Origin of the sequence: Malikia granosa (genome assembly GCF_002980595.1) — a bacterium.
Classification (GTDB): domain Bacteria; phylum Pseudomonadota; class Gammaproteobacteria; order Burkholderiales; family Burkholderiaceae_C; genus Malikia; species Malikia granosa.
The window spans coordinates 164,083-217,756 of the sequence record NZ_PVLQ01000012.1; the positions used below are offsets into that span (position 1 = coordinate 164,083).

Genomic DNA, 53,674 nt, shown 5'->3' on the forward strand with positions numbered 1-53,674 from the left:
GACGACGTCGAATTTACGCTTGGGGAGGTTTGCGGTTGCAGTCATGGCGTATCAGAGCTTCCAGAGAACAGAGTAGGCCCAGCCGGCGCAGCCGACCAGCCAGACGAGGGTCAGGACATGCAGCGCCAGGCGGATACCCGCGGGCTTGACGTAGTCCATCCAGATGTCGCGCACGCCGATCCAGGCGTGCCAGTGCAGCGACAGGATCACGCCGAAGGTCAGGAATTTCATCCATTGCGCGGCAAAGATGCCGGCCCAGACTTCGTAGCCGATCGGGCCGCTGCTGAAGATCACTTGGGCCAGCAGCGCCACGGTGAAGAGGGCCATCAGCGTGGCGGTCACGCGCTGGACCAGCCAGTCGCGCAGACCGTAATGGGCGCCGGTGACGACGCGCTTGGAACCGTAATTGACGGACATGAATCAGTTCTCCTTCTAGTGGGGGAGCGCGGACAGGGCCGGTCCCGCCAGGTCAATGGGTGGGGTCAGTACAGGCCGAACAGCTTGGCGCCCAGCACCACGGTCAGGCCCAGGCTCAGCACCAGGGTCACCTGGGCCGAGGACTTGCCGAATTCCTTGGTCACCGAGTGGGTCATGTCCATGTAGAGGTGGCGCACGCCCGCGATGAAGTGGTGCAGATAGCCCCAGATCAGTGCCAGCACCACCAGCTTGACCAGCACGCCCGGCACGAAGCCGATGCCGCTGTCGAAGGCTGCCGTGAAGCGCTCGTAGGACAGCTCCGAGCTCAGCGACGCGTCGAACAGCCACACGACCAGCGGCAGCAGGAAAAACATCAGCAAGCCGCTGATACGGTGCAGGATCGACACCCAGCCCGCCGCCGGCAGGCGGTAGGTCGGCAGGTCCTGGAGGGCGTTGATGTTGCGGAACTCGGGCCGCTTTTTGCTCAGCTCTGTCATGGATGGACTTTCTGTTGGCTTGAGGACAGTTAGGTAAGCCGTAGGTAACCCTGCGGAATTCCTGTGTTGATGAAAACTTTCGGATTCTATTGCAATGCAATATGCATCTAGCTGCTATGGCGTGTTGAGACCATTGTCGAGTCAGGCTTGTTGGCCTCAACTCAGTTCGTTGTGGTAGTGGTGCTTGTCGGTGCGGTAGAGGCCGCGGCGGTATTCCATCGGCGTGTCGTTGTAGGTGTAGGCCACGCGCTCGACGCTCAGCAGCGGAAAGCTCGCCGCCACGCCCAGGGTCGCGGCCGATTCCGCATCGGCAGCCACCGCCTTGAGCCTTTCGTCGGCGCGCACCATGCGCACGCCGAACTGGCGCTCGAACAGGGCGTACATCGCGCCTTGGTGATTGGCCAGGGTCTCGAGGCTGAGTCCCTTGAACGGGCTGCCCGGCAGCCAGAGGTCTTCCAGGATGGTCGGCGTGCCCTGGAAGGACAGCACCCGCCTGACCTCGAACACCGGATCGCCCGAGCGCAGTCCCAGCCGGTGGGCGATCTCGGCCGGTGCGCGCAGGCGCCGGAAGTCGAGGATCTGGCGCTCGGCCGGTCCCTGGCCGTCGCGGTTGCCGCTGTCGGGCTCGAGCCGCAGGAAGCGGTACTGCACCTGCTGCTCGGAATGGGTGGCGACGAAAGTGCCCTTGCCCTGGCGCCGCACCAGCAGGTTGTCGGCGGAGAGTTCGTCGATGGCCTTGCGCACCGTGCCCTGGCTGACGCGAAAGCGTCCCGCCAGCTCGAGTTCGCTCGGGATCAGGTCGCCTGGTTTCCACTCGCCGGCCTGCAGGCTTTGCAGCAGCAGACCCTTGATTTGCTGGTAAAGCGGGCTGAAGGCCGGCGTCGCGCTGCCGGACACAGCCTGGCCCGCTTCGCTGCCGAAGCTCGGGGGGTTGACCTCTGGGGTCCTGGGGCTGGAGGCGGGCGGGGTCTGGGCCATGATCGGGTGCAATCATATCTTATATAAGACATAAGACAAATTGACTTGGCCCTTTTTTGCAGGGTAAACTCGATCAAGTTACTTTTCTCTCAACTGTTGCATTTCTGGAGTGTTCTCATGAGCAAGAAGCCCGTTCGCGTTGCCGTCACTGGCGCTGCTGGTCAAATCGGTTACGCCCTGCTGTTCCGCATCGCCTCGGGCGAAATGCTGGGCAAGGACCAGCCGGTCATCCTGCAGCTGCTCGAGATCCCCGACGAGCGCGCACAGAACGCCCTCAAAGGCGTGATCATGGAGCTGGAAGACTGCGCCTTCCCGCTGCTGGCCGGCATCGAAGCCCACAGCAACCCGGAAGAAGCGTTCAAGGACACCGACTACGCGCTGCTGGTCGGCGCCCGTCCGCGTGGCCCGGGCATGGAGCGTGCCGACCTGCTGGCCGCCAACGCCGCCATCTTCACCGTCCAGGGCAAGGCGCTGAACAAGGTCGCCAGCCGCAACGTCAAGGTGCTGGTGGTCGGTAACCCCGCCAACACCAACGCCTACATCGCGATGAAGTCGGCCCCGGACCTGCCGGCCAAGAACTTCACCGCCATGCTGCGCCTGGACCACAACCGTGCTGCCTCGCAGATCGCCGCCAAGACCGGCAAGGCCGTCGGCGACATCAAGAGCCTGACCGTCTGGGGCAACCACTCGCCGACCATGTACGCCGACTACCGCTTCGCCACCATCAACGGCGAGTCGGTCAAGGACATGATCAACGACCAGGTCTGGAACGCTGAAGTGTTCCTGCCGACCGTCGGCAAGCGCGGCGCCGCCATCATCGCCGCCCGCGGCCTGTCCTCGGCTGCCTCGGCTGCCAACGCCGCCATCGACCACATGCGCGACTGGGCCCTGGGCTCCAACGGCGAGTGGGTCACCATGGGCGTGCCGTCCAACGGCGAATACGGCATCCCGGCCGGCATCGTGTTCGGCTTCCCGGTCACCACCGAGAACGGCGAGTACAAGATCGTCGAAGGCCTGGAAATCGACGCCTTCTCGCAGGAATGCATCAACAAGACCCTGGCCGAGCTGCAAGGCGAAGCCGACGGCGTCAAGCACCTGCTGTAATCCTTGCGGGAGCTGCAGGTGAAGCATCCGCGTGAGGTGTTGCTGGGGGCACAAGCCGGCGCGGTCGCGCTGCCGGTCTGCGACCACTACAGCGGTGTCGAGGCGCGCATGCGCAAGAGCCTGCAGCTGCAGGCCGAGTTCTCGCAGCGCTTCGGCGCCTGCGTCTTCGACGTGACGCTGGACTGCGAGGACGGAGCAGCCGTCGGCGCCGAGGCCGAGCATGCCCAGCTCGTCACCGAGCTGGTGCAGGGCCTGGATTTTTCTGCTGCGATCCGCCCGCGCGTCGGCGTGCGCGTGCATGCGGTCGATCACCCGGCCTTCGAGGCCGACGTGGCGCAGATCGTCGGTGCGGTGGGTCATCGCCTGTCGCACCTGATGGTGCCCAAGGTCGAGTCGGTGGCCGATGTCGAGCGCGCCGTCCGGTCCATGGATGCCGCCGGTGGCCATGAGCTGCCGCTGCAGGTACTGATCGAGTCGCCGGCCGCGGTGCATCGCGCCTTCGAGATCGCTGCGCATTCGCGCGTGCAGTCGCTGAGCTTTGGCCTGATGGATTTCGTCTCCGCCCATGGCGGTGCCATCCCCTCGGATGGCATGGGCCTGGCCGGGCAGTTCAGCCACCCGCTGGTGCTGCGCGCCAAGCTCGAGATCGCCAGCGCCTGCCATGCCCATGGCAAGGTGCCCTCGCATTGCGTCGTGACCGAGTTCAAGGACCGGGCCGCGATGAAGCAGGCGGCGCAACGTGCCGCGCGCGAGCTCGGCTACACCCGCATGTGGAGCATCCACCCCGACCAGATCGAGCCCATCCTCGAGGCTTTCGCGCCGACCGCGCAGGAGGTCGAGAAATCGGCCCGCATCATCGCCGCGGCCCATGCCGCGGACTGGGCGCCGATCGCGCTCGACGGCCAGCTGCACGACCGTGCCAGCTACCGCTACTACTGGCAGACGCTGGAGCGCGCGCACCAGACCGGCTGCCCGCTTCCGCCCGAAGCGGTCGTCTTTTTCTGAACCGGGATCTTCCCCTAGGAGTCTCCATGGCGATCCACCGTAACCTGATGCTGGCCCGCCTGGTGGCGGCCGCCGGCGCCAGCCTCTTCCTGCTCGGCGCGCAGGCCGCCAGCGAGCCCCAGCGCAAGGCCAAGCCTGCGTCGGCCAAGCCGGCCGCTGTCGCCCCGGTCCCGCTGAACGACGAGGAGCTGCTGCTGTCGACCCAGGTGTCGATCGGCAACATCCCGTGCGAACTCGGCCAGAGCGTGAACCTGCGCGCCGATGCCGACGCGCCGGGCTATTTCCACCTGCAACTCAAGAACCAGCGCTTCCACATGCGCCCGGTCGCGAGTGCCACCGGCGCCCTGCGCCTGGAAGACCAGGCGCGCGGAGCGGTCTGGCTCCAGCTCGCCAACAAGTCGATGCTGATGGGTCCGGGCCAGCGCCTGGCCGATGAATGCATGAGCCCGCTGCAGGCAGCCTATGCCGAGCATCTCAAGCACAACCCGGCCCCGAACTTGCTTGACGTGGCGCAGAAGTCACGCTGACCCTCAATTACAAGAATCTTTAACTGGAGCTATAACGATGCTGCAAGCCTACCGTCAACATGCCGCCGAGCGCGCCGCGCTGGGCATCCCGCCGCTGCCGCTGGACGCCAAGCAGGTCGCCGACCTGATCGAGCTGATCAAGAACCCGCCCGCTGGCGAGGAAGAATTCCTGCTCGACCTGCTGACCCACCGCGTGCCCCCGGGCGTCGACGATGCCGCCAAGGTCAAGGCCAGCTTCCTGGCCGCCGTCGCGCATGGCGACATCGCCGTTGCGCTGATCTCCAAGGCCAAGGCTACCGAGCTGCTCGGCACCATGGTCGGCGGCTACAACGTGCATCCGCTGATCGAGCTGCTCGACGACGCCGAAGTGGCGGGCGTGGCCGCTGATGCGCTGAAGAAGACGCTGCTGATGTTCGACTTCTTCAACGACGTGGCCGAGAAGGCCAAGGCCGGCAACGCCAAGGCCAAGGAAGTGATGCAGAGCTGGGCCGATGCCGAGTGGTTCACCAGCCGTCCCGAAGTCGAGCAGAAGATCACCGTCACCGTCTTCAAGGTGCCGGGCGAGACCAACACCGACGACCTGTCGCCGGCTCCTGACGCCTGGAGCCGTCCGGACATCCCGCTGCACTACCTGGCGATGCTCAAGAACACCCGTCCCGACGCGGCCTTCAAGCCCGAGGAAGACGGCAAGCGCGGCCCGATGCAGTTCATCGAGGACCTGAAGAAGAAGGGTCATCTGGTGGCCTATGTCGGCGACGTGGTCGGTACCGGTTCCTCGCGCAAGTCGGCGACCAACAGCGTGATCTGGGCCACCGGCGCCGACATCCCGTTCGTGCCGAACAAGCGCTTCGGCGGCGTGACCCTGGGCGGCAAGATCGCTCCGATCTTCTTCAACACCCAGGAAGACTCCGGTTCGCTGCCGATCGAGGTCGATGTCTCCAAGCTCGAGATGGGCGACGTGATCGACGTGCTGCCCTACGACGGCAAGATCGTCAAGAACGGCGAGACCGTGGCCGAGTTCAAGCTCAAGAGCGACGTGCTGTTCGACGAAGTCCGCGCTGGCGGCCGCATCAACCTGATCATCGGTCGCAGCCTGACCGCCAAGGCGCGCGAGTTCCTGGGCCTGCCGGCTTCCACCCTGTTCCGCCTGCCCACCCCGCCGGTCGAGACCAAGGCCGGCTTCACGCTGGCGCAGAAGATGGTCGGCCGTGCCGTCGGCCTGCCGGAAGGCCAGGGCGTGCGCCCGGGCACCTACTGCGAACCGAAGATGACCACCGTCGGCTCGCAGGACACCACCGGCCCGATGACGCGCGACGAACTGAAGGACCTGGCCTGCCTGGGCTTCTCGGCCGACCTGGTGATGCAGTCCTTCTGCCACACCGCCGCCTATCCGAAGCCGGTCGACGTCAAGACCCACCGCGAGCTGCCGGCCTTCATCAGCAGCCGTGGCGGCGTGGCGCTGCGTCCGGGCGACGGCGTGATCCACAGCTGGCTCAACCGCCTGCTGCTGCCCGACACCGTCGGCACCGGCGGTGACTCGCACACCCGCTTCCCGATCGGCATCTCCTTCCCGGCTGGCTCCGGCCTGGTCGCCTTCGGCGCCGCCACCGGCGTGATGCCGCTGGACATGCCCGAATCGGTGCTGGTCCGCTTCAAGGGCGAGATGCAGCCTGGCGTGACCCTGCGCGACCTGGTGCACGCGATCCCGCTGTACGCGATCAAGGCCGGTCTGCTGACCGTGGCCAAGGCCGGCAAGAAGAACATCTTCTCGGGCCGCATCCTCGAGATCGAAGGTCTGCCGGACCTGAAGGTCGAGCAGGCTTTCGAGCTGTCCGACGCCTCGGCCGAGCGTTCCGCTGCCGGCTGCACCATCAAGCTCAACAAGGAGCCGGTGGCCGAATACCTGAAGTCGAACGTCGTTCTGATGAAGAACATGATCGCCGACGGCTATGCCGACGCCAAGACCCTGGCGCGCCGCATCGAGAAGGTCGAGGCCTGGCTGGCCAACCCGAACCTGCTCGAGGCCGACAAGGATGCCGAGTACGCCGCCGTCATCGAGATCGACCTGGCCGACATCACCGAGCCGATCGTCTGCTGCCCGAACGACCCGGACGACGCCAAGTTCCTGTCCGAAGTGGCCGGCACCCAGATCGACGAGTCCTTCATCGGTTCCTGCATGACCAACATCGGTCACTTCCGCGCCGCGGCCAAGCTGCTCGGCGGCCAGCGCGACATCCCGGTCAAGATGTGGGTCGCTCCGCCGACCAAGATGGACCAGACCGAGCTGATCAAGGAAGGCCATTACTCGGCGTTCGGCGCCTCCGGCGCCCGCACCGAGATGCCGGGCTGCTCGCTGTGCATGGGCAACCAGGCGCAGGTGCGCGAAGGCGCGACCGTGATCTCGACCTCGACCCGCAACTTCCCGAACCGTCTGGGCAAGAACACCAATGTGTTCCTGGGCTCGGCCGAACTGGCGGCGATTGCCTCCAAGCTGGGCAAGCTGCCGACCAAGGAAGAGTACCTGGCCGCGATGGGCGTGATCGACAACGACAAGGCCAGCGTCTACCGCTACATGAACTTCGACCAGATCGAGGAATACGCGGAAACTGCCAAGGGCGTGACCGTCTGAGCGGTCGGCCACTGAGCTGAAAGCGTCGAGCCCCCGGTGCCGTCAGGCCCGGGGGCTTTTTTGTTTCCCACCCGACCGATCGCGGGCTTTCTGCCCAGGAGAAGGAGAACGGGAAAGATGGTTTTGGATCGATATGCTTACTTGTATCCCATGACAATATTGGTACATTGGCCATAAGTTGTCAAAATTATCTTTTGGTAAGATGAATCCGGGATTGGTTACTCATGACAACAGGATTCATGCAAGGGAGGAAAAAAATGATCGAACATGTCTGGCTGGAACACGGCATCGTCCGTTGGCATATCGGCGCCGTCAGCGCGCAGCAGTATCAGTTGTCGAACGCCGAGTTGCGCGCGGACGGCCGCTTTGCCGGCGTGCATTACCTGATCGACGACTTCCTCGACTGCACCGCCTTGCCTGAGCTCGAACCCCTGGCTTCCGGGTCTCTCATCGGTGCGGACTGGACGCCGCCGAGGGCTGAATTCCGGCAGGCCATCGTGTCGAGTTCCGCCGCCTTGCGCGAACGTGCCTATCGCCTGGCTGTGACCAGCCTGCGCAGTCCGGCCACGATGAAGTTCTCCGAGATGGCCAAGGCCCGTGAATGGGTCAAGGGCGACATGCCCGAGCGCGACAGCGCCACGCTGCAATGGGCGGGTGCCGGCATCGCGGCGGCGCCAGCGGCCTACGCGCGGGCGCGCTGAGCCTCAGATCCCCGCCAGTTTCTGCACCAGTTCGACCGAGCTGCCGGCCTGGTACTTGCGCAGCAGGCGGGCGCGGTAGATCTCGACCGTGCGCGGGCTGATGCCCAGCGCCTTGCCGATCTCCTTGGCCGTCAGGCCTTCCAGCACCCGGGCGGCCACCTCGCGCTCGCGCGCGGTCAGGTCGGCCTTGAACGGCCGGCGCGCGCTCAGGTCCTCGAAGCTCCAGATGCCGGCCGCATGCGGGTCCTTGCGATCGAGCGCGCGGCCGCTGACATGGCACCAGAACAGCTGGTCCTTGAAGCGTCCGTCGACCCGCTTCATCAGGCGGTCGTCGGAATAATGTCCCTTGGCGTTCAGGATCGGCACCAGCCGTTCGCCGATGCGCTCGTACTCGTCGGCGCTCGGGTAGAGCAGGCGGAAGGACTGGCCGACCAGCTGCTCGCGGCTGGCGCCGAACATCTCGCAGACTGCCGCGTTGCAGTCGAGCATGATGCGGTGGCGCGACAGCACGAGTCCGATCGGTGCGAGTTCGAAGGCGAGCTGGTAGTCGGTGGCGGTAGCGGCAATAGGCACGGTGCGGGCACGCGGCTTGCGTGTTGGGGTTGAACTTTAGGCAATACTACGTATGCCAATACGTAGTATCGTAGGACTTTCCACAGCAATTGGACAGGAGCGAGCAAGCATGAACAAGGTGTATCCGAGCGCGGCCGCCGCCCTCGAGGGCGTGGTGGCCGACGGTCAGCTGATTGCCGTCGGTGGCTTCGGCCTGTGCGGCATTCCCGAGGCGCTGATCGATGCGCTGCGCGACAGCGGCGTCAAGGACCTGACGGCGATTTCGAACAACGCCGGCGTCGACGGTTTCGGCCTCGGCAAGCTGCTCGAGACGCGCCAGATCAAGAAGATGATCTCGTCCTATGTCGGCGAGAACAAGGAGTTCGAGCGCCAGTACCTGGCGGGTGAACTGGAGCTGGAATTCACGCCCCAGGGCACGCTGGCCGAGAAGCTGCGCGCCGGCGGCGCCGGCATTCCGGCCTTCTTCACCAAGACCGGCGTCGGTACCCTGGTGGCCGAGGGCAAGGAGCTGCGCGAGTTCGGCGGCGAAACCTATGTCATGGAGCATGCGCTGTTCCCCGACGTCGCGCTGATCAAGGCCGACGTGGCCGACATGTCGGGCAACCTGCGCTTCAACCTGACCGCGCGCAACTTCAACCCGGCCGCCGCGACCGCGGGCAAGATCTGCATCGTCGAGGTCGAGCGCGTCGTTCCCACCGGCGAGATCGCGCCCGATGACGTGCACCTGCCCGGCATCTACGTGCACCGCATCGTGCACAACCCGACCCCGGAAAAGCGCATCGAGAAGCGCACCGTCCGCGACCGTAAAGTCTGAACAATGATTTTGGGGACAGACCTTCAGTTCTGTCCCTAGCCGAATGACTTTGGTGACAGATCTTTAGCTCTGTCACCAACTAGATAGAGGAGTTTGAAATGGCCTGGACCCAAGACCAGATGGCCGCGCGCGCGGCCCAGGAGCTGCAGGACGGCTTCTACGTCAACCTCGGCATCGGCATCCCGACGCTGGTGGCCAACCATGTGCCCGACCATGTCGAGGTCTGGCTGCAGAGCGAGAACGGCATGCTCGGCATCGGTCCCTTCCCCTACGACGACGAGGTCGACGCCGACCTGATCAACGCCGGCAAGCAGACCGTCACCACGCTCAAGGGCTCGTCGATCTTCGGCAGCGACCAGAGCTTTGCGATGATCCGCGGCGGCAAGATCAACCTGTCCATCCTGGGCGCGATGCAGGTGACCGGATCGGGCGACCTGGCCAACTGGATGATCCCGGGCAAGATGGTCAAGGGCATGGGCGGCGCGATGGACCTGGTCGCCGGAGTCAAGCGCGTGATCGTGCTGATGGAGCATGTGGCGCGCAAGAAGGACGGCAGCACCGACCTCAAGATCCTGCCCGAGTGCACGCTGCCGCTGACCGGCAAGGGCGTGGTCGACCGCATCATCACCGACCTCGGCGTGATGGACGTCACGCCCGAGGGCCTCAAGCTGGTCGAACTGGCCGACGGCGTGACGCGCGAGGAAATCCAGAGCAAGACCGGCGTGCCGCTGCTCTGATCCGCTCCCGATACCCGCCCCGCGCGGGCCGGCCCGGCCGCTGCCAGCCAGCGCGCCGGGCTTTTGCCTTGCGGGAGGCGGTCGCTGGCGTCGGTTACATTGAAGGGCTCCGATCGCCTTGCTCTCCCGATGTCCTTGCTTCTGAATCAACCCGACTGGCTCTGGGTTCCCGTGGTGCTGTTCGCCGCGCTGGCGCAGACCTTCCGCAACACGGCCCAGCGTTCGCTGACCACCGAGCTCGGCGTCTGGCCGGCGACGCTGGTGCGCTTTCTCTACGGCCTGCCGTTCGCGCTGGTCTACCTGGCCGCGCTGTATCTGTTCTTTGCGCCGGCGCGCGTGCTGCCTGCCTTCAGCTGGGCCTATCTGGCCTGGATAGCCTGCGGCGCGGCGTTCCAGATCGCTGCCACGGCGGCGCTGCTGCTGGCGATGAAGGAGCGCAATTTCGCGGTCGCGGTGACGCTGGCCAAGACCGAGGTGCTGCAGGTCGCGCTGTTCGCGCTCGTCTTCCTGCACGAGCTGCCGACCGCGCTGGGCCTGCTCGCGATGCTGCTGGCCACGCTGGGCGTGATCGTGCTGTCGCTGCCGGCGCGCGGCCAATGGCGGTCGCTGTCGGCCTGGCTGAGTCGCCCGGCGCTCTACGGCCTGGCCGCCGGAGCCGGTTTCGCGCTCGCGACCGTGTGTTTCCGCGGCGGCGCGCTGGCGCTCGGTGCCGAGTCGCCCTGGGTCTCGAGCGCCTGGGGCGTGCTGCTGGCGCAGGGGCTGCAGTCGCTGTTCATGGGGGCCTGGGTGTCGCGCTGCACGCCGCAGGGTCTCGCGCCGCTGTGGCGCGCCTGGCGGGTCTCGCTGCTGACGGGCGCGATGGGCGCCGCCGCCTCGATCGCCTGGTTCACCGGCTATGCCCTGCAGAGCGTGGGCAATGTGCGCACCCTGGGCATGGTCGAGGTGGTGTTCAGCTACGTGATCTCGCGCCGCGTCTTCAGCGAGTCGATCCGCTGGCAGGAAAAGGCCGGCATGGCGATGATGGTGGCCGGGCTGGTGCTGATCTGCCTGCGCTAGAACGGCGCTGCACTCTCGAAGCGCAGCCGCTCGCCCGTGACCGGGTGCGGCAGGTCGATGCAGCAGGCGTGCAGCAGCAGGCGCGGCGCGGCAGCCAGCGCCGCGTCGTCGGCATAGAGCTCGTCGCCCAGGATCGGGTGCCCGATCGCCTGCAGGTGCAGGCGCAGCTGGTGCGAGCGGCCGGTGACGGGTTCGAGTTCCAGCCTGGCGGCATCGAGCTCGGCTTGCCGTTGCTGGCCGAGCAGCCGCCAGCGCGTGTGGCTGGGCTTGCCGGTCTCGAGGCAGACCTTGCTTTTGGGGCGGTTCGGCCAGTCGACGATCAGCGGCAGGTGGATGTCGCTCCAACCTTGCCCATCGGCGCCGCAGGCGTCGGGGATGCCGGCGACCAGCGCCTGGTAGCGCTTGTGCACCAGGCGCTTGGCGAAGGCCGTGCTGAGTGCCGATTGCGCCGCGGCGCCGCGCGCCATCACGATCAGCCCCGAGGTGCCCATGTCGAGCCGGTGCACGATCAGCGCGTCGGGGTATTGGGCCTGCACGCGTGCACTCAGGCAGTCGGCATTCTCCGGGCCGCGTCCGGGCACCGAGAGCAGGCCGGCCGGCTTCTCCAGCACCAGCAGCGCCGCGTCGGCGTACAGCAAGGTCAAGCCGTCGGGGACCGCGAGGCGGCGCAGCGGACGCGGCGCCAGCGTCGTGGGCGCTCCGGCCGGGCTGGAATCGGCTGCCGCGAGCGGTGAGTCCAGGCTCACAGCTCGGCGCCCTCGACCATGAAGCGCAGCCGGCGCTGGCCCTGCCATTCGTCGGCGTCGAGCCGGTAGGCCAGCTTGACGCGGCTGGGCAGCGGCTCGGCGCGGCCGAACCAGATGCCGTCGACCGGCTCGCCGGCATGGCGCAGCTTGAGCTGCAGGTGCTTGCCGCCGACCAGGCGCTGCGAGACCACCTCGACCTCCTCGCAGAACACCGGCGGCGCGAAGCCCTGGCCCCAGACCTCCTGGTTCAGCGTGTCGACCAGCTCGACGCGGCGGTACTGAGGGTCGAGCGGGCCGTCGGCCTCGAGCTGGCGCTGCAGCGTGGCCAGGTCCAGCCATTCGTCGGCGATGCGCTGCAGCTCCTGGTCGAAGCGGTCGAAATCCTCCTCGGCGATGGTGCAGCCCGCCGCGGCCGAATGGCCGCCGAAGCGCAGCAGCAGGCCGGGATGGCGCTTGGCGATCAGGTCGAGCGCATCGCGCAGGTGGAAGCCCGGGATCGAGCGGCCCGAGCCCTTGAGCTCATGCTCCTTGCCCGAGGCCTGGCTGGACGCGAAGACGAAGGTGGGCCGGTGCAGCTTGTCCTTGAGCCGCGCGGCGACGATGCCGACCACGCCCTCGTGGAAATCGGGGTCGTAGAGGCAGAGCGCGGGCGGCGGTGTCTCGGACTCGTCCCACAAGGCTTCGGCCAGCTGCAGCGCCTGCTCGCGCATGCCGCTCTCGAGGGTCTTGCGCTCGCGGTTGATGGCGTCGAGCTGCTGCGCCAGGCCGGCGGCGCGCGCCGGGTCGTCGGTGGTCAGGCAGGCGATGCCCAGCGTCATGTCGGCCAGCCGGCCGGCCGCGTTCAGCCGCGGGCCGATCGCGTAGCCCAGGTCCAGGCTGTTGGCGGCAGCGGGGCGCCGGCTCGCGACCTGGAACAGCGCCGACAGCCCGACTGGCAGCGCGCCGGCGCGGATGCGCTTGAGCCCCTGGGCCACCAGGCGCCGGTTGTGCGCGTCGAGCTTGACCACGTCGGCCACCGTGCCGAGCGCGACCAGCGGCAGCAGGCTGTCGATGCGCGGCTGGGTCTTGGCATCGAAGGCGCCGCGCTGGCGCAGCTCGGCGCGCAGCGCCAGCAGCACGTAGAACATCACGCCGACGCCGGCGATGGCCTTGCTCGCGAAGCCGCAGCCGGGCTGGCTGGGGTTGACGATCACGCAGTCCTGCGGCAGCTGGACCTGGCCGTCGATCACGGCCGGCAGGTGGTGGTCGGTGATCAGCACCTGCAGCCCGAGCGCGCGCGCATGGGCCACGCCATCGACGCTGGCGATGCCGTTGTCGACCGTGACCAGCACATCCGCGCCGCGCGCCTTGACCCGTGCCGCGATCGAGGGCGTCAGTCCGTAGCCGTCGGCGACCCGGTCGGGCACCAGGTAGTCGACCGCGTTCCAGCCCAGCGGTGCGCCGAGCAGGGTCAGGCCGCGCAGCGCGGTGGCGCAGGCGGTGGCGCCGTCGCAGTCGTAGTCGGCGACGATGCAGACCTTCTGGCCGGCAGCCATCGCGTCGGCCAGCAGCAGGGCAGCCTCGCGCGCACCCAGCATCTGCTCGGGCGGCTGCAGCAGGCTCAGCGAGTCGTCGAGTTCGCCGATGTCCTGCACCCCGCGCGCAGCGAACAGGCGCGCGAGCAGGGGGTGCACGCCCTCCTGCTCGAGCGCCCAGGCGGCGCGGGGAGACACTTCACGGTTGATGATCTTCATAGCTGGCTCAGTAGGCTCGCCAGGTCGAGCGGACGCTGGCGCTGGAAAAGACGGCGCAAGCGCAACAGCGCACCCGGCTTGGTGGGCAGGCCGCTGGCCCAGCTGATCGCGCTGCGCTCGCCGCACAGGGTCAGCCGCACTTCGGCGCCGCCCTCGGCGGCGGCGAGCAGGGTCGCGATCTCGTCCTGCTCGAGCTGTTCCCAGGCCTTGGCCCAGCTGGTCAGGTCGCCGCGCAGCGCGGGCAGGCGCAGGCGGTCGGTGACCTGGGGGGCTGGCAAGGCCTGGCCGTCCCAGGCACCGGTGCCGCTGATCCAGAAGCCGTTGACCAGCGGCAGCCCGCGCGCGCTGCGCAAGTCGTTGACGCGGTGGCTGTAGAACAGCATCTGGGCCTCGTTCTGCAGCCGCAGCAGCGCGCGTGCCTGCGGCAGTCGTTCGCCGTCGGGCAGCCAGGCGTCGAGCTGGCGGTGTGCGACCCGGTCCAGGCTGGCCCAGGGCAGGTCGGCAAAGGCCGGGCCGAGCGCCAGCCAGCGCGTGGCGGACAGGAACTGCAGCGCGATGCCGTCTTCCTCGGCCCAGGGACGCAGCGCCTCGAACAGCTCGCGCGATTCGGCCTCGGACAGCTCCAGGCCCTCGGGCGGCTGCAGCGTGACCTGGTCCATGCTGGCCTGCCAGTGGCAGGGCGTGAACCAGGCGCAGGCCTGCTGCCGCTCGCCGGCCTGCCAGGCGGCCCAGGGAATGGCGCCGTCGCTGGCGGGCAGGCCGAGCGCGCGCGCCAGCACCCGCTCATGCGGCGGGCTGAGCGAGTATTCGTCGCCGCGGTCGATCTCCTGCTGTGCGAGCCGCTCCAGCAGGCGGGCGAGGCGGGGCAGGGTGGGCAGTGGGGGCGCAGCCCCATCCTGGCCGGGCAGGTGGACGCCGGTGGCGGCGTAGGGAACGATCAGATGTTGCAAGGTCGGCGCCATGGCGGGTGTTCAACCCGCTATTGTCGGGGATGCCACAATCTCGGGTCGGCAATCTGGAGATCCATGCAAATCCCCTACGAATTCCTGCTCGGTTGGCGCTACACGCGCGCCGGCCGCGCCACCAGGCGCAACGGCTTCATCTCCTTCATCAGCGGCGTCTCGATGCTGGGCATCGCGCTCGGCGTGGCAGCGCTGATCGTCGTGCTCAGCGTGATGAACGGCTTCCAGAAGGAGGTGCGCGACCGCATGCTCGGCGTGCTGTCCCATGTCGAGGTGTTCACGCCCGATGGCGGCGCCTTGCCCGATCCCGCGACCACGCTGCGCGAGCTGCGTGCCCATCCCGAGGTGGTCGGCGCTGCGCCCTTCATCGCGGCCCAGGGCCTGCTCGCGCGCGGCGAGGAGATGAAGGGCGTGCTGCTGCGCGGCATCGATCCGGCGCAGGAGCCCGCCGTCACCAGCCTGGCCGGCGAGCTGGCGCAGACCGTGCTGCCGCAGCTGCAGCCCGGCGCGTTCGGCATCGTGCTCGGCGGCGCGCTGGCGCAGGGCCTGGGCCTGCGCGTCGGTGACGCCGTCACGCTGGTCGCGCCCAGCGGCCAGGTCACGCCGGCCGGCGTGGTGCCGCGTCTCAAGCAGATGAGCGTGGTCGGCATCTTCGACTCGGGCCATTACGAGTACGACTCGACGCTGGCCTTCGTGCACATCGACGATGCGGCACGCATCTTCCGGCTCGAGGGCCCGACCGGCATCCGGCTCAAGCTGCAGGACCTGCACCGCGCGCGCGAGGTGACGCAGCAGCTCGCCGGCATGGTCAGCGGCGATCTGCTGCTGCGTGACTGGACGCGGCAGAACCGGACCTGGTTTGCCGCCGTCCAGCTCGAGAAGCGCATGATGTTCATCATCCTGACGCTGATCGTCGCGGTCGCGGCCTTCAACCTGGTCTCGACCCTGGTCATGACCGTGACCGACAAGCGCGCCGACATCGCGATCCTGCGCACGCTGGGCGCGAGCCCGCGCAGCATCATGGCCATCTTCGTGGTCCAGGGGGCGCTGGTCGGCGTCATCGGCACCCTGGCCGGCCTGCTGCTGGGCCTGGGCATCGCGTTCAACATCGACACCCTGGTGCCGGCGCTCGAGTCGCTGCTCGGCACCCATTTCCTGCCGCAGGACATCTACCTGATCAGTCGCATGCCGAGCGAGCCGCAGCAGGGCGACATCCTGCCGATCGCGCTGATTTCCCTGTTGCTGGCCTTCGCGGCCACGCTCTACCCGAGCTGGCGCGCCAGCCGCGTCAACCCGGCGGAGGCCCTGCGCTATGAGTGATTCCCCCATCGTGCTGAGCGCGCGCGGCCTGGGCAAGCGCTTCCAGGAGGGCCGGCTCGACGTGACCGTGCTCAAGGGCGTCGACCTCGACATCCGGGTCGGCGAGACGCTGGCCATCGTCGGCAGCTCGGGCTCGGGCAAGAGCACGCTACTGCACCTGCTCGGCGGGCTCGATGCGCCGAGCGCCGGCCAGGTGCTGCTGCAAGGCCAGGACCTGGCCCGCCTGAGCCCGCAGCAGCAGGGCGAGTCGCGCAACCGCCAGCTGGGCTTTGTCTACCAGTTCCACCATCTGCTGCCCGAGTTCAGCGCGCAGGACAATGTGGCGATGCCGCTCTGGATCCGCCGCCTGCCGCGCGAGGCCGCAGCGGCCGAAGCCGCCCGCTGGCTCGATCGCGTCGGCCTGGGCGAGCGCCTGTTGCATCGCCCGGCCGAGCTCTCGGGCGGCGAACGCCAGCGGGTCGCGATCGCGCGCGCGCTGGTGACGCGGCCAGCCTGCGTGCTGGCCGACGAGCCGACCGGCAACCTGGACCGCAGCACGGCCGATGGCGTGTTCGAGCTGATGCTGCAGCTCGCGCGCGAGCAGGGCACGGCCTTCGTGCTGGTCACCCACGATGTCGAGCTGGCCCGGCGTTGCGACCGCGTGCTGCACCTGAGCGCGGGTCAGCTGTCGGCCGGCACTTGAGGCAGGCCCGACCGGCGCGGCACCCTGCTATCCGAGCCGAACCTGCCCCATGTCCGATGTCCGCCCTTGGTTACTCGGTGTCCAGCTTGAAAATGCCCTCATGAAGGCGCACAATCACCCACCAGGCAGCGATCTGCTTTTTTCCCATCACAATGAACCCCATTTCCACCATGATCAAATCGAACCGCCGCGTTTTCCTGATGCAAGTCGCAACCGCTTCGGGCGCCATTGCGCTGGCCGGTGCCGCTCAGGCGCAACAGCCGATGCTGGCTGAAACCGATCCCCAGGCCGTGGCTCTGGGCTACAAGGCTGATGCCACCAAGGTCGACAAGGCCAAGTTCCCCAAGTACGCTGCCGGTCAGGCCTGTGCCAACTGCACCCTGTTCCAAGGCAAGCCCACTGACGCTGCCGGTGTCTGCCCGATCTTCGCTGGCAAGCAGGTTGCCGGCAAGGGCTGGTGCAACTCCTACGTCAAGAAGGCCTGAGCCTTTTCCCGGCGTTGACAAGAGCCTGCCTGCCGGCAGGCTTTTTTTCGCCTGTGCACCGGCCCTCGAGCATGAAAAAGCCCCGGCCTGCTTGACAGACCGGGGCCGTGGTGGGGCTGGCTCGCTTAGCTGCAGCTCACGCTGCCGCAACCGCTCATCGTCGCGGGCTTGACCAGCGAGGGATCCGCCAGCGTCTCGGTGCGCGAGTCGAACTTGACGTTCTTCATGTGCTGGACCAGGCCGGCATCCATGGTCGAGGCATGCATCGGCAGCCATTCCGCCAGTGCAGCGGCCATGCGGTCGATGATCTCCTCGTCGCCTTGCAGGAAATGCGTCTCGACCTGGCGCATGGTGTCCAGGATGGTTTCGTGGTGGCTGGCGTGGCAGTTGTCGGCATTGAAGCCGGTGGCGATCATCCAGCGCTCTTCCTGCGCGAAATGCTCGACCGTGTGCCGGACCAGTTCGCGGTAGGGCTCGAGCTGCTCGCCATGCGGCAGGGCGCGCAGACGGGCGACTTGCTCGACCATTTCCTCATGCGTCTGGTCCATGCGCGCATCGCCCAGCTCGAGCTCGGGCGACCAGTGCAGGTCGGGCACTACGGGGAATTCGTCAGGGCGGGAGGCTTGGGCGTTTTCCATGATGGGGTAGGAGCAAGGGAGGCCATGCAGGCCTGGAGCCGACCCCAGCGATTGGCCGGGGTCGGGGCTGGCCGATCAGGCCTCGAAGGGCAGCTTCAGCGCGCTCAGGTCACGCCGCGTCTCGACCAGGATCAGCGGGCCTTCGTCGACCAGCACCACCGGCTTGGGTTCGCGCGGCACATGGACCGGCTTGGGTTCGGCGGCGATCGCCGCTTGCACCTGCGCCACCTTGTCGGCATCGGACTGGACCCATTCCAGGCCGACCCCCTGTGCCAGCGCCGACAGCTCGTCGATCGCCAGGCGGTAGGCCCCGACGGCAGGCGCTGCCGCCACCGGTTCTGCTGCAACCGGGGCCTGGACCGGAGCGGGGGCCACTGCAGGCGCCGCTTCGGCCACGACCGGCTGGCTGGCCTCGACCGGCAGCACTTCTGCTGCTGCTGCTGCTGCTGCCATGTCGACTTGTTGCGTGGCGACCTGTTCGAGCGGTGCCTCGACTTCAGCCACTGCGCTGGCGGCAGCGGGCTTGAAGTAGGAGCGCGGTGCTGCAGCGCCGGTTTCCGCCGCTACCGGCTCGGTGGCCTGGGCGTCGGCTTCCTCGCTCGAAGCCGGTGCGCCTTCGCCACGCGAGCGACGGTCGCGGCCGTAGCGGTCGCGGCTGCGGCGCTCGCGCGGAGCGCGCGGCTCTGCCTGCCCGGCCTCGGTCTTGCCCGCTTCGTCGCCAGTTTCGGTGCTTTCCTGCACCGGGGTCTTGGTGGCTTGGCCGGCCTCGACGTCAGCCGCGGGTGCATTGCGGCGCCCCTCGTTGCGCGGACCGCGACGACGGCCTTCGCCGCGTTCGCGGCGGCCTTCGGCCGGGGCGCTGCCCTCGGCCGCTTCGGTCGTTGCAGCACCGTTCTCGAGGTTCACTGCCACAGCTTCCGTGGCGGCGATCTCGGTGCGGGTCTCGGGACGGGCGTCACGGCGGCCTTCGCGGCGCGCTTCGCCACGGCCTTCGCGGCTTTCGCGACCTTCACGGCCTTCGCGCGGCTCGGCAGTCCTGCCTTCGACGCGGTTGCGCTCGTTGCGGCGGCCTTCGCCGCTGCGCTCGCCCTGGGCCTGACGCTCGCCGTTGCGGCTGTCGAGCGAGCGCTCGCCACGCTCGCCGCGGCCATTGCGGTTGCCGCGCTCGGCGCGTTCTCCACGTTCACCGCGATTGCCACGGTTGTCGCTGCGGGGCTCGCGGGCGGCCGGCGCTGCCGCCGGGGCCGGGCTCGGGCTCGCGGCAGCCGGGGTGGCCACCGGTGCCAGCGCCGGTGCGATGCCGAACAGGCGCTTGAGCCAGGCCATGAAGCCGGTCTCGGGTGCTTGCACCGCACGTGCCGGAGCGGCGACAGCCACCGGTGCCGTCACTGGTGCGACGACCTCGGGCTTGGGCGCCGCGACCGGGGCCGGCGCGTCGGGCAGCACGCCTTTGATCACCGGCTCCTGCTTGTTGGTGCGTTCCTGGCTGCGGCGCGTGAAGGTCGCCACGTCCTCGACTTCCTCGGCCATCTTGTAGCTCGCGTCGAGCTGCTCCAGGCGCGGGTCCTCGTGCTTGAGGCGCTCGAGCTTGTAGTGCGGCGTGTCGAGCGACTTGTTCGGCACCAGCAGCACGCTGACGCGCTGCTTGAGCTCGATCTTGGTGATCTCGGTGCGCTTCTCGTTGAGCAGGAAGCTCGCGACCTCGACCGGCACTTGCACCAGCACGGCGGCCGTGCTGTCCTTGAGCGATTCCTCCTGGATGATGCGCAGGATCTGCAGCGCCGAGCTTTCGGTGTCGCGGATATGGCCGGAGCCGCCGCAGCGCGGGCAGGGGATGGAGGCGCCTTCGTTCAGGGCCGGGCGCAGGCGCTGGCGGCTCATCTCGAGCAGGCCGAACTTGCTGATCGAGCCGAACTGCACGCGCGCGCGGTCCTGGCGCAGCGCGTCGCGCAGGCGGTTCTCGACCTCGCGCCGGTTGCGCGACTCTTCCATGTCGATGAAGTCGATCACGATCAGGCCGCCGAGGTCGCGCAGGCGGGCCTGGCGTGCCACCTCGTCGGCGGCCTCGAGGTTGGTGCGGGTCGCGGTCTCCTCGATGTCGCCGCCCTTGATCGAGCGCGCCGAGTTGACGTCGACCGCGACCAGCGCCTCGGTCTGGTCGATCACGATCGCGCCGCCGCTGGGCAGGGTCACGGTGCGGCTGTAGGCGGTCTCGATCTGGTGCTCGATCTGGAAGCGCGAGAACAGCGGCGCATCATCGCGGTAGCGCTTGACGCGGTGCTCCTGCTCCGGCATCACATGCGCCATGAACTGGTGCGCCTGCTCGAAGATGTCGTCGGTGTCGATCAGGATCTCGCCGATGTCGGCGTTGAAGTAGTCGCGGATGGCGCGGATCACCAGGCTCGATTCCTGGTAGATCAGGAAGGCGCCCTTGCCGCTCTTGGCGGCGCCGTCGATCGCGTTCCACAGTTTCAGCAGGTAGTTCAGGTCCCACTGCAGCTCGCCCGCCTCGCGGCCGATGCCGGCGGTGCGCGCGATGATGCTCATGCCGTTCGGGTACTCGAGCTGTTCGAGCGCAGCCTTCAGTTCGGCCCGGTCCTCGCCCTCGATGCGCCGGCTCACGCCGCCGCCGCGCGGGTTGTTCGGCATCAGCACGACATAGCGGCCGGCCAGGCTGACGAAGGTGGTCAGCGCCGCGCCCTTGTTGCCGCGCTCTTCCTTCTCGACCTGGACCAGCAGCTCCTGGCCTTCGCGGATCACGTCCTGGATGCGTGCCTGCGAGGGCGAGGTGCCGCCCTGGAAATACTGGCGCGAGATTTCCTTGAACGGCAAGAAGCCGTGGCGGTCCTCGCCGTAGTCGACGAAGCAGGCCTCCAGCGAAGGCTCGACGCGCGTGACGACGGCCTTGTAGATATTGCCCTTGCGCTGCTCGCGCCCTTCGATTTCGATCTCGTAGTCGAGCAGCTTCTGCCCGTCGACGATGGCCAGGCGGCGTTCTTCGGCCTGCGTGGCATTGATCAACATGCGCTTCATGTATGCGTTCCTCTTGTCACTGACTAACAGCCCTGTCGGGCTCAAGCCGTGAACCGCAGCCGATGGCACGAACGAGGAGGAATTGCCGGAGAGCCAGTACAAGGGGTGAGGGGCGGTGCTGCGATACCTGCAGCAAGCCGCGCGCGCTCAACCCTGGCCGGGCATGGGCGCGTGGAGTGGCGTGATCAAAGGCGGCAGGGCGGCGTGATGCACGGCGGCTGGCCTAGGGGTCTTTGGTTTCACTTCAGTCCTCGTCCAGCTCCGGCTCTGAGGCCTGCGGGCTGGACGGTTGGGGTATTCCGTATCGTGTTCGCTGTCATCGACGGCGGTTCGCCACCGGGGCGCTGCACCGGGCCGGCCAAGCCAAATCGGGCCGGGACGGGGGAGGGTGCGCTTCTGCAGTGGCTGGCAACCAATATCCGGCAAGCGGGGCGGGCTTGGAGGGCCATGCCCTTGATCGGGCCGCCTTGGCGCTCTGCCTTAAACTTCGAGGCCGATCGAGCACCTGCCCCGCAGGGGTCGGATCGAACCATTATAGTGCCCGGCGCCCGCTCAATGCGTGGACTGCACGCAGGTTTTCTGCTTCACTTCCCTTTCCTCACAGCACCCCCTCAGCCATGGCATCAACGCCCCAGGTCAGACACTACACCGTAGACGCCGAGTCAGCCGGCCAGAGGCTGGACAATTTCCTGCTGCGAGAACTCAAGGGCGTGCCCAAGACCCATGTCTACCGCATCATCCGTTCGGGCGAGGTCAGGGTCAACAAGGGGCGCGCCCAGGCCGATACGCGATTGCAGGCCGATGACCTGATTCGGGTCCCGCCGATACGCCTGTCTGAAAAGATCGAAGTGAAGCAGGAGAACCCGGCGCCCGCGCGCGAATTCCCTGTCCTGTTCGAGGATGCCGCCTTCATGGCGATCAACAAGCCGGCTGGCATTGCTGTCCATGGTGGCAGTGGGGTTTCTTTCGGCGTGATCGAGCAATTGCGTCGTGCCCGTCCTGGATTGCCTCTGCTCGAACTGGTGCACCGGCTCGACCGTGAAACCAGCGGCATCTTGCTGGTGGCCAAGAAAAGAAGCGCGCTCAAGGCGTTGCAGGATCAGTTCCGCGAACGCGAAACCGCCAAGACCTATCTGGCCCTGGTCAAGGGGGCCTGGCCGGTGAACAAGAAGGTGATAGACCAGCCATTGCACAAATACCTGTTGCCCGATGGCGAACGCCGCGTGCGCGTGACCCATGCCGATGATCCGGATGGCATGCGTTCGATCACGCTGGTCAAGGTGCTGGGACAGGTGCGGCCTCCTGCCGACTGGTCGGCCGGGCCGCCGCCGGTGCTGAGCCTGCTCGCCGTCACGATCAAGACCGGCCGCACGCACCAGATCCGCGTCCACCTGGCGAGCGCCGGCCATCCGATTGCCGGCGATGACAAGTATGGCGACTTCGATTTGAATCGTGCCTTGCAAAGGAACGGGCTCAAGCGCATGTTTCTGCACGCCTGGCAATTGGGAGTGACCCATCCGGTGTCGCAGTCTGCTCTTCAATTGCAGGCCGATTTGCCGCCCGAATTGAAGGATTGGGGCAGCGTGGCCGATTTCTTCGTATAATCGCGGCGTTAAATCTCTTAAAGCAAGGACGTCGACATGGCAACTTATTCCGAATTGGTTTCGCAAGCCCAGGCTCTGATGGCGCAGGCCGAGCAGGTGCGCAAGCACGAACTCGCCAACGTGATCGCCGATATCAAGGCCAAGATGAAGGAATACGGCATCACGGTTGAAGACCTGGGTGCGGCATCCTCCGGCCGCAAGGGCGGCGCTGGCAAATCCAAGGCCCCGGCCAAATACCAGGGTCCGAATGGCGAGCTGTGGTCGGGCGGCCCGGGCCGCAAGCCCGAATGGGTCAAGGCTGCACTGGCAGCCGGCCAGAGCCTGGACCAATTCCTGATCAATTCCTGATCCTTGGCGGGCTTGTCGTTTCCCGTGTAAGAGGGCGCTTTTGCGCCCTTTTTTCTTTTTGAGATTTTCATCATGCGTCCACGCCGTTTCGACCTGATCGCCTTCGACTGGGATGGCACCCTGTTCGACTCCACCCGCCTGATCACGCTCAGCATCCAGCAGGCCGTGCGCGATGTCGGCGGCCGCGTGCCCAGCGATGCCCAGGCCTCCTACGTCATCGGCATGGGGCTGATGCAGGCCCTGGCCCATGCCGCGCCCGATGTGCCGGTCGAGCAGTACGAGCGCCTGGGCGAACGCTACCGCCATCATTACCTTGCGCGCCAGCATGACATCAGCCTGTTCGACGGGGTCCTGCCCATGCTGGCCGATCTCAAGTCGCGCCACCACTGGCTGGCGGTGGCCACGGGAAAAAGCCGGCGCGGCCTCGATGAGACGCTGCGCCATGTCGAGCTGCAAGGCGTGTTCGATGGCTCCCGCACCGCCGACGAGACCGCCGGCAAGCCCAGTCCGCAGATGCTGTTCGAGCTGATGCGCGAATTCGGCGTCGAGCCCGAGCGCACCTTGATGATCGGCGATACCACCCATGACCTGCAGATGGCGCTCAATGCCGGCTGCGCCAGCCTGGGCGTCAGCTATGGCGCCCATGATCCGGCCGGCTTTGCGGCCCTGCAGCCGCTGCATGTCGCGCATTCGGTGCGCGAGCTGCACGACTGGCTCACGGCCAGCGCCTGAACCGCGGCGACAGCGCGAGGCCCGCGAGCCTGCCGGCAGGGCGGGCACAATCGAGCCGATCCCAGGCCTGTCGCAGAACGGGCTTCATTTCCCCAGAGAGAACAAGATGTCGGTCCAATGGTTTCCCGGTCACATGCACGCCACCAGGAAGGCGATCCTCGAGCGCGTCAAGGAGCTCGATGTCGTGGTCGAGCTGCTCGATGCGCGCCTGCCTGGCTCCAGTGCCAACCCCCTGCTCGCCGAGCTGACGGCGGGCAAGCCCACGCTCAAGGTGCTCAACAAGCAGGACCTGGCCGATCCGGTCCGCACCGAGCAATGGCTGGCGCATTACAACGCCCGTCCCGGCACCCGGGCCATCGCGCTCGATGCCAGCGAGACCTCGCCGGCCAAGGCCATCATCGCGGCCTGCCGCGAGCTCGCGCCGCTGCGTGGCGGCATGGCCAAGCCGCTGCGCGTGCTGATCGGCGGCATTCCCAACGTCGGCAAGTCGACCCTGGTCAATACCCTGAAAGGCAAGCGCGCGACCAAGACCGGCGACGAGGCCGGCGTGACCAAGGTCGAGCAGCGCATCGTGCTGGCCGACGACTTCTACCTCTATGACACGCCCGGCATGCTCTGGCCCAAGATCGTCGTGCCCGAGAGCGGCTATCACCTCGCCGCCAGCGGCGCCGTCGGACGCAATGCCTACGACGAGGAGCTGGTCGCGCTGGAGCTGCTCAAGGTGCTGCAAGGCCCTTACGCGGCGCTGCTCGAGGCGCGCTACAAATGGGGCAGTGCGCCCGAGGCGATCGCGGCCATGAAGGACGAGGAGCTGCTGTTCGCGATCGGCAAGAAGCGTGGCGCGCTGCTGCCGGGCGGCAAGCTCAACGCGCAGAAGGCGGCCGAGACCCTGCTGACCGACTTCCGCAGCGGCGCGCTGGGCCGGATCACGCTCGAGACCCCGGAGCAGTTCGCGCGCTGGCTGGCCGCCGGTCTCGAGGCCGAGGCCAGGCTCGCGGCCGAGCGCCAGAAGAAGCTGGCCCAGCGCCGCGGCCAGCCGCGCAACGCGCCCTGAGCCGGTTTTCCACAGCTGCCGATCGCCAGTGGACAAGATCCGACTTGTTCAGCGATTGCCTGAACAAGCCTGTGCACAAATCGGGGGAATTCCGGTATCGAGGGTCTAAGTCATTGTCCTGCAACGACAAGGCTTGCGCTGCCTGTTTCTTGTGCAGCCGGGACTGGCTTGCTGTCGGGCGCCTCCGGGCAGTGGCTGCGGCGTCTGGGGTAAACTAGAGAATTGGCCCCGGTGGTGAAATTGGTAGACACATCGGACTTAAAATCCGCCGCCTCTAATCGGGCGTACCGGTTCGATTCCGGTCCGGGGCACCAGGCAGCGCCGCAGCAGCGCCTGCCATCATCTCGAGCCGCCCAGCCGGCCTGTCCTATCTGGCCCGCCGGCTCCCGCTGCGGCCCTCACTCCATCCCCATTTGCGCTGGCACCCAGGCCCTACAATCTTGTCGACAGCCGAAGGCAGGACCCGCGCCGACCAGCGCACAACCGCGAGCAACACCATGACCTCATTCAACCCGCCTTTCGAGATCCACGTCCATGGTGACATCCTCCTGCGCGACGAGGTGGACTACAAGAGCCTGCAGGAGGCGCTCAAGCCCCTGTGGAAGTACACCGGCGCCAAGACCCTGCTCGAGGCAGCACCGAGCTTCTACGAGGACGAGCCCGGCATCCGCTTCGACCCCAAGGAACATCTGCTGCAGATCTGCTGGAGCGTCGAGGGTGACGAGGACTTCCGCCATGCGCTCGACGAGGTCTGCATGGGCATCAACGAGATCGCTGCCGCTGGCGCCGCGCTCGAGGTGTCCTTCTACGACCTTGAGTTCGACGAGGAGGAGGCTCCGCCCGAGGCCGAGGCGCGCGACGATTTCCTGCTGCTCTTCGTCGGCCCGAATCCGGCCGCCATCATGCAGGTCCAGCGCGACCTGCTGGTGCAGGACGTGGTACACCTGATGGAGCGCCATTTCGACGGCTCCGAGCTCGGCGGCGTGGTGGCCGAGATCGACAAGCTGTTCACCGGCCGCTTCGATGCGTTGATCAGTTCGATGCAGCTGGGCCGGCCGCCGCGCGGCGGCAATGGCCCTGCCGGTGGCCATGGCGGCCCGCGCAAGCCGCGCCACCTGCACTGAGTTCGCTTCCAGCGCACAGGCTTGAGCCAGCCTGTGACTCGGAAAGCAAAAAGCCCCTGCCGGCAGCGACAGGGGCTTTTTGCTGGCTGGCGCCCGCAGCGGGCGCCGGCGCATCAGTTCGCCGAGATCGCGATGCCCTTGAACTCGCCGCTGGCGATGCGCTGCTTCCATTCGGTCGGGCCGTTCTCGTGCACGTTGGCGCCGCTCGAGTCGACCGCCACCGTCACCGGCATGTCCTGCACCTCAAACTCGTAGATCGCTTCCATGCCGAGGTCGGCAAAGCCCACCACCTTGGCCGACTTGATCGCCTTGGCGACCAGGTAGGCGGCGCCGCCCACCGCCATCAGGTAGGCGCTCTGGTTGTCCTTGATCGCTTGGATCGCGACCGGGCCGCGCTCGGACTTGCCGATCATCGAGATCAGGCCGGTCTGCTCGAGCATGGTGCGGGTGAACTTGTCCATGCGGGTGGCAGTGGTCGGGCCGGCCGGGCCGACGACCTCGTCGCGCACCGGGTCGACCGGGCCGACGTAGTAAATGACGCGGTTGGTGAAGTCGACCGGCAGCTGCTCGCCCTTGGCCAGCATGTCGGCGATGCGCTTGTGCGCGGCGTCGCGGCCGGTCAGGATCTTGCCGTTGAGCAGCAGCTTCTGGCCGACCTTCCAGGAGGCGACTTCTTCCTTGCTCAGGCTGTCGAGGTTGACGCGGGTGGCCGACTTGACGTCGGGCGTCCAGGTCACGGCCGGCCAGTCCTCGAGCTTGGGCGGCTCGATCTTGGCCGGGCCCGTGCCGTCGAGGTGGAAATGGCAGTGGCGGGTCGCGGCGCAGTTGGGCACCAGGGCCACCGGCAGGTTGGCCGCGTGGCAGGGGTAGTCCAGCACCTTGACGTCGAGCACCGTGGTCAGGCCGCCCAGGCCCTGGGCGCCGACGCCCAGCGCGTTGACCTTCTCGTACAGTTCTAGGCGCAGCTGCTCGGGCCGGCTCAGGGTCGCGCCGGTCTTGGCCTTGGCGATCAGCTCATGGATGTCGACCGGGGCCATGATCGATTCCTTGGCCAGCAGCATGGCCTTCTCGGGCGTGCCGCCGATGCCGATGCCGATGATGCCGGGCGGGCACCAGCCGGCGCCCATCTCGGGGATCTTCTTGAGCACCCAGTCGACCAGGTCGTCGGACGGGTTGAGCATCGCGAACTTGGCCTTGGCTTCCGAGCCGCCGCCCTTGGCGGCGCAGATCACTTCGACATGGTCGCCCGGGACGATCTCGAAGTGCACCACGGCCGGCGTGTTGTCCTTGGTGTTCTTGCGGGCGCCGGCCGGGTCGGCCAGCACCGAGGCGCGCAGCGGGTTGTCCGGGTTGGCGTAGGCGCGGCGCACGCCCTCGTCGATCATCTGCTGCACGCTCATGGTCGCGTCGGGCCAGCTGACGTTCATGCCGACCTTGATGAAGACCATGCCGATGCCGGTGTCCTGGCAGATCGGGCGGTGGCCTTCGGCGGCCATGCGGCTGTTGGTCAGGATCTGCGCGATCGCGTCCTTGGCGGCCGGGCTCTGCTCGCGCTCGTAGGCTTCGCCCAGCGCCTTGATGTAGTCCAGCGGGTGGTAGTAGCTGATGTACTGGAAGGCGTCCGCGATGGACTGGATCAGGTCTTCCTGTTTGATGGCGGTCATGTCAGGTCTTTCAGGGGTCGGGAAATGGGGGCTGGCTTCAGTGCTTGTCCGCGGCGGACAGGTTCAGCAGGCGGTCGGTGAAGGCGATCGCCATCGCGCTGAGCAGGAACACGGCATGGATGATGGTCTGCCACATCAGCACCTTCTCGTCGTAGTTGGCGGCGTTGATGAAGGTCTTGAGCAGGTGGATCGACGAGATGCCGATGATGGCGGTGGCCAGCTTGACCTTGAGCACCGAGGCATTGACATGGCTGAGCCATTCGGGCTGGTCGGGGTGGCTCTCGAGTCCCATGCGGCTGACGAAGGTCTCGTAGCCGCCGACGATCACCATGATCAGCAGGTTCGAGATCATCACGACGTCGATCAGCGCGAGCACGACCAGCATGATGATGGTCTCGTTGAGCGCGGTCACTTCCGAGCCCGACTTGTAGCCCATGCTGGTGACCAGCGCGTTGAGCGCGTTCTGGTTGCCGAAGGCGGCCTCGATCAGGTGGATCAGCTCGATCCAGAAATGGTAGACATAGATGCCCTGGGCCGCGATCAGGCCGAGATAGAGCGGCAGCTGCAGCCAGCGACTGGCGAAGATCAGTTTCGGCAGCGGGCCGATCGGCTGGGTGGGGTCGGTCTTGGTGGAGCTCATTGGGTGGGTTCGGGTTGGCGGGTCAATTGTAGGGGGCGCGTGCCGGCTTGGCCGGCCTGCGGTGTAAGAGCCTCGTCAGAGAGCCCGCGCACATTCACGCCGATAGCCACCATCGAGCCATTACAGAGGAGACCCCATGTCAGCCACTTCGTCAGCCATCCAGTCCACCCTGGTCGAGAACCGCGTCTTCGAGCCCAGCGCGGCCACTGTCGCTGCCGCCCGCATCCCGGGCATGGAGGCCTATCAGGCGCTGTGCGCCGAGGCCGAGCAGGACTTCGAGGGCTTCTGGGCCAAGCGTGCCCGCGAGCACCTGAGCTGGCACAAGCCCTTCACCCAGACGCTCGACAGCTCGAACGCCCCCTTCTTCAAGTGGTTCCAGGACGGCGAGCTCAACGCCTCCTACAACTGCCTGGACCGCCACATCGGCACCCCGGTCGAGAACAAGACCGCGATCATCTTCGAGGCCGACGGCGGCGAAGTCACCCATGTGAGCTACAAGGAGCTGCTGGCCAAGGTGTCGCAGTTCGCCAACGTGCTCAAGTCCAAGGGCGTGCAGAAGGGTGACCGCGTCGTCATCTACATGCCGATGACGGTCGAGGGCGTGATCGCGATGCAGGCCTGCGCCCGCATCGGTGCCACCCACAGCGTCGTGTTCGGCGGCTTCTCGGCCAAGGCGCTCGAGGAGCGCATCAACGACGCCGGCGCCGTGGCCGTGGTCACCGCCAACTACCAGATGCGCGGCGGCAAGGAGCTGCCGCTCAAGGCCATCGTCGACGAGGCCATCACCCAGGGCGACTGCAAGACGGTGCGCAACGTGATCGTGTTCCAGCGCACGCCGACCGCGGTCAACATGGTCGAGGGCCGCGACAGCTTCATGCACGAGGAGATGGCGGCCCAGTCCGATGTCTGCCCGGCCGAGATCGTCGGCGCCGAGCATCCGCTGTTCGTGCTCTACACCTCGGGCTCGACCGGCAAGCCCAAGGGCGTGCAGCACAGCACCGGCGGCTACCTGCTGTGGGCCAAGATGACCATGGACTGGACCTTCGACCTGAAGGACAGCGACATCTTCTGGTGCACCGCCGACATCGGCTGGATCACCGGCCACAGCTATGTCGCCTATGGCCCGCTGGCCGCCGGCGCGACCCAGATCATCTTCGAAGGCGTGCCGACCTACCCGAACGCCAGCCGCTTCTGGCAGATGATCGAGAAGCACAAGTGCACCATCTTCTACACCGCGCCGACCGCGATCCGCTCGCTGATCAAGGCCTGCGACAGCGACGAGAAGCTGCATCCGAAGAGCTTTGACCTGTCCAGCCTGCGCATCCTGGGCTCGGTCGGCGAGCCGATCAACCCCGAGGCCTGGATGTGGTACTACAAGAACATCGGCGGCGAGCGCTGCCCGATCGTCGACACCTTCTGGCAGACCGAGACCGGCGGTCACATGATCACCCCGCTGCCGGGCGCCACGCCGCTGGTGCCGGGCTCCTGCACCCTGCCGCTGCCTGGCATCACGACCGCCATCGTCGACGAGATGGGCAACGACGTGCCCAACGGCTCGGGCGGCATCCTGGTGGTCAAGAAGCCCTGGCCGTCGATGATCCGCACCATCTGGGGCGACCCGGAGCGCTTCAAGAAGAGCTACTTCCCCGAGGAGCTCAAGGGCTACTACCTGGCCGGCGACGGCGCGGTGCGCAGCGAGGACCGCGGCTATTTCCGCATCACCGGCCGTATCGACGACGTGCTCAACGTCTCGGGCCACCGCATGGGCACGATGGAGATCGAGTCCGCGCTGGTCGCCAAGACTGACCTGGTGGCCGAGGCCGCCGTGGTCGGCCGTCCGGACGACCTGACCGGCGAGGCCATCGTCGCCTTCGTCGTGCTCAAGGGCCAGGTGCCGACCGGCGAGGATGCCAAGAAGCTGGCCAACGAGCTGCGCAACTGGGTTGCCAAGGAGATCGGCCCGATCGCCAAGCCGAAGGAAATCCGCTTCGGCGAGAACCTGCCCAAGACCCGCTCGGGCAAGATCATGCGCCGCCTGCTGCGCTCGCTGGCCAAGGGCGAGGCCGTGACCCAGGACACCTCGACGCTCGAGAACCCGCATATCCTCGACCAGCTGGCCCAGTCCAACTGAGTCCGTTCCCGGTCCATTCAGCAGCCCGCCCCTGGCGGGCTGTTTTTTTTGCCGCTGCAGGGCTACCATGCCAAGCCATAACAAGCCGCTTTCGCGGCAGGGGGAGCTTGCGATGTATCTGTTGCTGCTGGGGCTGGCACTGCTGTTGCTCAAGTACCTGCAAGTCGAGCCGGTCGCGGCCTGGGACTGGTGGTGGGTGCTGTCACCGCTAGGGGCTGCCGTGCTCTGGTGGTGGTGGGCCGACCATTTCGGCTACACCAAGCGCCAGACCATGGCCAAGATGGACGAGCGCAAGCGCCGGCGCCTGGACGCGAGCCGGCGCCGCCTGGGCCTGCCGCCGCTGGACCGGCGCTGAAGGGCTACCGCTGCGCCGGCCGGAGCGGACTTGCCGCGCTGGCACAATGGGCCCCATGTTGATCCATCCGCAAATCGATCCGGTGGCCCTGCGCCTGGGGCCCTTGTCTGTCCACTGGTACGGGCTGACCTATCTGGCGGCCTTCCTGATGTTCGTCTGGCTGGGACGGCGCCGACTGCGCCATCCGTCCTTCGCGGCTATCCAGGGGCAGGGCGCCTGGAGCGCGCGCGATGTCGAGGACATCCTGTTCCTGGGCGTGCTCGGCGTCGTGCTCGGCGGGCGCATCGGCTATGTGCTGTTCTACAAGCCGCTCGAGTACCTGGCCCATCCGCTCAAGGTGTTCGCGGTCTGGGAAGGCGGCATGAGCTTCCATGGCGGCATGCTCGGCGTGCTGCTGGCGATGGCCTGGTTCGCCCATTCGCGCCACAGGCCCTGGCTGCAGGTGATGGACTTCATCGCCCCTTGCGTGCCGACCGGACTCGCGGCCGGTCGCATCGGCAACTTCATCAATGGCGAGCTCTGGGGCCGGGTGGCCGATCCCGCGCTGCCCTGGGCCATGCTGTTTCGCGGCGCGGGCGAGCTGCCGCGCCATCCCTCGCAGCTCTACCAGTTCGCGCTCGAGGGCCTGCTGCTGTTCGTCCTGCTCTGGCTCTACGCGCGCCGGCCGCGCCGTCGCGGCGAGGTCTCTGCCGTCTTCCTGGTCGGCTACGGCCTGATGCGCTTCATTGCCGAATATTTCCGCGAACCCGATGCCCACCTCGGCCTGCTGCAGATGGGCCTGAGCATGGGCCAGTGGCTGTCGCTGCCCATGGTCCTGGCCGGCTCCCTGCTCTGGCTGTGGGCGCGGCGCCAGCCTGCGGCCTGATCGCTTCGACCGGCCTGCATCCCATGGAGCACAACCTCTACACCCACTTGCGCGCGGCCTTTCCGGCCGACCTGGACCAGCTGGCCGTCGAGGCCTGGTCGGCTGACGGCAGCTGCAGGGGCTACAGCTGGCGCGAGCTCGACGAGGGCAGCGCCCGCATCGCCCGGCTGCTGGGCTCGCTCGAGCTGCCAGCCGGATCGCGCCTCGCGGTCCAGGTCGAGAAATCGGTCGAGTCCATGCTGCTCTACCTGGCTGCGCTGCGTGCCGGACTGGTCTACCTGCCGCTCAACATGGCCTACCAGCCGCAGGAGATGGCCTATTTCATCGGCGATGCCGAACCCGCGGTCGTGGTCTGCAGCCCCGACAACTTTGGCTGGATCAGCAAGCTCGCCTTCAAGGCCGGCAGCGCCCATGTCTTCACGCTGGCCGAGGACGGCAGCGGCAGCCTGCTCGAGCGTGCCGTGCATTTCGAGGCCGTGCAGCAGCCAGTGCCGTGCGCGGCCGACGACCTGGCCGCCATCCTCTACACCAGCGGCACCACCGGGCGCAGCAAGGGCGCGATGCTCAGCCATCGCAACCTGTTGAGCAATGCCCGGGTGCTCAAGGATTACTGGGGCTGGCAGCCGGGCGACACCCTGATCCACGCGTTGCCGATCTTCCATGCCCATGGCCTGTTCGTCGCGCTGCATGGGGCCCTGCTCAATGGCAGCCCGATGCTCTGGCTGGCCCGCTTCGATCCCAGGCTGGTGATCCAGCTGCTGCCGCGCGCCACCGTGTTCATGGGCGTGCCCACGCTCTACACCCGCCTGCTGGCCGAGCCGGGCCTGACGCGCGAGGTCGCCAGCCACATGCGCCTGTTCATCTCGGGCTCGGCTCCGCTGCTGATCGACACCTTCCAGGCCTGGCAGCAGCGCACCGGCCACACCATCCTCGAGCGCTACGGCATGAGCGAGACCGTCATGCTGACCTCCAACCCCTACCGCGCCGACGAACGCCATGCCGGGCAGTCGCAGCGGCGCGGCGGCACGGTCGGTTTTCCGTTGCCGGGGGTCGAGCTGCGCATCGTCGGCGACGACGGCGCGCTGCTTGCCGCGGGCGAGATCGGCGCGATCCAGGTCCGCGGTCCCAATGTGTTTGCCGGCTACTGGCGGATGCCGGAAAAGACCCGGCAGGAATTCACCGCCGACGGCTGGTTCCGCACCGGCGATGTCGGCCAGCAGGACGAGCAGGGCTATGTCACCATCGTCGGGCGCAGCAAGGACCTGATCATCAGCGGCGGCTACAACGTCTATCCGGCCGAGGTCGAGGGCTGCCTCAACGAGCTGCCGGGCGTGCAGGAGAGCGCCGTCGTCGGCGTGCCCGACCCCGATTTCGGCGAGGTCGGCGTCGCGCTCGTGGTGCCCAGGGCTGGTGTGACGCTGGACCCCGCGCAACTGCTCGCCAGCCTCAGGAGCCGCCTGGCGAACTACAAGATCCCCAAGCGCTGCCGCGTGGTGGCCGAGCTGCCGCGCAACGCCATGGGCAAGGTGCAAAAGCAGCTGCTGCGCGAACAGCTGCAGGCACTGTCCGCCTGACGCCGAGGCCGGAGTCCCGGCCCCCGGCCCCCGGCCTTCAGCGCAGCACCAGCACCGGGATATGCGAGTGGGTCAGCACCTGCTGGGTCTCGCTGCCCAGCAGCAGGCGCTTGATGCCCTTGCGGCCGTGCGAGGCCATCACGATCAGGTCGCACTTGTTGCGCTTGGCCGCCGCTATGATGGCTTCCGACACCAGGTCTGACTTGGCGGTCATGGCCTTGACCTTGACCTGGCGCTTCTGGCCCTCGGACTTGATCGCGTTGACCACCTGCAAGGCCTCGTCCTGCCACTGCTGCTCGATGCGCTTGATCTCCTCGGCATCCACGCCCACGCCACCCTCGAAATAGGTCTGCGGGTAGAGCGGCACCACCTTGAGCGCCACGACCTCGGCGCCCGTGAGGTCGGCCAGGTTCAGGGCATGCGCGACGGCTGCTTCGGACAGTTTGGAGCCATCGGTGGCCACCAGGATGCGCTTGTACATGAAACCTCCTTGAAGGTGAATGAGAGAGAGCTGAATGCAGTTTATGCCCGTCGACTGTCTCTTGTACACAGACAGGCTTGACCCAGGTCAGGCAGCGTTGGAATACCCTGAGATAATGCGCGACTATGGCAGACATCCAGGCTTTTGGCAGCAATCCAGCGCCCGTCGAGGGCGTGGGAGGATGGCTGCTGGGCCAGCATCGGGGGCCGCTGACCGTCACTGACGATTTCAGCGTGCTCGACGACCCGGTCGAGCAGCAGGACTTCACCCAGGATTGCGAGGTCAAGGGCCGGCCGGCCTGCGAATCGGTGCTGCTGGTGCAGGGCATGTACTGCGCGGCCTGCTCCGATGCGGTCGAGTCGGCCGTCGCCGGCAAGCCCGGCGTGCTGTCGGCCCAGGTCCATGCCGCCACCCGGCGCCTGATCCTGCGCTGGGACCCGGCGCTGGTCCGGATTTCCGACCTGGCGCGCGCGGTCGGCGACGCCGGCTACCGCCTGCTGCCGCTGCAGCAGGCACTCAGCGTCAGCGAGCGCCAGGCCGAGACGCGCAAGGCGCTCTGGCGCCTGTTCGTCGCGGGCTTCTGCATGATGCAGGTCATGATGTACACCACGCCGATGTATGTCACTGCGCCGGGCGAGATCGAACCGGATCTGTTGCATCTGCTGCGCTGGGCCTGCTGGATATTGAGCGTTCCGGTGCTGCTGTTTGCCAGCGGCCCCTTCTTTGCCAATGCCTGGCGCGACCTCAGGCGTGGCCGCATCGGCATGGACACCCCGGTCTCGATCGGCATCCTGGTGACCTTCGTCGCCAGCAGCGGCGCCACCTTCGATCCGGCCGGCCCCTGGGGCAGCGAGATCTGGTACGACTCGCTGACCATGTTCGTCTTCTTCCTGCTCGGCGGACGCTACCTCGAGCTCAAGGCGCGCGACCGCACCGCCGGTGCCCTCGATGCGCTGATCAACCGCCTGCCCGAGCGCTGCGAGCGCCAGCAGGCCGACGGCAGCTTCGAGTCGATCTCGCTCAAGCGGCTGCAGCCGGGCGACGTGGTGCGGGTCCAGGCCGGCCAGGCCTTTCCGGGCGATGGCCTGCTGCTGAGTGCCGGCGCCACGGTCGACGAGGCCTTGCTGACCGGCGAATCCCATCCCGTCACGCGTCGCCAGGGCGAGTCGCTGGTGGCGGGCAGCTACAACCTCGCCGGCGCCGCGCTGATGCGCATCGAGCGCCTCGGCCGCGACACCCGCTTCGCCCAGATCGTCCAGCTGATGGAGCGCGCCTCGACCGAGAAGCCGCGGCTGGCGCAGCTGGCCGACCGCATCGCTGCGCCCTTCCTGGTCGTGGTGCTGCTGGCGGCGGCCCTGTCGGGCTGGTGGTGGTGGCAGATCAATCCGGACCAGGCGATCGCGGTCGCGGTCGCGGTGCTGATCGTGACCTGTCCCTGCGCCTTGTCGCTCGCGACCCCGGTCGCCATGCTGGCGGCCGCCGGTGCGCTCGCCAAGCGCGGCGTGCTGGTGCGGCGGCTGCAGGCCTTCGAGGTGCTCGCCGGCATCGACACCGTCGTCTTCGACAAGACCGGCACGCTGACGCGCGACCGCCTGGTGCTCGGCCAGGTCCTGGTCCGTCCCGGCCTGACCTCCAGGCAGGCGCTGGAGCTGGCAGCGCCGCTGGCCAGCGTCTCGCTGCATCCGGTCTCGCGCGCCGTCGCGCGCGCCGCCCAGGAGCAGGGCCTGTCGCTGCCGGCCTTCAGCGAGGTGCAGGAACTGCCCGGCCTGGGCTTGCAGGCGGGGCAGGGCGACGGCCTGCTCAAGCTGGGCTCGGCCCGCTTCTGCGCGCTCGACGAGGCCGGCCTGCTTGAGGCGGGCCGCACGGTCGCCGACCAGCCCTGCAGCTATCTGGTCGATGCCAGCGGCTGGCTCGCCACCTTCGTGCTCGACGAGGGCGTGCGCGAAGAGGCGCCTGCGGTGGTAGCCCAGCTGCATGACCTGGGACTCGAGACTCGCCTGCTGTCGGGCGACCAGGCGCAGGCCGCCGAGCGCGTGGCGCGCCAGCTCGGCATCCAGCAGGTGGTCGCGCAGGCCAGCCCCGAGCGCAAGCTCGCCGAGGTGCTCGCGCTGCAAGAGCAGGGGCATCGCCTGGCCATGGTCGGCGACGGCCTCAACGACGGCCCGGTGCTGGCGCGGGCCGACAGTTCCTTCGCGCTCGGCCATGGCGCGCCGCTGGCGCAGGCGCAATCCGATTTCGTGGTGCAAAGCGGCCAGCTCGACGAGCTGGTCGAGGCGATCCTGCTGGCGCGCAAGACCCTGGCGATCGTGCGCCAGAACCTGCTGTGGGCGGCGATCTACAACCTGGTGGCCGTGCCGCTGGCGCTGGCCGGCTGGATGCCGCCCTGGCTGGCCGGACTGGGCATGGCGGCCAGCTCGCTGCTGGTCATCGGCAATGCGCTGCGGCTGGCGCGTCCGCCACAATCCCGCCCTGTTTGATGGAGAGGTCAACGATGGAATCCATGTATCTGCTCATTCCCTTGTCGGTCCTGTTGGTGCTGGGCATCATGGGACTGTTCTGGTGGGCCTTGCAAGGCGGACAATTCGACAACGTCGAGCGTGAAGGCCAGCGCATTTTTCATGGTGATTGACCCAGGTCAATACCCATCTCGCGGTCAGGGTCGAAACTTCAAAGCAGTGTTTTAATAGGAGAGTTTTTATGTCAGTGACAACAAGGGATTCCCTAACGGGGGTCTATGACGACAAGGTCATCCGGCAGTTTGCCGTCATGTCCGTGGTCTGGGGGGTGGTCGGCATGCTGGTGGGCGTGATCATCGCTGCCCAGCTGGCTTTCCCCGAGCTCAACCTGGGCTTGCCCTGGACTTCGTTCGGGCGCCTGCGTCCGCTGCACACCAATGCCGTGATCTTCGCCTTCGGCGGTTGCGGCCTGTTCGCCACCAGCTACTACGTGGTGCAGCGCACCTGCCAGACCCGCCTGTTCGCGGGCGGTCTCGCATCGTTCACCTTCTGGGGTTGGCAGCTGGTCATCCTGCTCGCCGTGATCACCCTGCCGCTGGGCTACACCCAGGGCAAGGAATACGCCGAGCTCGAGTGGCCGATCGACATCCTGATCGCCGTGATCTGGGTCTCGTATGCCATCGTGTTCTTCGGCACCATCGGCCAGCGCAAGGTGCGCCACATCTACGTGGCCAACTGGTTCTTCGGCGCCTTCATCATCGCCGTCGCGATGCTGCACATCGTCAACAGCGCCGCGCTGCCGGTGTCGGGCGAGTGGTTCAAGTCCTACTCCGCCTACGCAGGTGCACAGGATGCCATGGTGCAGTGGTGGTATGGCCACAACGCCGTCGGCTTCTTCCTGACCGCCGCCTTCCTGGGCATGATGTACTACTTCATCCCCAAGCAGGCCGAGCGTCCGGTCTACTCCTACCGCCTGTCCATCGTCCACTTCTGGGCGCTGATCTTCACCTACATGTGGGCGGGTCCGCACCACCTGCACTACACCGCGCTGCCGGACTGGACCCAGTCGGTCGGCATGATCTTCTCGCTGATCCTGCTGGCACCGTCCTGGGGCGGCATGATCAACGGCATCATGACCCTGTCGGGCGCCTGGCACAAGCTGCGTGACGATCCGATCCTGCGTTTCCTGATCGTCTCGCTGTCCTTCTACGGCATGTCGACCTTCGAAGGTCCGATGATGGCGATCAAGACCGTCAACGCCCTGTCGCACTACACCGACTGGACCGTGGGCCACGTGCACTCCGGCGCCCTGGGCTGGGTCGGCCTGGTGACCATGGGTTCGCTCTACTACCTGGTTCCGCGCCTGTTCGGCCAGAAGAAGATGTACTCGGTGCCCGCCATCGAGCTGCACTTCTGGGTTGCCACCATCGGCATCGTGCTCTACATCGCCGCACTGTGGATCTCGGGCGTGACCCAGGGTCTGATGTGGCGTGCCCTCAACGACGACGGCACCCTGACCTACACCTTCATCCAGTCGGTCAAGGCTTCCTTCCCGTTCTACGTCATCCGTCTGGTCGGCGGTCTGCTGTATCTGTCCGGCATGTGCCTGATGCTGTGGAACGTCGTGATGACCGCGCGTCAGGGCCTCAAGGCCGGTGCCGTGCCCGTGGTGCAGATCCCTGCCGTTGCAGCCCACGCCTGAGGAGTAAAGATAAATGGCTAACCACAACGCGCCCGTCAAGGGTCACGAGCGGATCGAGACCAGCAACTTCCTGATGATCGTCCTGGTCACGCTGGTGCTGTCGGTCGGCGGTCTGCTCGAGATCGTCCCGCTGTTCTTCCAGAAGTCGACCACCCAGCCGGTCGAGGGCCTCAAGCCCTATACCGCGCTGCAGCTGGCCGGCCGCGACGTCTATCTGCGCGAGGGCTGCTACAACTGCCACTCGCAGATGATCCGCCCCTTCCAGGCCGAGACGCTGCGCTACGGTCCCTATTCGCGCGCCGGCGAGTCGGTCTACGACCACCCCTTCCAGTGGGGCTCCAAGCGCACCGGTCCTGACCTGGCCCGCGTCGGCGGCCGCTACTCCGACGAGTGGCATCGTATCCACCTGATCAACCCGCGCGACGTCGTGCCCGAGTCCATCATGCCGGCCTACCCCTGGCTTGAGAAGGACTTGGTCAAGGCCGAAGGTCTCCCGCCCCGCATGAAGGCCATGCAAAAGCTGGGCGTGCCGTACAGCGACGAGGAAATCGCCAAGAGCGCAGAGGAAGTCAAGGGCAAGACCGAACTCGATGCCATGGTTGCCTACCTGCAGGTTCTCGGTACCGCCATCAAGTAAACAGGAGGGGCAAATGGACATCACCGACGTGCGCATCGGCGTGACTCTGATCAGCTTCGCTGCCTTCATCGGCATCATGGCCTGGACCTGGTCCAGGCGCAACAAGGCCGATTTCGACGAGGCGTCCGGTCTGCCCTTCCGCGACGAATAACGAGAAAGAAAACCATCATGACTGACTTTGTCAACAGCTTCTGGGCGTGGTACGTGACCGTGATTGTCATCGTCTCCATCATCTACTGCGTGTGGGTGTTGTGGAGCAACGGTAAGGTCAAGTTCAACCCGGGCAATACCACCGGCCATGTCTGGGACGGCAACCTGCAGGAAATGAACAACCCCCTGCCCAAGTGGTGGGTCGGCCTGTTCTGGATCACGATCGTGTTTGCGATCGGCTATACCTTCCTGTACCCGACGATCGGCATCAGCAACGGCCAGCTCGGCTGGAGCTCGGCTGGCCAGCATGCCAAGGAAGGCGAGAAGCTGCGGGCGCTGATTGCACCGGTGTACGAGAAGTTCAAGGGCATGCCGGTCGAGGAGCTGGCCAAGGACCCCAAGGCCCAGCTGATCGGCGACCGCCTGTACCAGAACTTCTGCGCCCAGTGCCACGGTGCCGATGCGCGCGGCGGCAAGGGCTTCCCGAACCTGACCGACAGCGACTGGCTGGGTGACGGCACCGCTGCACACATCAAGAACACGATCGCCAACGGCCGCCAGGGCGTCATGCCCCCGATGGCCGCAGCGGTCGGCACGCCGGACGATGTGCGCAACGTGGCCGAGTATGTGCTGAGCCTGTCGGGCAGCGCGAGCGATCCGGTTCGTGCCGCCCTCGGCAAGGAGAAGTTCGTGGCTTGCGCCGCCTGCCACGGCGCGGACGGCAAGGGCAACCCGGCCGTGGGCGCCCCGAACCTGACCGACAACATCTGGCTGCATGGCTTTGGTGCCGACTTCATCGTCAAGATGATTAATGAAGGCAAGACCAACGTGATGCCGGCCCAGCTGTCCAAGCTGACCGAAGACCAGCTGCATGTGCTGACCGGCTACGTCTGGGGCCTGTCGCATCCGTCCAAGTAATCCCTGAACGGGACCCGGGCCGCCAGCGGCTCGTCCGATCGCCCTGGATGGCTCGCAAGGGTCTCCAGGGCATCTCCATTGATTGAGATTGCAAGCATGGAACAGAAGAAACTGAAGGACCAGGCCTGGTATCGGGAGCCCATGATGTGGCTGGTCGTGGGCGGCCCGCTGCTGGTCGTCTGCGCCTCGATCACCACCTACATGATTGCGACCAGCCGGCCCGACCCCGTGCTGGAACGGGATGCCGCGGCCGAGGCGCAGCGTGTCGGCAAGTCGCTGACACCGGAGCAGCGCGAGAGCCTGGAGCCGGCGCTCAAGGTGCGCAACCATGTCGCCTCGCCGCGGGTCCCGGCCGACAAGTGATCCCCGGGGTCCGCAGCCAGCGGACCCGTTCCTGGCAGCCTTTCCGGCTGACCCGGCTCAGTCGCTCGAGGGCGGATTGACCAGCCGGCGCAGCGCCTCGGTGTCCTTGATCTGGACATAGCGCTGCTTGACCTCGATGATGCCTTCCTCGACGAACTTCGAGAAGGTGCGGCTGACCGTCTCGAGCTTCATGCCCAGGTAGCTGCCGATCTCCTCGCGCGTCATGCGCAGCACCAGTTCGGACTGCGAGAAACCGCGCGAATGCAGGCGCTGCACCAGGTTGAGCAGGAAGGCGGCCAGTCTTTCCTCGGCCCGCATGCTGCCCAGCAGCAGCATGACGCCGTGATCGCGCACGATCTCGCGGCTCATGATCTTGTGCACATGGTGCTGCAGCGCACTGAACTCGCGCGACAGCGATTCGATGCGGTCGAACGGCATCACGCAGACTTCGGCGTCCTCCAGCGCCACGGCGTCGCAGCTGTGGTAATCGTTGACGATGCCGTCCATGCCGAGGATCTCGCCCGTCATCTGGAAGCCCGTGACCTGGTCGCGCCCGTCGGCCGAGGTGACGCGGGTCTTGAAGAAGCCCGACCTGACCGCATACAGCGAGGAAAAGCGGTCACCGTGGTTGAACAGCGCCGCGCCACGCTTGACACGCTTGCGCGTGCTGATCACGCTATCGAGCCGGCTCATCTCGTCCGGGTTCAAGCCCACGGGCATGCAGAGCTCGCGCAGGTTGCAACTGGAACAGGCGACTTTGATGCTGTGTATATCCATAATGATGCTCAATCAAGTAGCATTCTAACGGGCGGGCCGATCCGCGCCCGGGCCGGAGCTTCCCGCCTGGCGCCGGGTTTTTTGGCGCCGGCCGGAATCCTTGTTGACCCAGGTCAAGGGCTGCCGCGGCCATTTGCGGCACAGTCGCTTCCAACCTTGGAGAATCCGCCCGTGAGCCATGCCATCGACGAGCAACTTCTCCGGCGCTTCGATGTGCCGGGGCCGCGCTACACCTCTTACCCCACCGCCGACCGCTTCGTCGAGGCCTTTGGTTGCGACGACTACATCCAGGCGCTCGAGCAGCGCCGGGCCGGCTCGATGGCGCTGCCGCTCTCGCTCTACGTGCATGTCCCCTTCTGCGAATCGCTGTGCTACTACTGCGCCTGCAACAAGGTCATCACCAAGCACCACAGCAAGTCGGCCGAATACCTGCGCTACCTCTCGCGCGAGCTCGAGCTGCAGGTCGAGCATTTCGGCCGTGGCCACAGCGTGTCGCAGCTGCACCTGGGCGGCGGCTCGCCGACCTTCCTGAGCGACGTCGAGCTCGCCGACCTGCTCGACATGATCAAGCGCCATTTCAACCTGACCCCGGGTGGCGAGTTCTCGATCGAGGTCGATCCGCGCACCGTCACGCCCGAGCGGCTGCGGCATCTGCAGCAGCTCGGCTTTAACCGCCTGAGCTTCGGCGTGCAGGACTTCGACCCGACGGTGCAGAAGGCGGTCCATCGCGTGCAGCCGGCCGAGCAGGTGTTCGCGCTGGTCCAGGCAGCGCGCGAGATCGGCTTCGAGTCGATCAACGTCGACCTGATCTACGGCCTGCCCAAGCAGACGCCCGAATCCTTCCGCCATACGCTGGAGCAGATCCAGCAGCTGCGGCCCGATCGCATCGCGCTCTATGCCTACGCTCACCTGCCGACCCGCTTCAAGCCGCAGCGCCGCATCCTGAGCGCCGAGCTGCCGAGCCCGTCCGAAAAGCTGTCCATGCTGGCCAACTCGCTCGCGATGCTGGGCGAGGCCGGCTACGACTATGTCGGCATGGACCATTTCGCGCTGCCCGAGGATGCGCTGGCGGTTGCCAAGCGCCAGGGCCGGCTGCACCGCAACTTCCAGGGCTACAGCACCCAGCCCGACTGCGACCTGATCGCGCTCGGCGTCTCGGCCATCGGCCGCATCGGCGCCACCTACAGCCAGAACGCCAAGACGCTGGACGAGTACTACGACGCGCTCGACCAGGGCCGGCTGCCCATCGTGCGCGGGCTGGCGCTGAGCCGCGACGACATCCTGCGCCGCTCGGTGATCATGGCCATCATGTGCCAGGGCGAGCTCGACTTCGAGGCCATGGGCGATGCCCACTTGATCGATTTCAAGAACTATTTCGCGCGCGAGCTCGAGCGGCTCGGCGAGATGGTGGCCATGGGGCTGGTCAAGCTGAACGATTCCAGCCTCGAGGTGACCGAGCAGGGCTGGTATTTCGTGCGCGCGATTGCCATGACCTTCGACAAGTACCTGCAGAGCGACCAGGACCGCGCCCGCTTCTCCAAGATCATCTGAGTCAGCCAAGGGGATAGCGGGGGGCTGCTACAGTTCGGCCATGCTTTCGTCCATGATGGTTTCCGCCCTGCTGATGGGGCTGGTGGGAGGGCCGCATTGCGTGGTCATGTGTGGCGCCGCCTGTGCCGGCATTGCGCGCGGCGCCGGCGATGGTCAGTCGGGCACGCTGGCGCTGTGGCGCTTCCAGTTCAGCCGCCTGCTCGGCTACAGCCTGCTCGGCGCGCTGGCCGGCGGCACCGTCGAGGGCTTGGCCTGGATGGGCACGCAGACTGCGGTGCTGCGCCCATTCTGGATCATGCTGCATGTCGCGGCGCTGCTGCTGGGCCTGCTGCTGCTGGTCCAGGGCCGTCAGCCGGCCTTCGTCGATGGCTGGGGCCAGGGCATCTGGCGTCGGACGCGGCCGGTGCTGGCCCGGCTAGGGCCAAGGGCGCCGGTCGTGCTCGGCCTGGGCTGGGCCTTGATGCCTTGCGGCCTGCTGTACTCGGCCTTGCTGGTGGCTTCGCTATCGGCCAGCGCGCTCAGCGGGGCCCTGCTGATGGCGGCCTTTGCCGTCGGCACCATGGTCTCGCTGGTGATCGGTCCCTGGCTGCTGCTGCGCCTGAAGGACGCCGGTTCCGGCCAGTGGGGCATGCGCCTGGCCGGCCTGGCCCTGGCGGCGACCTCGGGCTGGGCGCTCTGGATGGGAATCACCCAGCCGACCGGGCTCTGGTGCGCCTGAATCGTCGGCCGGGCTGCAGCGCCGCTCAGCGCACCTCGTCGACCAGGGTCTTGAAGTCGTCGATGTCCTCGAAGCTGCGGTAGACGCTGGCAAAGCGCACATAGGCGACCTTGTCGAGCTTCTTGAGCTCGCGCATCACGAGCTCGCCGAGCTGGTGGGTCGGGACCTCGCGCGCGGCCAGGTTCAGCAGCTTTTCCTCGATGCGCTCGGTCGCGGCATCGACCTGCTCGGTGCTGACCGGGCGCTTGCGCAGCGCCAGCGCCAGGCTGGCGCGCAGCTTGGCCGGGTCGTACTCGATCCGGCGGCCATCCTTCTTGACCACCATCGGAAAGCTGACCTCGGGTCGCTCGTAGGTGGTGAAGCGCTTGTCGCAGGCGCTACAACGCCGGCGCCGGCGCACGAAACCACTGTCCTCGGACAGGCGGGTTTCGACGACCTGGGTTTCGGCATGGCCGCAGAAAGGGCATTTCATCGGTTCTGAAATGAAAACCCCGGCGCCAGGCCGGGGCATTCAGTTCGATCAGCGGTAGACCGGGAAGCGGCTGGTCAGCTCATGCACCTTGGCGCGCACGGCGGCGATGTTCGCCTCGTCGCGCGGGTTGTCCAGCACGTCGGCGATCAGGTTGGCCGTCAGGCGGGCTTCCTCTTCCTTGAAGCCGCGGGTGGTCAGCGCCGGGGTGCCGATGCGCACGCCGCTGGTCACGAAGGGCTTTTCCGGGTCGTTCGGGATCGCGTTCTTGTTGATGGTCATGTGGGCGGCGCCCAGCACGGCTTCGGCTTCCTTGCCGGTGATGCCCTTGGCGCGCAGGTCGACCAGCATGACATGGCTCTCGGTGCGGCCCGAGACGATGCGCAGGCCGCGCTGGGTCAGGGTCTCGGCGATGACCTGGGCGTTCTTGAGCACCTGTTCCTGGTAGGCCTTGAACTCCGGCGTCAGCGCTTCCTTGAAGGCGACGGCCTTGGCGGCGATCACATGCATCAGCGGGCCGCCCTGCAGGCCCGGGAAGATGGCGGAGTTGATCGCCTTCTCGTGCTCGGCCTTCATCAGGATGATGCCGCCGCGCGGGCCGCGCAGGCTCTTGTGCGTGGTCGAGGTCACGACGTCGGCAAACGGCACCGGGTTCGGGTAGACGCCAGCGGCGATCAGGCCGGCGTAGTGGGCCATGTCGACCATGAAGATCGCGCCGATTTCCTTGGCGATGTTGGCGAAGCGCTCGAAGTCGATGCGCAGGCTGTAGGCGGAGGCGCCGGCGACGATCAGCTTCGGCTTGTGCTCGCGCGCCTTGGCTTCCATCGCGTCGTAGTCGATCTCTTCCTTGTCGTTCAGGCCGTAGGAGACGACGTTGAACCACTTGCCCGACATGTTCAGCGGCATGCCGTGGGTCAGGTGGCCGCCTTCGGCCAGGCTCATGCCCATGATGGTGTCGCCGGGCTTGAGGAAGGCCAGGAAGACGGCTTCGTTGGCCGAGGCGCCGCAATGCGGCTGCACGTTGGCGGCATCGGCGCCAAAGATCTGCTTGATGCGGTCGATCGCGAGTTGCTCGGCGACGTCGACATATTCGCAGCCGCCGTAGTAGCGCTTGCCCGGATAGCCTTCGGCGTACTTGTTGGTCAGCTGGCTGCCCTGGGCGGCCATGACGGCGGGCGAGGCGTAGTTCTCGCTCGCGATCAGCTCGATGTGGTGTTCCTGGCGCGCGGTCTCGGCCTGGATGGCGGCGAACAGCTCGGGGTCGGTTTGTTCGATCAGGATGTTACGGTCGTACATGGCAGTCCTTGGAAAAATACGCTTCCCTGCGCGGTCGTGGCGACGACAGGGGCTGCCCAGGCGAACGGCTGAAATGGCTGTGCGCTCCCCAGTGGTAATCCCACCTCGGCAGGGACGGCAAGGCCAGCCCCGACCTATCGCCAGTCGCGCACGGGCGTGATTTTATCAGGAGCTTTGCAGCTTGGCCGTCGCGGGGACGCCGGCGTCGGCTTCGAGCTCGCGCTTGTCGTCGGCCGACTTGGCCGGGGTGGCTCGCACCAGCACCGGGGCGCCGGCATTGATCGGCAGCTTGGCGCCGCGCGCCACGCTGCGCAGCCGCTGCTGCTCGGCCATCACCTTGGCGACATAGCCGTTGCCGTCGCTGTCGACCGCGCCGACATAGCGGCGCAGGCCGCCCTCGATCGAGCCTGCATTGCGGATGCAGTCCTGCAGCACCTGGACACCGACGCGCAGGTTGACCAGCGGGTCGAAGGCGGCCTGCTTGCCGCCGAAGTCCTCGTACTTGTCCGAATGCACGCGGGTGAGCACCTGCATCAGGCCCTGCGCGCCGACCGGACTCTGCGCAAACGGATTGAAGCGCGACTCGATCGCCATCACGGCCAGGATCAGGGTCGGATCGAGCTTGATCCGGCTGCCGATGGCAAAAGCCTCGGCGACCAAGGCGCCGACCGGCTCGGGGGCGACGCGGTACCTGCGGCTGATCCAGCTCGCGACCTGGGCCTGTTCCTTGGGCAGGCTGGTGGCCAGCACGGCATCGGTGCGATCCTTGGACTCGTCCTCGACCGTCGCTTCGCTGTTCTGGCGTTGTTGCAGCCAGCCCAGCAGCTTTTGCTCGGCATCGCCGCGCAGCTCCGGATTGGTCAGCAGGATCACCGTGACCAGGGCCAGTCCCAGTCCGAGCAGGGCCATGCCACTGTGGGTGACGGCATACAGGACCTTGAACAGGCGATCTGCGGAGGAACGCAGGAAGCCGGGACAGGGGGTAGGCCAGGTGGAATTTTGCGCTGTCATAGCACACTCCTTTCTACGCAGCACCCTGGCCTGGGCTCGGGTGTGCCTTGATTGGGGGGTCGCCATTGAATGCCCTTTCGGGTCATCAACTTAGCCGGGTTCGGCAGCGTCTCAAATGCCTCCCGCAAGGGCAGGCGAGGCGAATATTAGGGATCTTTAAATAAGTAGTCAATACTTACAAATCAAATTTATATATCTAAAGGAAATATAAAGAGCCGAATCGTCATGGCTTCAGCCCTGGCAACGCCAGAAAAAACGACTATCGAAATGGGGTGGCAAATTGAAAAAAACTGCTTGCCGACCGCGCTCCGAGGCCTTAACCTGAGCTTGCCTGTGAGCCACAGGTGTTCCGCCCGCACCGAGGTCCGTCCTCCCTGCCAGGCGTAAAGGATGGGGGCAATCCCTTGCTCCCACGGTCGTCAGGACAGCAAACTCCGGCGGCCGCCTTGGCATCTGCAGCCCGCAGATGCGAAGACCCCGGCGGGTTCAGCCTGCCGGGGTCTTTCTGTCTGGGTTCTGTGTGCCTGGTGGCTGGCTCATGCCAGCGCGGGAGCGGGCTTCAGCGGCTGGTTGCCTTGCGCCTGATCTCGGCGATATAGGCCTGGCCGTCCGGCGGACGACCGGCGCGCTGGCTCTCCCAGATCATGCGGCCGAGCGACTCCATGACTTCGTGGTGCGCCTCGTGCAGCGAGTCGCGCCGGGCGGCCAGCAGCTCGACCGCCTGCCGGATGCCGGGTGGCTGGTCGATCGAGCATTGCTCGCTGATGCTCAGGTGCATCGACAGGTGCAGGAAGGGGTTTTCGCGGGTGTCGCTGGGCTGCTGCATCTGGCGCAGTGCTTCGTCGACATCGGCCAGGTCGGCGTGGTACTCGGGGTGGCGCTGGATCCATTCGCTGGCCAGCAACTCGATCGCTTCCATCGGCTGGCCTTGCTGGTGCTTGGCATGGACGGCGCAGAAGAAGCGCCGCACGTCGGCTTGAGAGGGTGTGAACATGGGGCGATTTTGAACCAAGCCCGGATCTGGCGCTGTGTACAGTGCGGGCTGGAGAAACACATGACCCCTATCACAGATCCCTGGTTCTACCTGGTCGCCGTGCCGGCGGTGCTGCTGCTCGGCATCAGCAAGAGTGGCTTTGGCGCCGGTTTCGGTTCGCTCGCGGTACCGATGATGGCGCTCGCGATCAGCGTGCCGCAGGCCGCCGCCATCTGCATGCCCCTGCTGCTGGTGATGGACCTGCTCGGCATGGCGGCCTTCCGCAAGGATGTCGACTGGCGCCTGCTGCGCTTCCTGCTGCCGCCGGCGCTGCTCGGGATCGTGATCGGTGCCTTGTCGTTTCGCGCGCTCGACGCCCGGCTGGTGGCCGGCGTGGTCGGCGTACTCACGCTGCTGTTCCTGGCCCAGCGCCTGCTGTTTCCGCCGCGCGCCGGCGACCGGCCGGCGCCGCGCTGGCTCGGTTGGTTGCTGAGCGCGACCTCGGGCTTCACGAGCTTCGTCGCCCATGCGGGCGGCCCGCCGCTCAATGCCTACGTGATTCCGCTCAGGCTCAAGCCGGTGGTGTTCACCGGCACCATGGCCTTCCTGTTCTTCGTCGTCAACCTGAGCAAATGGCTGCCCTATGCCTGGCTGGGCCTGCTGGACTGGCGCAACCTGGCGACCTCCCTGCTGCTGTTGCCGCTGGCGCCGCTCGGGGTCTGGATCGGCGTGCGCATGGCGCGCCGCATCTCGCCCGAGCTGTTCTACCGCGTGGTCTATATCGGCATGTTCCTGACCGGGATCAAGCTGGTCTGGGACGGCTGGTTCTGAGTCGCCGCCGGCCATGGCGCCTGGCGGCGTTCAGGCGCCGCCGGCGAAGCCGTTCTGGCGCCAGGCCTCGAAGGCGATCACCGCGACGGCGTTCGACAGGTTGAGGCTGCGCTGGCCGGGCCGCATCGGCAGGCGCAGGCGTTGCTCCGGGGCAAAGCTGTCGCGCAGCTCGGCCGGCAGGCCGGCGGTCTCGGAGCCGAACACCAGCCAGTCGCCGGGCTGGAAGGCGATCTCGTGCGCCGGGCGCGAGCCCCGGGTCGTGAGCGCGAACATGCGGCTGGGGTCGGGTTGCATGGCCTGCAGGAAGCTGTCCCAGTCGGCATGGCGCCGCAGTTCGGCGTATTCGTGGTAGTCGAGTCCGGCGCGTCGCAGCAGCTTGTCGTCCATCGAGAAGCCCAGCGGCTCGATCAGGTGCAGCTGGCAGCCGGTGTTGGCGCAAAGCCGGATCACGTTGCCGGTGTTGGGCGGGATTTCGGGGTGGACGAGGACGATGTGGAACATGGATTCAGTCTAGGGTGGGAGCCGGGGTGCGCGCGAACACGAGCGCGCTGACCTGGGCGGCGCCGGCGGCCAGCAGCAGGGTGGCGGCGGACTGCAGCGTGGCGCCGGTGGTCATGACATCGTCGACCAGCAGGATGCGGCGACCGCGCAGCCGTGCCAGCGCCGCCGGATCGACGGCATAGGCCTGCAGCGCATTGTCGAAGCGCTGCTCGCGCGTCAGTTCATGCTGGGTCGCGGCCTGGGGCTTGCGCTGCAGCAGTCCGGGCAGGGCCGCTGGCGCATCGGGCAGCTGGCGGCGCAGCGCCTTGCTCAGTTCCCAGGCCTGGTTGTAGCCGCGCGTGCGCAGCTTGTCCGGGCTCAGCGGAATCGGCAGCATCAGGTCGGTGGCCTGCAGCAGGGCCGGCAGGCCGGGGGTATCGGCCAGCAGGCTCGCCAGCGGCGCGGCCCAGGCCGGGTCGCGCTTGAGCCTGGCGACCAGGGCCGACCAGGGGTGGGCGTAGTCGACCCGGGCCAGGCATTGCTGCAAGGGGCCGGGCCCGGCTTGGCTGCAGCTTGTGCAGCGCTCCAGGCCAGGTGCGAGCGCGAGCGCGCAGCCCGGACAGCGGGGCAGGGGCCGGCCCTGGCGCTCGAGGCAGTCCTGGCACACCGGGCGGGCTGGCCAGCCGGCGCAGACGGCACAACTGGCCGGCCAGGCTGACAGCCAGCGGCGCAGCAGATCTTTCATGCGGCGAATATACTGCGGCGCCGGCGGACCTGTGGTCCGCTTCCTTCTTTTCTTGATTCGATCGCCCACCATGCAAGCAGTCCCCCCTGGCCAGGAAAAGCCCGTGCCCGGCCTCGACCCCGTCGCGGCGCGCCGCTGGCGCGAGCGCCGCCGCAGCGAGAGTCCCTGGTTGCACGAGGAGATCGGCGCGCGCATGGCCGAGCGGCTGGGCTGGATCAAGCAGGCGCCCGCGCAGTGGCTGGACTGGGCGCCGCTCAATGGCGGACTGCAGGCGCACCGGCTGGTGGCCGAGCGCTATCCCGAGGCCCGGGTCGAGCTGCTGGGCCCGGGCGCCGCAGCGGCGGCCGATAGCCTGCGCCGTCTGTCGCCGCGCGGCTGGAATCCGCTCAAGTGGCTGGCGTCCGGGCCCGCCCTGCATGACGAGTCGGCGGCCACGGCCGGAGCGGCCGGCCTGCTCTGGGCCAACATGGCCCTGCACCAGGAGCCGCTGCCGCGCGCCTTGCTGAGCCGCTGGCTGGACCGGCTGGCGGTCAACGGTTTCCTGATGTTCTCCTGCTTGGGGCCGGACAGCCTGCGCGAGCTGCGCGCCGTCTATGCCGCGCAGGGCTGGCCCGCGCCCTGCCACGACTTCACCGACATGCACGACTGGGGCGACATGCTGATCGAGGTCGGCTTTGCCGAGCCGGTGATGGACATGGAGCGCATCACCCTGGCCTACCCCGATGCCAGGCGCCTGCTGCGCGATCTGCGCGACTGGGGCCGCAATCTGAACCAGGCGCGTTTTGCCGGCCTGCGCGGCCGCGGCTGGGCGCAGGCACAGGAGCGCGCGCTCGAGGCCGGCCTGCCGCGCAACGAGCAGGGCCAGCTGCTGCTGAGCTTCGAGGTCAACTATGGCCATGCGGTCAAGCCCACACCCCGGGTCAGGCTCGAGTCGACCAGCCAGGTGTCGGTCGACCAGATGCGCGCGATGCTGCGCCAGCCACGGGCCTGACATCGATCAAGCGACCAGGCTTGCAAGGGATGGACAATCCAGCCATGACCATTGAATCCATTTCAAGCCGGGCGACTCCGCGCCGCCGGCTGCTGCTCGCCGCCGCCCTGGCCAGCGCCTGCTGGCTGGCGGGCTGCGGCGACAAGCCCGCCTTCAAGGGGGTGGACATCACGGGCGCCGACTACGGCCAGCAGCTGAGCCTGCCCGACCAGGAAGGCCGGCAGCGCCAGCTGAGCGACTTCAAGGGCCGGGTGGTGGTGCTGTTCTTCGGCTACACCCAGTGCCCCGATGTCTGCCCGACCTCGCTGTCCGAGCTGGCACAGGCCAGGCGGCTGCTCGGCAGCGATGGCGAGCGCCTGCAGGGCCTGTTCGTCAGCGTCGATCCGCAGCGCGACACGCCCGAGATCATGCGCGCCTACATGGCGAGCTTCGATGCCGGCTTCCTGGCGCTGTTGCCGACGCCGGCCGAGTTGCCCGCGCTGGCCAAGTCGTTCAAGGTCTACTACAAGCAGGTCCAGGGGGCGACGCCGACCAGCTACACCATGGACCATTCGGCCGGCAGCTATGTCTACGACACCCAGGGCCGATTGCGCGTCTACCACCGCTACGGCAGCGGCGCCGAGGCGCTGGCGGCCGATGTCAGGCTGCTGCTGGCCGAGGCGCGCTGAAGGCTGACGGGCCAGGCGGGCCAAAAGGCTTCAGGCGCCCAGCTTGTCGCGCTCGGAGGTGAAGGCGTCGGCGTAGAACTCGTCGGCCGGCAGTCCGGCGGCGAGGTAGTCGCGTTGCGCCGACTCGACCACGATCGGCGCGCCGCAGGCATAGACCTGATGGCCCGACAGGTCGGGAAAGTCCTGCAGCACGGCCTGGTGCACGAAGCCGGTGCGTCCGCTCCAGCCATCCTCGGGCTGGGCGTCCGACACCACCGGCACATATTTCAGATTGGGCAGGGCGGCGCATTGCTGCTCGATCCAGTCGGACTGGTAGAGGTCGGCCGGGCGGCGGCCACCCCAGTACAGCGTGGCGGGCCGGCGGCTGCCTTGCTCGCGCATCTGCTCGATGATGGCCTTGATCGGAGCGAAGCCGGTGCCCGAGGCCAGCAGCACGATGGGCTTGTCCGAGTCCTCGCGCAGGAAGAAGCTGCCGAACGGGCCCTCGATGCGCAGGATCTCCTTTTCCTTCATGCCACCGAACACATGGTCGGTGAACTTGCCGCCCGGCAGGTGGCGGATATGCAGTTCCAGCCCGGGCTTGACGGCCTGCTGGTGTGGCGCGGTCGCCATCGAGTAGGCGCGGCGCGCGCCATCCTTGAGCAGGAACTCGATGTACTGGCCGGCGTGATAGCGGAAGCTGTCGTTGGCGGGCAGCTGCAGCTTGACGATCATGACGTCATGCGAGGCGCGCTCGAGGCTGCTGACGCGCACCGGCAGCTTCTTGATCGGCAGCGCATCGGCGGCGGTGACCTGGCGCGACTCGAGCACGAGGTCGCTGGTCGCCGTGGCGCAGCAGGTCAGCACGAAGCCGGCGGCTTCCTCGTCGGCGCTCAGGGCCTTGGCCTGGTGCGCACCATGGATCACGCTGCCGGAGAGCTTCTTGCACTTGCAGGAGCCGCAGGCACCGTCCTTGCAGCCATAGGGCAGGCCTATGCCCTGGCGGATGCCGGCGGCCAGCAGGGTTTCATCGGGGGAGGCGGAGAAGACGCGGCCGCTGGGCTCGACGCTGATCTGGAATGTCATACAGTCTCGAAAGGGGTTGTGGGCGCGGTGGCGCTGGCAGCCGGTGATTTTCTCAAATTTGGATCTGGACATGGCTTTTCTCGGTGCCTTGCCCGCGCGCTTCCGGCGCGAGCGGGTGTTGATCGTGGGTTGCGGCGACGTCGGGCTGCGCAGCGCGCGCGCGCTCGGCGCGCGGGCCCAGGCCGTGGTCGCGCCTGGGGCGAGCGATGCCAAAGCAGCGGCCAGCCAGGGTGCGCCTGGCCGCGTCCGCTTGCTGGCGCTGACCTCGACGCCGGCGCGCCAGGCTGAACTGCGCCAGGCCGGCATCACGCCGCTGGCGGGCAATCTCGACGATCCGGCCAGCCTGCGTCGCCTGGCGGGACTGGCCACGCGGGTGCTGCATCTGGCGCCGCCGCCGGGCACCGGACTGGATGACCCGCGCAGCCTGGCGCTGGCGCGCGCGCTGGCGCGGCGTTCGCTGCCGCGGGCGCTGGCGCGGCGTTCGCTGCCGCGGGCGCTGGTCTATGGTTCGACCAGCGGCGTCTACGGCGACTGCCAGGGCGAATGGGTCAGTGAGACCCGGCCGGTGAACCCGGCGACGCCGCGCGCGCGCCGCCGCGTCGCGGCCGAGGCGGTGCTGCGCTGGTGGGGTCGGGCGTCTGGCGTACCGGTGTCGGTGCTGCGCATTCCCGGCATCTATGCCTGCGACCGCGAGGGTGGCACCCCGCGCGAGCGCCTGCTGCGCGGCACGCCGGTGCTGCGGCGCGAGGACGATGTCCACACCAACCACATCCATGCCGACGATCTGGCGCGCGCCTGCGTGCGCGCGCTCTGGCGCCAGCCGGCCCAGCGCGTCTTCAACGTCAGCGACGACAGCGAACTGCTGATGGGCGACTACTACGAGCAGGCGGCCGCCCTGTACGGCCTGCCCGTGCCCGGGCGGGTGGCGCGCGCCGAGGCGCAGCAGCACCTGTCGCCGATGACGCTGAGCTTCATGGGGGAGTCGCGCCGGCTGCGCAACGGGCGGATCAAGCGCGAGCTGGGCCTGAGGCTGCGCTACCCGGACGTCATGCAGGGCTTGCGGGCCGGCTGACGAGCGGCAGGTACCAGACGCCTGCTTGCCTTTGGCGGACCCTGTCAGGCGCTTGGCGGGGCTGGCCGCTGATGAATGGGGCTGCCCGCCACGTCCATCCTGGCCATCAGGATCTCGCCATGGGTGGAGTCGGTGCAGAACAAGGTCTTGCGGTCCGGGCCGCCGAAGGCCAGATTGGTGATGGAGGCGCCCGTGGGTCCGGTCAGGATCTGCTCGGGTTGCGCGCGCGGGTCCAGCACCCAGACATAAGCCAGGCCGGGGTTGGCCACCAGCAGGCGTCCGCTGGCGTCCATCGCCAGTCCATCCGGACCGCTGGGGCCGTAGGAGGTGAAGAACTGCCCGGCCTTGGAGACGCTTCCGTCGGCCAGCAGCGGCATGCGCCAGACGCAGTTGCCGCGTGTGGCGGCCACGAACAGGAAGCGTTCGTCGTTGGACAGGACGATCCCGTTCGGGCTCGGAACATTGTTCAGCAACAGGTCCAGGCGTCCGTCCAGGCCCAGGCGATAGACCCGGCCCGTGGGGTCGTGCAGGCCGGTCTGGCCCTGGTCCGTGAAGTACAGGTTGCCTCGTGAGTCGAACACCAGATCGTTGACGCCCTTGAAGCGTTCGCTGTTGCGCCGCTCCAGGAAGGGCCGGACCTGTCCGCTGCCCGTGTCCACCAGCATGAGGCCATTGCGGTAATCCGTGACCAGCAGCCGGGTCGCGTCGAGGAATTTCATGCCATTGGGCTCACCCTCCCACTGCGCGACCAGATCCCAGTCGCCCTCGGGGCTGATGCGGAAGATCCGGCCGAACGGGATGTCGGTGACGAACAGGTTGCCAAGGGCGTCAAAGACCGGCCCCTCCAGGAAGGAGTCGGCCAGACGCCCTCCCTGGTTGACATCGGCCCAGTGGCTTCTGACTCCGGTCTGGCGGTACTTGCCGGGCATGGAGGTGAATGGCTCCAGGCAGCGAACGGTGGGCGGGTGCAGGAGGAACATGGTGCGGCTTATTGGCGTTCGAAGGCCGTGTTGGCTGCAATCTTGCCCCAGGTCTCGGTGCTGTCCTTGAGCAGGCGGGAGAAGGCCTCCGTTCCAACCTGGCGTGGCTCGGCCCCCATGCCCTCGGCGAAGGTTCTCAGGTCCGGGGTGGCCATGGCGACCGCAATCTCCTTTTGCAGCCGTTCCAGCACCGCTGGCGGTGTGCCCTTGGGAGCCCAGAGGCCGGTCCAGTTGAGGACGCCACCCCAGGCGACGCCGGCTTCGGTGAAGGTGGGGACATCGGGCAGCACGGCCAGGCGCTTGTCGCCGCTGACCGCCAGCAGGCGCAACTTGCCGCCGCGCACATTCGACATCACGCCGGTGGTGGACGCGATCTGCATGTCGATGGTGCCCGACAGCAAGGCCTGCGTGGCTTCGGCTGCGCCCTTGAACGGGACATGCATCAGGTTGGTGCCGGAGGCAATGCCCAGGGCCTCGCTGGCGAAATGCGGCGTGGTGCCGGTGCCGCCGGTGCCATAGGTCACCTTGTTGGGCTGAGCCTTGGCGTCGGACAGCAGCTCGCGCAGGTTCCGGTATTTCGACTGCACATTGACGGCCAGCGCCATCGGGGTG

The 53,674-nt window shown here is 67.2% G+C and carries 56 protein-coding genes, 1 tRNA gene and 1 riboswitch (2 of these 58 running past the window's edge); of the genes, 34 read left to right on the plus strand and 23 right to left on the minus strand.

The window, feature by feature from the left end:
- The 4 genes from sdhA to C6P64_RS04125 form a co-directional block, all read right to left on the minus strand.
- Window positions 1–45 carry the start of a succinate dehydrogenase flavoprotein subunit gene (gene sdhA, locus C6P64_RS04110; protein ID WP_105747315.1) on the minus strand. It extends 1,761 nt beyond the left edge of the window, so 45 of the gene's 1,806 nt are visible here — the first part of the coding sequence; it begins with the start codon at window positions 43–45; the stop codon falls past the left edge of the window.
- A 6-nt stretch (window positions 46–51) separates the two neighbouring features.
- Complete coding sequence (sdhD, locus tag C6P64_RS04115) at window positions 52–417, minus strand: succinate dehydrogenase, hydrophobic membrane anchor protein (protein WP_105747316.1); 366 nt, start codon at window positions 415–417, stop codon at window positions 52–54.
- A gap of 65 nt (window positions 418–482) precedes the next feature.
- Window positions 483–914 carry a succinate dehydrogenase, cytochrome b556 subunit gene (gene sdhC / locus C6P64_RS04120; protein ID WP_105747317.1) on the minus strand — a complete coding sequence of 144 codons (432 nt, stop codon included), beginning with the start codon at window positions 912–914 and terminating at the stop codon, window positions 483–485.
- Between the two features lie 156 nt (window positions 915–1,070).
- On the minus strand, window positions 1,071–1,892 hold the full coding sequence (locus tag C6P64_RS04125) for a GntR family transcriptional regulator (RefSeq protein WP_105747318.1): 822 nt from the start codon (window positions 1,890–1,892) through the stop codon (window positions 1,071–1,073).
- Between the two features lie 117 nt (window positions 1,893–2,009).
- On the opposite strand from C6P64_RS04125, the gene C6P64_RS04130 reads away from it, so the two are divergent.
- The 5 genes from C6P64_RS04130 (at window position 2,010) to C6P64_RS04150 (ending at window position 7,858) form a co-directional block, all read left to right on the plus strand.
- Entirely contained in the window at window positions 2,010–2,996 is a 987-nt protein-coding gene (locus C6P64_RS04130; protein ID WP_105747319.1) for a malate dehydrogenase, read from the plus strand.
- Window positions 2,997–3,014: 18 nt separating this feature from the next.
- Complete coding sequence (locus tag C6P64_RS04135; protein ID WP_245911621.1) at window positions 3,015–4,001, plus strand: HpcH/HpaI aldolase/citrate lyase family protein; 987 nt, start codon at window positions 3,015–3,017, stop codon at window positions 3,999–4,001.
- 26 nt (window positions 4,002–4,027) lie between these two features.
- Window positions 4,028–4,528, plus strand: coding sequence for a hypothetical protein (locus tag C6P64_RS04140; RefSeq protein WP_146115859.1), 501 nt, complete (start codon window positions 4,028–4,030; stop codon window positions 4,526–4,528).
- 37 nt (window positions 4,529–4,565) lie between these two features.
- Window positions 4,566–7,157 carry a bifunctional aconitate hydratase 2/2-methylisocitrate dehydratase gene (gene acnB, locus C6P64_RS04145; protein WP_105747321.1) on the plus strand — a complete coding sequence of 864 codons (2,592 nt, stop codon included), beginning with the start codon at window positions 4,566–4,568 and terminating at the stop codon, window positions 7,155–7,157.
- A gap of 257 nt (window positions 7,158–7,414) precedes the next feature.
- Window positions 7,415–7,858, plus strand: a complete 444-nt coding sequence (locus tag C6P64_RS04150; protein WP_105747322.1) for a hypothetical protein — start codon at window positions 7,415–7,417, stop codon at window positions 7,856–7,858.
- A 3-nt stretch (window positions 7,859–7,861) separates the two neighbouring features.
- Here C6P64_RS04150 and C6P64_RS04155 read toward each other — a convergent pair whose 3' ends face one another.
- Window positions 7,862–8,431: a PAS and helix-turn-helix domain-containing protein gene (locus C6P64_RS04155; RefSeq protein WP_245911622.1), complete on the minus strand. Its 570-nt coding sequence runs from the start codon at window positions 8,429–8,431 to the stop codon at window positions 7,862–7,864.
- A gap of 109 nt (window positions 8,432–8,540) precedes the next feature.
- Between C6P64_RS04155 and C6P64_RS04160 the strand changes: the two genes are divergently transcribed.
- The 3 genes from C6P64_RS04160 to C6P64_RS04170 all read left to right on the plus strand — a co-directional run bounded on the left by C6P64_RS04160 (window position 8,541) and on the right by C6P64_RS04170 (window position 11,038).
- Window positions 8,541–9,245: a CoA transferase subunit A gene (locus tag C6P64_RS04160; protein WP_105747323.1), complete on the plus strand. Its 705-nt coding sequence runs from the start codon at window positions 8,541–8,543 to the stop codon at window positions 9,243–9,245.
- Window positions 9,246–9,343: 98 nt separating this feature from the next.
- Entirely contained in the window at window positions 9,344–9,982 is a 639-nt protein-coding gene (locus tag C6P64_RS04165; RefSeq protein ID WP_105747324.1) for a CoA transferase subunit B, read from the plus strand.
- Window positions 9,983–10,111: 129 nt separating this feature from the next.
- Window positions 10,112–11,038: an EamA family transporter gene (locus C6P64_RS04170; RefSeq protein WP_105747325.1), complete on the plus strand. Its 927-nt coding sequence runs from the start codon at window positions 10,112–10,114 to the stop codon at window positions 11,036–11,038.
- On the opposite strand, the gene C6P64_RS04175 is transcribed toward C6P64_RS04170, so the two are convergent.
- The 3 genes from C6P64_RS04175 to C6P64_RS04185 are packed head-to-tail and all read right to left on the minus strand — an operon-like array spanning window position 11,035 to window position 14,479.
- The gene (locus C6P64_RS04175) at window positions 11,035–11,778 is read right to left on the minus strand and encodes an RluA family pseudouridine synthase (RefSeq protein WP_425436714.1); all 744 of its coding nucleotides are present in this window, start codon (window positions 11,776–11,778) and stop codon (window positions 11,035–11,037) included. The genes C6P64_RS04170 and C6P64_RS04175 overlap by 4 nt on opposite strands.
- Before the next feature lie 2 nt (window positions 11,779–11,780).
- Window positions 11,781–13,517, minus strand: coding sequence for a single-stranded-DNA-specific exonuclease RecJ (gene recJ, locus C6P64_RS04180; RefSeq protein ID WP_105747327.1), 1,737 nt, complete (start codon window positions 13,515–13,517; stop codon window positions 11,781–11,783).
- Window positions 13,514–14,479 (minus strand): phosphoglycerate mutase, encoded by a 966-nt coding sequence (locus C6P64_RS04185; protein WP_105747328.1) that lies wholly within the window; start codon window positions 14,477–14,479, stop codon window positions 13,514–13,516. The genes recJ and C6P64_RS04185 overlap by 4 nt, the downstream gene beginning before the upstream one ends.
- 63 nt (window positions 14,480–14,542) lie before the next feature.
- Here C6P64_RS04185 and C6P64_RS04190 point away from each other — a divergent pair, with 63 nt between their 5' ends.
- From C6P64_RS04190 to C6P64_RS04200, 3 genes are all read left to right on the plus strand, one after another.
- Window positions 14,543–15,799: a lipoprotein-releasing ABC transporter permease subunit gene (locus C6P64_RS04190; RefSeq protein ID WP_105747329.1), complete on the plus strand. Its 1,257-nt coding sequence runs from the start codon at window positions 14,543–14,545 to the stop codon at window positions 15,797–15,799.
- Window positions 15,792–16,481 (plus strand): lipoprotein-releasing ABC transporter ATP-binding protein LolD, encoded by a 690-nt coding sequence (gene lolD, locus C6P64_RS04195; protein ID WP_105747330.1) that lies wholly within the window; start codon window positions 15,792–15,794, stop codon window positions 16,479–16,481. The genes C6P64_RS04190 and lolD overlap by 8 nt, the downstream gene beginning before the upstream one ends.
- A gap of 200 nt (window positions 16,482–16,681) precedes the next feature.
- Window positions 16,682–16,966, plus strand: coding sequence for a high-potential iron-sulfur protein (locus tag C6P64_RS04200; RefSeq protein ID WP_425436704.1), 285 nt, complete (start codon window positions 16,682–16,684; stop codon window positions 16,964–16,966).
- Between the two features lie 125 nt (window positions 16,967–17,091).
- Here the strand turns inward: C6P64_RS04200 and C6P64_RS04205 are convergent, their stop codons facing one another.
- Window positions 17,092–17,604, minus strand: coding sequence for a bacteriohemerythrin (locus C6P64_RS04205; RefSeq protein WP_105747331.1), 513 nt, complete (start codon window positions 17,602–17,604; stop codon window positions 17,092–17,094).
- Between the two features lie 75 nt (window positions 17,605–17,679).
- Window positions 17,680–20,637, minus strand: a complete 2,958-nt coding sequence (locus C6P64_RS04210; protein ID WP_105747332.1) for an Rne/Rng family ribonuclease — start codon at window positions 20,635–20,637, stop codon at window positions 17,680–17,682.
- Between the two features lie 617 nt (window positions 20,638–21,254).
- On the opposite strand from C6P64_RS04210, the gene C6P64_RS04215 reads away from it, so the two are divergent.
- The 6 genes from C6P64_RS04215 (at window position 21,255) to C6P64_RS04240 (ending at window position 25,499) form a co-directional block, all read left to right on the plus strand.
- Window positions 21,255–22,241, plus strand: a complete 987-nt coding sequence (locus C6P64_RS04215; protein ID WP_105747333.1) for an RluA family pseudouridine synthase — start codon at window positions 21,255–21,257, stop codon at window positions 22,239–22,241.
- Window positions 22,242–22,277: 36 nt separating this feature from the next.
- Window positions 22,278–22,589 (plus strand): H-NS histone family protein, encoded by a 312-nt coding sequence (locus C6P64_RS04220; RefSeq protein WP_105747334.1) that lies wholly within the window; start codon window positions 22,278–22,280, stop codon window positions 22,587–22,589.
- A 72-nt stretch (window positions 22,590–22,661) separates the two neighbouring features.
- On the plus strand, window positions 22,662–23,321 hold the full coding sequence (locus C6P64_RS04225; RefSeq protein ID WP_105747335.1) for an HAD family hydrolase: 660 nt from the start codon (window positions 22,662–22,664) through the stop codon (window positions 23,319–23,321).
- Window positions 23,322–23,427: 106 nt separating this feature from the next.
- A complete protein-coding gene (gene ylqF, locus C6P64_RS04230) occupies window positions 23,428–24,375 on the plus strand; it encodes a ribosome biogenesis GTPase YlqF (protein ID WP_105747336.1) in 948 nt (315 codons plus the stop codon).
- 225 nt (window positions 24,376–24,600) lie between these two features.
- Window positions 24,601–24,689, plus strand: a tRNA-Leu gene (locus C6P64_RS04235).
- Window positions 24,690–24,872: 183 nt separating this feature from the next.
- The gene (locus C6P64_RS04240) at window positions 24,873–25,499 is read left to right on the plus strand and encodes a DUF6806 family protein (protein WP_105747430.1); all 627 of its coding nucleotides are present in this window, start codon (window positions 24,873–24,875) and stop codon (window positions 25,497–25,499) included.
- Window positions 25,500–25,612: 113 nt separating this feature from the next.
- Here the strand turns inward: C6P64_RS04240 and C6P64_RS04245 are convergent, their stop codons facing one another.
- Both C6P64_RS04245 and C6P64_RS04250 read right to left on the minus strand, forming a co-directional pair.
- Window positions 25,613–27,163, minus strand: a complete 1,551-nt coding sequence (locus C6P64_RS04245) for a fumarate hydratase (RefSeq protein ID WP_105747337.1) — start codon at window positions 27,161–27,163, stop codon at window positions 25,613–25,615.
- A 37-nt stretch (window positions 27,164–27,200) separates the two neighbouring features.
- Window positions 27,201–27,803, minus strand: coding sequence for a TIGR00645 family protein (locus tag C6P64_RS04250; RefSeq protein ID WP_105747338.1), 603 nt, complete (start codon window positions 27,801–27,803; stop codon window positions 27,201–27,203).
- 136 nt (window positions 27,804–27,939) lie between these two features.
- On the opposite strand from C6P64_RS04250, the gene acs reads away from it, so the two are divergent.
- From acs to C6P64_RS04270, 4 genes are all read left to right on the plus strand, one after another.
- On the plus strand, window positions 27,940–29,934 hold the full coding sequence (acs, locus tag C6P64_RS04255; protein ID WP_105747339.1) for an acetate--CoA ligase: 1,995 nt from the start codon (window positions 27,940–27,942) through the stop codon (window positions 29,932–29,934).
- A 112-nt stretch (window positions 29,935–30,046) separates the two neighbouring features.
- On the plus strand, window positions 30,047–30,289 hold the full coding sequence (locus C6P64_RS04260) for a TIGR04438 family Trp-rich protein (RefSeq protein WP_105747340.1): 243 nt from the start codon (window positions 30,047–30,049) through the stop codon (window positions 30,287–30,289).
- Between the two features lie 55 nt (window positions 30,290–30,344).
- The gene (gene lgt / locus C6P64_RS04265; protein WP_105747341.1) at window positions 30,345–31,154 is read left to right on the plus strand and encodes a prolipoprotein diacylglyceryl transferase; all 810 of its coding nucleotides are present in this window, start codon (window positions 30,345–30,347) and stop codon (window positions 31,152–31,154) included.
- 23 nt (window positions 31,155–31,177) lie between these two features.
- Window positions 31,178–32,728, plus strand: coding sequence for a malonate--CoA ligase (locus C6P64_RS04270; protein ID WP_105747431.1), 1,551 nt, complete (start codon window positions 31,178–31,180; stop codon window positions 32,726–32,728).
- Window positions 32,729–32,765: 37 nt separating this feature from the next.
- On the opposite strand, the gene C6P64_RS04275 is transcribed toward C6P64_RS04270, so the two are convergent.
- Window positions 32,766–33,209: a universal stress protein gene (locus C6P64_RS04275; RefSeq protein WP_105747342.1), complete on the minus strand. Its 444-nt coding sequence runs from the start codon at window positions 33,207–33,209 to the stop codon at window positions 32,766–32,768.
- Window positions 33,210–33,334: 125 nt separating this feature from the next.
- Between C6P64_RS04275 and C6P64_RS04280 the strand changes: the two genes are divergently transcribed.
- The 7 genes from C6P64_RS04280 to C6P64_RS04310 all read left to right on the plus strand — a co-directional run bounded on the left by C6P64_RS04280 (window position 33,335) and on the right by C6P64_RS04310 (window position 39,435).
- Window positions 33,335–35,686 (plus strand): heavy metal translocating P-type ATPase, encoded by a 2,352-nt coding sequence (locus C6P64_RS04280; RefSeq protein ID WP_105747343.1) that lies wholly within the window; start codon window positions 33,335–33,337, stop codon window positions 35,684–35,686.
- Between the two features lie 14 nt (window positions 35,687–35,700).
- On the plus strand, window positions 35,701–35,838 hold the full coding sequence (gene ccoS / locus C6P64_RS04285; protein ID WP_105730319.1) for a cbb3-type cytochrome oxidase assembly protein CcoS: 138 nt from the start codon (window positions 35,701–35,703) through the stop codon (window positions 35,836–35,838).
- Window positions 35,839–35,906: 68 nt separating this feature from the next.
- A complete protein-coding gene (gene ccoN / locus C6P64_RS04290) occupies window positions 35,907–37,367 on the plus strand; it encodes a cytochrome-c oxidase, cbb3-type subunit I (RefSeq protein WP_105747344.1) in 1,461 nt (486 codons plus the stop codon).
- 13 nt (window positions 37,368–37,380) lie between these two features.
- On the plus strand, window positions 37,381–38,004 hold the full coding sequence (gene ccoO / locus C6P64_RS04295; RefSeq protein WP_105747345.1) for a cytochrome-c oxidase, cbb3-type subunit II: 624 nt from the start codon (window positions 37,381–37,383) through the stop codon (window positions 38,002–38,004).
- Window positions 38,005–38,017: 13 nt separating this feature from the next.
- Entirely contained in the window at window positions 38,018–38,155 is a 138-nt protein-coding gene (locus tag C6P64_RS04300) for a cbb3-type cytochrome oxidase subunit 3 (RefSeq protein WP_105747346.1), read from the plus strand.
- Window positions 38,156–38,172: 17 nt separating this feature from the next.
- Window positions 38,173–39,072, plus strand: a complete 900-nt coding sequence (ccoP, locus tag C6P64_RS04305) for a cytochrome-c oxidase, cbb3-type subunit III (protein ID WP_105747347.1) — start codon at window positions 38,173–38,175, stop codon at window positions 39,070–39,072.
- A 96-nt stretch (window positions 39,073–39,168) separates the two neighbouring features.
- Window positions 39,169–39,435 carry a hypothetical protein gene (locus C6P64_RS04310; RefSeq protein WP_105747348.1) on the plus strand — a complete coding sequence of 89 codons (267 nt, stop codon included), beginning with the start codon at window positions 39,169–39,171 and terminating at the stop codon, window positions 39,433–39,435.
- Between the two features lie 57 nt (window positions 39,436–39,492).
- On the opposite strand, the gene fnr is transcribed toward C6P64_RS04310, so the two are convergent.
- Window positions 39,493–40,212, minus strand: a complete 720-nt coding sequence (gene fnr / locus C6P64_RS04315) for a fumarate/nitrate reduction transcriptional regulator Fnr (protein ID WP_105747349.1) — start codon at window positions 40,210–40,212, stop codon at window positions 39,493–39,495.
- A gap of 171 nt (window positions 40,213–40,383) precedes the next feature.
- Here fnr and hemN point away from each other — a divergent pair, with 171 nt between their 5' ends.
- Window positions 40,384–41,763 carry an oxygen-independent coproporphyrinogen III oxidase gene (hemN, locus tag C6P64_RS04320; protein WP_105747350.1) on the plus strand — a complete coding sequence of 460 codons (1,380 nt, stop codon included), beginning with the start codon at window positions 40,384–40,386 and terminating at the stop codon, window positions 41,761–41,763.
- A gap of 40 nt (window positions 41,764–41,803) precedes the next feature.
- Entirely contained in the window at window positions 41,804–42,481 is a 678-nt protein-coding gene (locus C6P64_RS04325) for a sulfite exporter TauE/SafE family protein (RefSeq protein WP_105747351.1), read from the plus strand.
- Window positions 42,482–42,506: 25 nt separating this feature from the next.
- On the opposite strand, the gene nrdR is transcribed toward C6P64_RS04325, so the two are convergent.
- The 4 genes from nrdR to C6P64_RS04345 all read right to left on the minus strand — a co-directional run bounded on the left by nrdR (window position 42,507) and on the right by C6P64_RS04345 (window position 46,251).
- Window positions 42,507–42,953, minus strand: coding sequence for a transcriptional regulator NrdR (gene nrdR, locus C6P64_RS04330; protein WP_105730215.1), 447 nt, complete (start codon window positions 42,951–42,953; stop codon window positions 42,507–42,509).
- Window positions 42,954–43,001: 48 nt separating this feature from the next.
- Window positions 43,002–44,246, minus strand: coding sequence for a serine hydroxymethyltransferase (gene glyA, locus C6P64_RS04335; RefSeq protein ID WP_105747352.1), 1,245 nt, complete (start codon window positions 44,244–44,246; stop codon window positions 43,002–43,004).
- 47 nt (window positions 44,247–44,293) lie between these two features.
- A riboswitch (ZMP/ZTP riboswitch) is annotated at window positions 44,294–44,404 on the minus strand.
- Window positions 44,405–44,411: 7 nt separating this feature from the next.
- The gene (locus tag C6P64_RS04340; protein ID WP_105747353.1) at window positions 44,412–45,257 is read right to left on the minus strand and encodes a lytic transglycosylase domain-containing protein; all 846 of its coding nucleotides are present in this window, start codon (window positions 45,255–45,257) and stop codon (window positions 44,412–44,414) included.
- A 559-nt stretch (window positions 45,258–45,816) separates the two neighbouring features.
- A complete protein-coding gene (locus C6P64_RS04345) occupies window positions 45,817–46,251 on the minus strand; it encodes a DUF1841 family protein (RefSeq protein ID WP_105747354.1) in 435 nt (144 codons plus the stop codon).
- Window positions 46,252–46,311: 60 nt separating this feature from the next.
- Here C6P64_RS04345 and C6P64_RS04350 point away from each other — a divergent pair, with 60 nt between their 5' ends.
- Window positions 46,312–47,061, plus strand: coding sequence for a sulfite exporter TauE/SafE family protein (locus tag C6P64_RS04350; protein ID WP_105747355.1), 750 nt, complete (start codon window positions 46,312–46,314; stop codon window positions 47,059–47,061).
- Between the two features lie 30 nt (window positions 47,062–47,091).
- Here the strand turns inward: C6P64_RS04350 and trmL are convergent, their stop codons facing one another.
- Window positions 47,092–47,562 carry a tRNA (uridine(34)/cytosine(34)/5-carboxymethylaminomethyluridine(34)-2'-O)-methyltransferase TrmL gene (trmL, locus tag C6P64_RS04355; RefSeq protein ID WP_105747356.1) on the minus strand — a complete coding sequence of 157 codons (471 nt, stop codon included), beginning with the start codon at window positions 47,560–47,562 and terminating at the stop codon, window positions 47,092–47,094.
- 4 nt (window positions 47,563–47,566) lie between these two features.
- Window positions 47,567–48,286: a ComF family protein gene (locus tag C6P64_RS04360; RefSeq protein WP_105747357.1), complete on the minus strand. Its 720-nt coding sequence runs from the start codon at window positions 48,284–48,286 to the stop codon at window positions 47,567–47,569.
- 70 nt (window positions 48,287–48,356) lie between these two features.
- On the opposite strand from C6P64_RS04360, the gene C6P64_RS04365 reads away from it, so the two are divergent.
- Both C6P64_RS04365 and C6P64_RS04370 read left to right on the plus strand, forming a co-directional pair.
- Window positions 48,357–49,277, plus strand: coding sequence for a methyltransferase domain-containing protein (locus C6P64_RS04365; RefSeq protein WP_105747358.1), 921 nt, complete (start codon window positions 48,357–48,359; stop codon window positions 49,275–49,277).
- A 44-nt stretch (window positions 49,278–49,321) separates the two neighbouring features.
- Window positions 49,322–49,945 (plus strand): SCO family protein, encoded by a 624-nt coding sequence (locus C6P64_RS04370; RefSeq protein ID WP_105747432.1) that lies wholly within the window; start codon window positions 49,322–49,324, stop codon window positions 49,943–49,945.
- 30 nt (window positions 49,946–49,975) lie between these two features.
- On the opposite strand, the gene C6P64_RS04375 is transcribed toward C6P64_RS04370, so the two are convergent.
- A complete protein-coding gene (locus C6P64_RS04375; RefSeq protein WP_105747359.1) occupies window positions 49,976–51,010 on the minus strand; it encodes a CDP-6-deoxy-delta-3,4-glucoseen reductase in 1,035 nt (344 codons plus the stop codon).
- Window positions 51,011–51,080: 70 nt separating this feature from the next.
- On the opposite strand from C6P64_RS04375, the gene C6P64_RS04380 reads away from it, so the two are divergent.
- Complete coding sequence (locus C6P64_RS04380; protein ID WP_105747360.1) at window positions 51,081–52,082, plus strand: NAD-dependent epimerase/dehydratase family protein; 1,002 nt, start codon at window positions 51,081–51,083, stop codon at window positions 52,080–52,082.
- 44 nt (window positions 52,083–52,126) lie between these two features.
- On the opposite strand, the gene C6P64_RS04385 is transcribed toward C6P64_RS04380, so the two are convergent.
- Together C6P64_RS04385 and C6P64_RS04390 are read right to left on the minus strand one after the other, a co-directional pair.
- A complete protein-coding gene (locus C6P64_RS04385) occupies window positions 52,127–53,062 on the minus strand; it encodes an SMP-30/gluconolactonase/LRE family protein (RefSeq protein WP_105747361.1) in 936 nt (311 codons plus the stop codon).
- A gap of 8 nt (window positions 53,063–53,070) precedes the next feature.
- A protein-coding gene (locus tag C6P64_RS04390; protein ID WP_105747362.1) for a Bug family tripartite tricarboxylate transporter substrate binding protein crosses the window boundary here: on the minus strand, window positions 53,071–53,674 show its 3' portion. The gene runs 383 nt beyond the window's last position; 604 of the gene's 987 nt are visible here — the last part of the coding sequence; its start codon lies off the right edge, out of view; it ends in the stop codon at window positions 53,071–53,073.

Bases quoted from the DNA above. Each gene is read 5' to 3' on its own strand.
- sdhD (WP_105747316.1), bottom strand. From the start codon at position 417: ATGTCCGTCAATTACGGTTCCAAGCGCGTCGTCACCGGCGCCCATTAC.
- sdhC (WP_105747317.1), bottom strand. From the start codon at position 914: ATGACAGAGCTGAGCAAAAAGCGGCCCGAGTTCCGCAACATCAACGCC.
- C6P64_RS04125 (WP_105747318.1), bottom strand. From the start codon at position 1,892: ATGGCCCAGACCCCGCCCGCCTCCAGCCCCAGGACCCCAGAGGTCAAC.
- C6P64_RS04130 (WP_105747319.1), top strand. From the start codon at position 2,010: ATGAGCAAGAAGCCCGTTCGCGTTGCCGTCACTGGCGCTGCTGGTCAA.
- C6P64_RS04140 (WP_146115859.1), top strand. From the start codon at position 4,028: ATGGCGATCCACCGTAACCTGATGCTGGCCCGCCTGGTGGCGGCCGCC.
- acnB (WP_105747321.1), top strand. From the start codon at position 4,566: ATGCTGCAAGCCTACCGTCAACATGCCGCCGAGCGCGCCGCGCTGGGC.
- C6P64_RS04150 (WP_105747322.1), top strand. From the start codon at position 7,415: ATGATCGAACATGTCTGGCTGGAACACGGCATCGTCCGTTGGCATATC.
- C6P64_RS04160 (WP_105747323.1), top strand. From the start codon at position 8,541: ATGAACAAGGTGTATCCGAGCGCGGCCGCCGCCCTCGAGGGCGTGGTG.
- C6P64_RS04165 (WP_105747324.1), top strand. From the start codon at position 9,344: ATGGCCTGGACCCAAGACCAGATGGCCGCGCGCGCGGCCCAGGAGCTG.
- C6P64_RS04170 (WP_105747325.1), top strand. From the start codon at position 10,112: ATGTCCTTGCTTCTGAATCAACCCGACTGGCTCTGGGTTCCCGTGGTG.
- recJ (WP_105747327.1), bottom strand. From the start codon at position 13,517: ATGAAGATCATCAACCGTGAAGTGTCTCCCCGCGCCGCCTGGGCGCTC.
- C6P64_RS04185 (WP_105747328.1), bottom strand. From the start codon at position 14,479: ATGGCGCCGACCTTGCAACATCTGATCGTTCCCTACGCCGCCACCGGC.
- C6P64_RS04190 (WP_105747329.1), top strand. From the start codon at position 14,543: ATGCAAATCCCCTACGAATTCCTGCTCGGTTGGCGCTACACGCGCGCC.
- lolD (WP_105747330.1), top strand. From the start codon at position 15,792: ATGAGTGATTCCCCCATCGTGCTGAGCGCGCGCGGCCTGGGCAAGCGC.
- C6P64_RS04200 (WP_425436704.1), top strand. From the start codon at position 16,682: ATGCAAGTCGCAACCGCTTCGGGCGCCATTGCGCTGGCCGGTGCCGCT.
- C6P64_RS04205 (WP_105747331.1), bottom strand. From the start codon at position 17,604: ATGGAAAACGCCCAAGCCTCCCGCCCTGACGAATTCCCCGTAGTGCCC.
- C6P64_RS04210 (WP_105747332.1), bottom strand. From the start codon at position 20,637: ATGAAGCGCATGTTGATCAATGCCACGCAGGCCGAAGAACGCCGCCTG.
- C6P64_RS04215 (WP_105747333.1), top strand. From the start codon at position 21,255: ATGGCATCAACGCCCCAGGTCAGACACTACACCGTAGACGCCGAGTCA.
- C6P64_RS04220 (WP_105747334.1), top strand. From the start codon at position 22,278: ATGGCAACTTATTCCGAATTGGTTTCGCAAGCCCAGGCTCTGATGGCG.
- C6P64_RS04225 (WP_105747335.1), top strand. From the start codon at position 22,662: ATGCGTCCACGCCGTTTCGACCTGATCGCCTTCGACTGGGATGGCACC.
- ylqF (WP_105747336.1), top strand. From the start codon at position 23,428: ATGTCGGTCCAATGGTTTCCCGGTCACATGCACGCCACCAGGAAGGCG.
- C6P64_RS04240 (WP_105747430.1), top strand. From the start codon at position 24,873: ATGACCTCATTCAACCCGCCTTTCGAGATCCACGTCCATGGTGACATC.
- C6P64_RS04245 (WP_105747337.1), bottom strand. From the start codon at position 27,163: ATGACCGCCATCAAACAGGAAGACCTGATCCAGTCCATCGCGGACGCC.
- C6P64_RS04250 (WP_105747338.1), bottom strand. From the start codon at position 27,803: ATGAGCTCCACCAAGACCGACCCCACCCAGCCGATCGGCCCGCTGCCG.
- acs (WP_105747339.1), top strand. From the start codon at position 27,940: ATGTCAGCCACTTCGTCAGCCATCCAGTCCACCCTGGTCGAGAACCGC.
- C6P64_RS04260 (WP_105747340.1), top strand. From the start codon at position 30,047: ATGTATCTGTTGCTGCTGGGGCTGGCACTGCTGTTGCTCAAGTACCTG.
- lgt (WP_105747341.1), top strand. From the start codon at position 30,345: ATGTTGATCCATCCGCAAATCGATCCGGTGGCCCTGCGCCTGGGGCCC.
- C6P64_RS04270 (WP_105747431.1), top strand. From the start codon at position 31,178: ATGGAGCACAACCTCTACACCCACTTGCGCGCGGCCTTTCCGGCCGAC.
- C6P64_RS04275 (WP_105747342.1), bottom strand. From the start codon at position 33,209: ATGTACAAGCGCATCCTGGTGGCCACCGATGGCTCCAAACTGTCCGAA.
- C6P64_RS04280 (WP_105747343.1), top strand. From the start codon at position 33,335: ATGGCAGACATCCAGGCTTTTGGCAGCAATCCAGCGCCCGTCGAGGGC.
- ccoS (WP_105730319.1), top strand. From the start codon at position 35,701: ATGGAATCCATGTATCTGCTCATTCCCTTGTCGGTCCTGTTGGTGCTG.
- ccoN (WP_105747344.1), top strand. From the start codon at position 35,907: ATGTCAGTGACAACAAGGGATTCCCTAACGGGGGTCTATGACGACAAG.
- ccoO (WP_105747345.1), top strand. From the start codon at position 37,381: ATGGCTAACCACAACGCGCCCGTCAAGGGTCACGAGCGGATCGAGACC.
- C6P64_RS04300 (WP_105747346.1), top strand. From the start codon at position 38,018: ATGGACATCACCGACGTGCGCATCGGCGTGACTCTGATCAGCTTCGCT.
- ccoP (WP_105747347.1), top strand. From the start codon at position 38,173: ATGACTGACTTTGTCAACAGCTTCTGGGCGTGGTACGTGACCGTGATT.
- C6P64_RS04310 (WP_105747348.1), top strand. From the start codon at position 39,169: ATGGAACAGAAGAAACTGAAGGACCAGGCCTGGTATCGGGAGCCCATG.
- fnr (WP_105747349.1), bottom strand. From the start codon at position 40,212: ATGGATATACACAGCATCAAAGTCGCCTGTTCCAGTTGCAACCTGCGC.
- C6P64_RS04325 (WP_105747351.1), top strand. From the start codon at position 41,804: ATGCTTTCGTCCATGATGGTTTCCGCCCTGCTGATGGGGCTGGTGGGA.
- nrdR (WP_105730215.1), bottom strand. From the start codon at position 42,953: ATGAAATGCCCTTTCTGCGGCCATGCCGAAACCCAGGTCGTCGAAACC.
- glyA (WP_105747352.1), bottom strand. From the start codon at position 44,246: ATGTACGACCGTAACATCCTGATCGAACAAACCGACCCCGAGCTGTTC.
- C6P64_RS04340 (WP_105747353.1), bottom strand. From the start codon at position 45,257: ATGACAGCGCAAAATTCCACCTGGCCTACCCCCTGTCCCGGCTTCCTG.
- C6P64_RS04345 (WP_105747354.1), bottom strand. From the start codon at position 46,251: ATGTTCACACCCTCTCAAGCCGACGTGCGGCGCTTCTTCTGCGCCGTC.
- C6P64_RS04350 (WP_105747355.1), top strand. From the start codon at position 46,312: ATGACCCCTATCACAGATCCCTGGTTCTACCTGGTCGCCGTGCCGGCG.
- trmL (WP_105747356.1), bottom strand. From the start codon at position 47,562: ATGTTCCACATCGTCCTCGTCCACCCCGAAATCCCGCCCAACACCGGC.
- C6P64_RS04360 (WP_105747357.1), bottom strand. From the start codon at position 48,286: ATGAAAGATCTGCTGCGCCGCTGGCTGTCAGCCTGGCCGGCCAGTTGT.
- C6P64_RS04365 (WP_105747358.1), top strand. From the start codon at position 48,357: ATGCAAGCAGTCCCCCCTGGCCAGGAAAAGCCCGTGCCCGGCCTCGAC.
- C6P64_RS04370 (WP_105747432.1), top strand. From the start codon at position 49,322: ATGACCATTGAATCCATTTCAAGCCGGGCGACTCCGCGCCGCCGGCTG.
- C6P64_RS04375 (WP_105747359.1), bottom strand. From the start codon at position 51,010: ATGACATTCCAGATCAGCGTCGAGCCCAGCGGCCGCGTCTTCTCCGCC.
- C6P64_RS04380 (WP_105747360.1), top strand. From the start codon at position 51,081: ATGGCTTTTCTCGGTGCCTTGCCCGCGCGCTTCCGGCGCGAGCGGGTG.
- C6P64_RS04385 (WP_105747361.1), bottom strand. From the start codon at position 53,062: ATGTTCCTCCTGCACCCGCCCACCGTTCGCTGCCTGGAGCCATTCACC.